This window comes from Nonomuraea longicatena (assembly GCF_039525605.1).
Lineage (GTDB): Bacteria > Actinomycetota > Actinomycetes > Streptosporangiales > Streptosporangiaceae > Nonomuraea > Nonomuraea longicatena.
On the sequence record NZ_BAAAHQ010000037.1, the window covers coordinates 30589 to 86839 of the forward strand.

Genomic DNA, 56251 nt, shown 5'->3' on the forward strand with positions numbered 1-56251 from the left:
ATCTTCGCCGACGAGCCGACCGGCAACCTCGACTCGGGCTCCGGTGCCGAGGTGCTGCGGATCCTCGCCGACCTGCACGCCTCCGGCACCACCATCGCGATCATCACCCACGACATGGAGGTGGCCGCCTGGTGCCCGCGCCAGATCAAGGTGCGCGACGGGGTGGTGTCGTGAAGCCCGCCCCGCTCAGCCTCATCGACGTGTTCCGCGTCGGCGCCGCAGGACTGCGCACCCGGCCCACCCGGGTGGTGCTGTCGGCGCTCGGCATCGCGATCGGCATCGCCACCATGGTCGCGGTGGTCGGCATCTCGTCCTCATCCCGTGAGCAGCTGATGCGCCAGCTCGACAGCCTCGGCACCAACCTGCTCACGGTCTCGGCCGGACGCACCCTGTTCGGGGAGGAGGCCAAGCTGCCCCTGGAGTCGGTCAGCATGGTCGAGCGGATGCCGCAGGTGCGCAAGGCGGGGGCGACCGGGCTGGTCGAGGCGACCGTACGGCGTACCGGGAACATTCCGGAGGCCGTCACCGGCGGGTTGTCCGTCCAGGCCGCCACCCCCTCGCTGCTCGCCACACTGGAGGGCAGCGTGTCCTCCGGTACCTGGCTGAACGCCGCCACGGCCGAGCAGCCCGCCGTCGTCCTCGGCGCCAAGGCCGCGGAGCGGCTCGGCATCGACAGGACCGGCGTGCGGGTGTGGATCGGCGGGCGCTGGTTCAGCGTCATCGGCATCCTCGGGCCGATGCCGCTGGCGCCCGAGGTCGAGCGCTCCGCGCTGGTCGGCTTCCCGTCCGCCGAACGTCACCTGGACTTCGACGGGCACCCGACCACGATCTACGAGCGGTCCGACGACGCCACCGTCGTCGCCGTCCGGGCGGCCCTGCCCCGTACGGTCAACCCGGAGAACCCCAGCGAGGTCGAGGTCAGCAGGCCGTCGGACGCGCTGGAGGCCAAGGCGGCGGCGGCCGACGCGTTCACGAACCTGCTGCTGAGCCTCGGCGCGGTCGCGCTGCTCGTCGGCGGGGTGGGTGTCGCGAACACGATGGTGATCTCGGTGCTCGAACGGCGCAAGGAGGTCGGGCTGCGGCGTTCGCTCGGCGCCACCAGGGGGCAGATCAGGGTGCAGTTCCTGGCCGAGTCGCTGCTGCTGTCGGGGCTCGGGGGGACGACCGGCGCGGTGCTCGGGGCCGTGGCCACGATCGTGTACGCGACCACCCAGGAGTGGACCGCCGTGGTGCCGCTCTGGTCGCTCGGCGGTGCCGTGGGGGCGACCCTGCTGATCGGCACGATCGCCGGAATCTACCCGGCGATGCGCGCCGCCCGCCTGTCGCCGACCGTCGCCCTCACCGGGTGAGCGTCTTGAGGGCCGTACAGCTTCCGTTCTGTACGGCCTCAGGCCGTGCGGCCGATCGCCTCGGTGATCGACTTGAGGCCGTGGCGGCGGACCCGGCGCGACAACTGCCGGTGGATGCGCGACGCCCAGAACGGGCCGTTGTAGATCCACCCGGTGTACCCCTGCACCAGGGTCGCACCCGCCAGCAGCCGCTCCCACACGTCGTCGACGTCCTCGACCCCGCCCACGGACACCAGCGTGATCCGGTCGCCCACCCGAGCGCGCAGCCGTCGTAGCACTGCCAGCGAGCGCGACTTGAGCGGCCGCCCGGACAAGCCGCCGGTCTCGCCCCGGTGGTCGATCGTGGTGTTGGTGGCGATGATGCCGTCGAGCCCCAGCTCAAGCGCGAGATCGGCGACCGCGTCGATGTCGTCGTCGGCGAGGTCCGGCGCGATCTTCACCAGCAGGGGAGTACGCCGAGGGGTGCCGTCCGCGACCTCCTTGACGGCCGCGAGCAACGGCCGCAGCAGATCGACGGCCTGAAGGTTGCGCAACCCGGGCGTGTTGGGCGAGCTGACGTTGACCACCAGGTAGTCGGCCAGCGGCGCGAGCTGCGCCGCGCTCGCCACGTAGTCGGCGGCGGCCTGCGCCTCCGGCACCACCTTCGTCTTGCCGATGTTGACCCCGACCACCACGGGCACCCCCCGCGTACGGCGCAGCCGCCGCGCCGCAGCGGCGGCCCCGTGGTTGTTGAACCCCATCCGGTTGACCAGCGCCCGCTCCCCGCTCAGCCGAAACAGGCGCGGCCGGGGGTTGCCCGGCTGGGCGTGCGCGGTGATGGTGCCGACCTCGACGTGCCCGAACCCGAGCGCCGCGACGGCCTCGGCACAGGCGGCGTCCTTGTCGAACCCGGCCGCGAGCCCGAACGGCCCCGGGAAGTGGACGCCGAACGCGCTGATCCGCAGCGCCGGATCGGTGGGCGCGAGCCACCGGAACAGCAGCCGCCGTACGAACGGCAGCACGGAGAGCACGGCCAGCGCGCGGACGGTCGCGTGGTGCACGGTCTCGGCGTCGAAGCGCCGCAGGACCTGCGTGAAGAGGAGACGGTACATCAGGGATCAGGCTACCAATCCGGCCTCGTAGGCGATGATCGCGGCCTGCACCCGGTTGCGGACGCCGAGCCGCGTGAGGATCGTGCTCACGTACGCCTTGACCGTACCCTCGACGATGAACAGCCGCCCGGCGATCTCGGCGTTCGACATCCCCGCGCCGACCAGCGCCAGCACCTCCCGCTCGCGCTCGGTGAGGACGGCGACGCGCTCCTTGGCGGCGCTGCCGCGCGACAGCCGCCCGCGCGACAGCGTGGTGATGACCCGGTGGGCGACCTTCGGCGACAGATAGGCGGCCCCGCCCGCGACGGCGTGCACCCCGGCGATCAGCTCGCGCGGGTCGCCGGACTTCAGCAGGAAGCCGCTGGCGCCCACGTCGAGCGCTGAGGCGATGTACTCGTCCTCGCCGAACGTGGTGAGCATCACCACGGCCACCCCCGGCGCCGCCCGCCTGATCTCGGCGGCGGCGGCCAGCCCGTCGAGCTTCGGCATGCGGATGTCGAGCAGCGCGACGTCCGGGTGGTGGCTGATGGCCAGATCGACGGCCTCGCGTCCGTCGGACGCCTCGGCGACCACGTCGAAGCCGGGGTCGGAGCCGAGGATGGCCTTGACCCCCGCCCTGATCATGATCTCGTCGTCGGCGAGGAGAATGCGAATCACCCCTCCATAGTGGCCTTCCAGTGGAGGAGCTGGCACAGCCCCACCAGGGCGGGCGGTATCGTCCGACGCATGAGCACTCACTATGACGTCGTCGTTCTCGGTGCGGGTCCTGGGGGATACACCGCCGCCGTCCGCGCTGCCCAGCTTGGCCTCAAGGTCGCCGTGGTCGAGGAGAAGTACTGGGGCGGCGTCTGCCTGAACGTGGGCTGCATCCCCTCCAAGGCGCTGCTGCGCAACGCCGAACTGGCCCACATCTTCACCAAGGAGGCCAAGACCTTCGGCATCAGCGGTGAGGTCACCTTCGACTACGGCGCCGCCTTCCAGCGCAGCCGCAAGGTGGCCGACGGCCGCGTCAAGGGCGTGCACTACCTGATGAAGAAGAACGCGATCACGGAGTACGACGGCCGTGGCACGTTCCTCGACGCCAACACCCTCCAGGTGAACGGCGAGACCATCACCTTCTCGCACTGCATCATCGCCACGGGCACCACGACCCGGCTGATCCCCGGCACTCAGTTGTCGGAGCGCGTGGTCACCTACGAGGAGCAGATCCTCACCGAGGAACTGCCCAGCAGCATCATCATCGCGGGCGCGGGCGCCATCGGCGTCGAGTTCGCGTACGTGCTGCACAACTACGGCGTCAAGGTGACGATCGTCGAGTTCCTCGACCGCATGGTGCCGCTGGAGGACGAGGAGGTCTCGGCGGAACTGGCCAAGCGCTACAAGCGGCTCGGCATCGAGGTGCACACCGCGACGAAGGTCGAGAGCATCCAGGACACCGGCCAGAGCGTCCGGGTGACGGTCTCCAAGGACGGCGCCCAGCACGTGCTGGAGGCCGACAAGGTGCTCCAGGCGATCGGCTTCCAGCCGCGCGTCGAGGGCTACGGCCTGGACCGGACCGGGGTGGCGCTGACCGAGCGCGGCGCCATCGCCGTCGACGGCAGGGGCCGCACGAACGTGCCGCACATCTTCGCTATCGGCGACGTGACGGCCAAGCTGATGCTGGCCCACGCGGCCGAGGCGATGGGCACCGTCGCCGCCGAGACGATCGGCGGGGCGGAGACGATGGAGATCGACTTCGTCATGGTCCCGAGGGCGACGTACTGCCAGCCGCAGATCGCCAGCTTCGGCTACACCGAGACGCAGGCCCGCGACCTGGGCTACGACGTGAAGGTGCAGAAGTTCCCCTTCACCGCCAACGGCAAGGCGCACGGCCTCGGCGACGCCAACGGCTTCGTCAAGATCATCGCCGACGACACGCACGGCGAGATCCTGGGCGCCCACCTGATCGGCCCCGAGGTCACCGAACTCCTGCCCGAGCTGACGCTGGCCCAGCAGTGGGACCTCACGGTCCACGAGGTGGGCCGCAACATCCACGCCCACCCGACCCTCGGCGAAGCCGTGAAGGAAGCCGTCCACGGCCTCGCCGGCCACATGATCAACATGTGAGACTTCCCGCGCGTCCGAGCCCCTGGGGTCACCGCGACCTCGGGGGCTTCGTGTGCTCTTGGCGCGGAGGGTGTCGCACTCTCGGTGCGGGGGAGACGCGTACGCGGACCGGTGGTGTGGGTTTCGCCGGTGATGGAGAACACACGCTGCCCTCCCCGCGTTGCGATGCCGTCCCCTCCGGAAGGGGGGGTATGCCATGACGCTAGGAAGGGCGCGCGACGGATTCAAGGACTTTGCTGCGCTTTGCTCATGACGAGGGCTCGTTCGTCAGTCGTGCCACTTCCAGTGCGATCAGGTCGCTCGCGTCACGACCATGGACGGCGGAGCGTGCGAAGGAGTCGAACGCCTTCGCGTACAACGCGATCTCGTGAGGCTGGACCACCTTGAGCTCTGCGGAAAGCGTCTCCACGAGGACCATGCGCTCGTCGAACATCCAGAAACCGTGGAACGGCGTCACCTCGTACGGGGCACGGGCCGGGATGACGCCCAGCCGTAGCCGGGGCAGCGTCATCAGCGTCAGCAGCCGCTCCAACTGGCCGATCATGGTGGAACGGTCGTCGCTGTGCGTCTGGAGAGCCGCGTGGGCGAGCACCATGTGAAATCTGCGGTCGCCTCGGTAGAGGACCTTCTGTCTTTCGAGGCGGGCGGCGACGCCGCTTTCGAGGTCGTCGGGAATCCCGTAATAGGAGATGATCTTGCGGAGGATCATCCGGGCGTACTCCTCGGTCTGGAGCAGCCCGGGGATGACGGTCGGCTGGAAGACGCGCAGGAGGTAGGTTTCGTCCTCCCAAGCGACCTGGTTCTGCTGGCGGCGCCGGGTTCCGGATCTGAGCTGCCGTCGCCATTCCACATACTGCGTTTCCATGGTGCGGACCGCCGCGACGAGGTCGGGAACGTGCTGCTCGGCATGGGTGTGGAGACACCAGAGGCGGATGTCGGCCTCGCTCGGCGCCTGTTTGCCGTACTCGATCTTCGACACCTTGCTGGACTGCCAGCCCGCGAGGGCGGACAGGGCCACGCCGGTCAGGCCCGCGTCTCGCCGCAGGTCTCGTAGTCGCGCGCCCAACGCCTCGCGGGCCTGGTTCGGACTGCTCGCCAAAGCTGCTGCTCACGCTCCGTCGTGCAGTCTGGCGAACTCGTCACGGTCCACCGCGCCCCTCCACGCGATGTCCCGCCAGGCGCGATGCCGGGCCACCACGTCAGGGTCGGTGACCAGTTCCGCGCCCAGCAGGGAGTCGTCGTGGTCGAAGTGGAGGAAGGCGACCCGTGCCGAGTCGAACAGCCAGGAGTCGTGCTCCGGTAGTCCCAGTTCGACGGCCTGGTCGCGGCTCAGGTAGCGGATGTCCTCGCCCGCCGCCAGGTTCCCCTGGACGCTCCACAGCGCGTATCGCGAGTAATCCTTGAGCGGCACCGTGACGATGCGTACGCGCTGGAACACCTTTCCCTGCCCGGTCTTGTCCCGGACGGACTCCAGCCAGGGCCGTGTGTGCAGGTACCGTGTGTCGGGTTGTCCCCGCCGGAAGCTCTCGACAGCGGAGTGTTCGTCCGGCGAGTTGTATCGGTCGCGCGCTTCCTGTCGGTACGCGGATCCGGCGAAAGAGTCGAACAGGTCGAGGAACTCCCGACCCGAGATCAGCCTCGTCACCGGTTCTCCGTGAAGTACCTGAGCAGTTCTTTGGGAATCTCCACCACCGTCTCGTCGGGAGCCAGGTTCACCAGTCCGGCGAGCGCCTCCGGGTCTGAGACGATCTTGCCTTGCACGATGAACGTCCGACGGTCCGTGTCGTAGGCGGCGGGGCAGCCGCCACCGTCTGAAGTCGTGCCCAGGAACCTCACTTTCATGATTCTCCTCGGTTTGCTGGGTTTTCTCGACACCTGTGATGGTGAGAGGTGGCGAGGAAGTCGTCAAGCCCCAGGAGGCGGTCAGTACGTCAGGGCGATGCCCACGCTCACCAGGGAGACGAAGCAGGCGGCGGTGCGGAGGGTGTTGAAGGCGGTCCACCTCGGGGAGTAGCGGGCGAAGGGCAGGGTGCCCTGGTCCAGGGCGTTGTTCATGGGTACGTTGGCCACCACGGTCACCAGGAACGAGCCGACGAAGTTGACCCCGGCGGCGACGAAGTACCACGTGGCGGCGGGGCCGTCGGTGAGCAGGCCGGTGATCAGTGCGGCCACCGGCGCCCCCATGAAGGGCAGGAACAGCCACGGGTTGAGGATCTTCCGGTTGATGCTGCGCATCACGGCCTCGGCCTGCGCGGGCTCGACCGCGTTCAGGCCGGGCATCACGGACATGGAGAAGGCGTAGAAGAGCCCGGCGATGGCGCCGTGCAGTACCAGGGTGAGGAGCGCGAGAACCGTCATAGGCTCATCGTGGCCCACCTCCGGTGAGACGGTCCATGGCTCATACGCTGATCCGCATACGAGGGCGTCTATCTCAGCCGGGCTTCCATGCCGGTGATGAGCAGGTCGAGGCCGAACTCGAAGCGGGCGTCGCCGTCTCCGGCGGTCATCTCCTCGACGTACCCGGTCAGGTGGGGGAAGCGGTCGGCGGGCAGGGTGCGGTAGTAGTCCGCGATGCGGGTGGCGAACTCCTCCATGTACGCCCCGGGGTCGGTGACCCCGGCGGCCCGCATCCTGGCGAAGTGCTGCGAGCCCTCGAAGGCGTCGGCCGTGATGTACAGGGCCAGCCGGTCGACGGCGAACGACGCTTCCCTCGGGCTCATGCCCGCGCCGACCAGCAGCCCCATCATCCACTCGCCGACCCGTAGCGCGTTCGGCCCGGTGGGGACGTTGGCGACGGCGATCCTGGCCACGTCGCCGTACTGCGCCAGGATGCGCAGGGCCTCCATCGCGTAGCCGCGCAGTTGCCGCTGCCACTGGGCGGGGTCGGGTTCGGGCAGGTGGATCTCGCCGAGCACGCGGTCGAAGATGAGCTCCAGCAGCTCTTCCTTGTTGGACACGTGGGCGTAGAGGGACGCGGGGCCGGTGTCGAGGGCTTGGGCGACCCGTCGCATGCTCAGGGCCTCCGAGCCGTCCGTGACGAGGATCCGCAGCCCGGTTTCGACGATGACGTCCTGGCTGAGCTGGGTCTTGGCCCGCTTGCGCGCCGTGCGCCAGGGCGGGGTGGGCACCGTCATCGAGACTCCCTCCGGTCGGTCCGCGAACATCGTATTTGACACGAACAGTGTTCGACATTAGAACAGTGTTTGCGACGAACGCTGTTCGTTCTAAGAACGATGTTCCCTCAAGGAGCCCCCCATGACCACCACCGTCCCCGAAGAGACCGCGCATCCGTACCGCCGGCGCTGGGCCGCGCTCTTCGTCGTGCTCGCCGCCGAGGCCATGGATCTCCTCGCTGCTGACGCTGACGTTCGGGCTGTCGTTCCTGCTGCCGCGCTTCGCCAGGCACACGTCACACTGACCCCATGGGCGGGCATACGCTGGGTCACATGAGCACCACGTACACCGTCACGGGCATGACCTGCGGCCACTGCGTCGCCTCCGTCAAGGAGGAGGTCGGAGAGGTCCCGGGCGTCACGGACGTCGAGGTCGACCTCCCCACCGGCCGCGTCGAGATCGCCGGCGCCGCCGACGACGCGCTGATCCGCAAGGCGATCGAAGAAGCCGGCTACTCCGTAGCCTGACTCTCTGTTACGGCGAAGCCGCCCCACGCCTCCCGCCGTCGCCGGTGACCGGCCTCCAAGGCGCTCCTCCTCTGACCACACCCGCCACGTGACGACTCCGCTGTCACGCCCCGGAACGGGCCAAGGGCGGAGTCGTCACGGCGAGGTGGCCTCGCGGGGCGGAGCGTGCCCCTGGAGCGCCCTGAGAGGGCGGCGGCGGGTGGTGTGAGGGGGCTGGGCCGTAAAGGGCCGTAAAGGGAAGGCCCCGAACACCACCGGCGGCTTGGCGGTGACGGAAAGCGCCGAACACCACCGGCTGCCTGGCCGTGATGGAAGGCCCCGAACTACCTCAGGACTTGAGGTAGTTCTGCACCCCGTCCGCCAGAGCCTCGGCGAGGCGCTGGCGGAAGGCCGGGTTCTGGAACTTCGCCGCCTCGCCCGGGTTCTTCATGTTGCCCGCCTCGACCAGCACCTTCGGCACCGTGGACAGGTTCAGGCCGCCCAGGTCGTCGCGGAAGTCGAGGCCCTTGCGGCCGATGTAGGTCGAATAGGGCAGCCCGGTCTCCTTGGCGATGGAGTCGCGCAGATCGACGCCGAGCCGCCGGGAGGCGCCGACGACCGGATCGACCGGCCCGCCGATCTTCTCCGGCATGATGATGTGGAAGCCCTTGTTGCCCGGCGCCGACCCGTCGGCGTGGACCGACACGGCCGCGTCCGCCTTGGCCTTGTTGCCGATGGCCGCCCGCTCGGTGATGCACGGGCCGACGCCGTCGTTGCTCGACCTGGTCAGCTTGACCGTGGCCCCCCGCTCCTTGAGGAGCTTGGCGAACCGGTTGGAGACGTCCCACGTGAAGGCCGCCTCGGTGTAACCGTTGGTGGTCTCGGTGCCCGTGGTGTCGCACGCCTTCCACTTGGTCAGCACGTTGACCTTGCGGTTGATGGCCTTCGGGTCACGGTAGTTGCCGCCGTTGTGGCCGGGGTCGATGACGACGACCTTGCCGGTCAACGGCGCCGAGGATGTCGCGGGAGCGGCGGCCTGGCCCGCTGCCTGATGGGCGGCGGCCTGACCGGCCCCGCTGGACGCGGCCCCTGCCGGTGTTCCTCCACTGGCGCCGCACGCGGCCGAGGCCAGGCCGGCGAGGGCGAGGGCGGTTACAGGTAGTGCACGCATGCACCCCAATTTACGTCACCAGACGTGCTCGCCCACGTCCTGGCGCTGAAGCAGGGCCGCCAGTTCCCTGGCGTCCTCCGCGTCGAGGCCCAGTACCACGCGGGGACGACCCCACGGGTGGTCGAGCGAATGGGCGACGTAACTCGCCACTGATTCGGCGCCGAGATCGGAACCCCCGCCCCGACCTGCTCGCCATTGTGCCCAGGCGCGCTCAAGCTCGGACGCCGCGCGCTGGGCACAGGACACCAGTTCTGGATCGCGCATGACTGCTCCCCCCGGATCAAACGCCATGACGTTGACGAGTAAACAGGGGAGACACGCCGTGGTCGCCGGGTTGACCAGGCTTTGGACAGCTCTTAGGCGGGGCCCGTGCTCCGCCGTACGATCAGTTCGGGGGTGACCTGCCGCAGCCGTGCTAGCTTGCCCGGATCGCCTATCCGGTCGCTGAGCAGTGCGGCCGCCGACCGGCCCATGGTTCGGCGAGGCTGGTCGACCGAGGTCAGCGAGATGTGGCGCGACGCCGACAGGTGCGTGTTGTCGTAGCCGACCACGGACAGGTCCTCGGGGACCCGCAGCCCCAGTTCGTGCGCCGCGGTGAGGACACCCAGCGCGACCACGTCGTTGGCCGCGAAAACGGCCGTCGGGCGTGGTTCGCGGGTCAGCAGCGCCACGGCCGCCTCCCTGCCGCCGTCCTCGGTGCTGACCGCGTGCTCGACCATGATGTACGGCGCGAGCGCGTGCCTGCGCATCGCCACGAGGTAGCCCTCGCAGCGTGAGGACTTGGTGCCCTCGATGTGGGCGATGCGCTTGTGGCCCAGGTCGACCAGATGGTCGATGGCCAGCCGCGCGCCCAGTTGGTCGTCGTCGACCACGATGTCGACGCCGTCGATCTCGATGTCGCGCTCGCCGACGACGACCGTCGGCGTGTACGACGTCGCCTCGATGAGCGTCTCGCTGGTCGGGGCGATTCCTAACAGCACGAGTCCGTCGACGCGCAGTTCGAGGAAGGCTTCGACGGCCTCGTCCTCGAACGCCGGATCCCACTGGCTGTTGCCGATGAGCATGCGCAGCCCGTCGCCGTGCAGGCTCTCCTGGAGGCCGTCGAGGAACTCGGCGTAGAACGGGTTGTGCAGGTCGGCGACGAGCGCTCCGACGAGATGGGTCCTGCCTTCGACGAGACTTCGCGCGACGGCGTTGGGTCGGTAACCGAGCTCACGCGCAGCCTGGAGCACGGCCTGCCGCCGGTGCTCGCTGACGTGAGGCGAGCCGCGGAGCACCAGGGACACCAGCGATTTGGAGACGCCCGCGCGCTCGGCGACGTTCCTGATCGTGGGCCTGGGCCGCGGCAAGGTGTCTACCTCGGCGATGGTCGTGTTGACGGGTGGTCCTGACATGTGTCTCCCCCGCGATGCGGATACGGGCACCTGTCTTCCCAAACGATCGAGTGCGCCGCAGGGTACGGCCTCGCCGCAAGTGAAGCTTCAGGTTGACGCCCCGGATGGGTCAACGCTATTGGGCGCGGGGTCGGATAGTGTGCGGTTTGTGACACCCGGGAAGTCGGCCGAGGCAGCGCGCCCTGCTCGGCGCAGACTGAGCGTCGACAGACGCCGCGAGGAGCTCATGGCCGCGGCCCTGGAGTTGTTCAGCAAGCGCGACGCCGAAGACGTCTCGATCGACGACGTGGCCTCGGCGGCGGGAGCCTCGCGCGCACTCGTCTATCACTACTTCGGCGGCAAGCAGGAGTTGTACGTCGCGGCGCTGCGCAGCGCGGCGGACCAGTTGGAGTCACGGCTGCGCCCCCAGCGGGACGGCAGGCCGCTTGAGGAGCTGGCCGCCGGTCTCGGAAGGTACTTCGACTTCGTGGAGGAACACGCGGCGGGCTTCGCCGCACTGCTGCGCGGCGGGCCGGCCAACCGGGCGGGCGAGGTCGGCGAGATCGTCGACGGCGTCCGCCGGCGGCTGTTCCGGCTCATCCTGAAGCAGATGCACGTGGCCGATGCCGGCCCCGTGCTGCGCACCACGTTGCGGTCGTGGATCGCCTCGGTCGAGACCGCGGGACTCGACTGGCTCGAACTCCGCGACATCGAGCGTCCCGAGCTCGAACGCCTGCTGGTCGATCAGATGGTCGCCCTGCTCGGTGTCGCGGCGGGCTACGACGCCGAGGTGCGCTCTCTCGTCGACGACCTCGCCAAGGAGCGGACCGCCTGACCCGGCTGGGAAGGATGGCGCCGGGCGGGCGGCGCCAACTCCCGTCGGTGTCTCCCTGGGTGAGGGCGACAGGATGACGTCACGCGGGTGGACCCGGCGGCGAACCTGGCCCACCGTGTAACCCCCCTTAGGTCCGTGACTGTCCCGGTTTCACTCCGAGCGCTGCTGCGGGATACCCGCCAGCAGTGCCCGGACCTCGGTCTCCCGGTAGCGCCGGTGACCGCCGAGGGTGCGAATCGACGTCAGTTTCCCCGCCTTGGCCCACCGGGTGACGGTCTTGGGGTCGACCCTGAACATGGTCGCGACCTCAGCGGGCGTGAGCAGCGGCTCGGCCTCGGGTGTACGAGCTGACATTTGTGCGGCCTCTCCTCCGTGTGGACCGGCATCTGCGATCCTGCGACTGCGTTTGCGCGTGTCACGGATGTCCCCCTATGGCCCAGAGCGTGCGGCTTTTCTGAGCCATATGCGGCATCACCCGAAGTGACCATACAGCCACGCAGAGCGATTGGCGAGACCTTCTTTGGTCCAACCTGCCCGCCTGCATGGCGATGTCACGCTCGGTGATTCTAGCGACACGTTTCGTGGTATCGCAGTGAAAACGGCAAACTACTCAGTTCGCAGAAGCCAGCAGGCGTGACACGTGACCTACGCATGCCGTGCTCTTGCAGGTCACGCCCCTTGTATGGCGTTCAGTTGGCAGATTCCAGATGTTGCATTGACTTCCAGCGAAGGATCACCCGCTGATACATCGCGAACGCAAGTTCTTCTTGACCCGTGTCCAGCCCCGTCAGTGCGGCGGCCAGCTCCGCGACCGACTGGTCGGCCTGGAGCGCGTCGTCGTCCATCAGATGGACCAGTCCGCCGTAGTCGAGTTCGACCAGGCTGTGGGGGTGGAACTCCTCCAGCCAGCGCGCGACGTCCTCGACGTCGAGCCCGGCGGCGACGTCGCCGAGATGCTTGCGCAGCACCTGCAGCGCCCGCGCCGAGCGCCTGCGCGCCTGCGCCATGGAGGTGACGTAGATGAGGTTACGCCCCGTGGCCGTCGTCAGATCCTGGGATGGGGACGCCGAGCCGAGCACCAGCCAGCGCTCGTTGGCGTCGAAGGGGACGAACCAGGCCGGTGGCACGTGCCACGTCGTCGTCCTGATGTGGGTACGCAGCACGGAGGCGCCGCCGCCGCGCTTGTACCTGTCGAAGTCGTCGGCCGTCTGGTCGGCCACGGCGCTCGGGACGAAACGGTCCATCAGCTTCACGGGAGTGCTCCCGCGCAGCCGTGAGAACGCCAGCCACGAGCGCAGCCGCGTCTGCCAGGGGCAGACGTACAGGCGGTCCTCGACGCGGCGCAGGTACGCGTTCGGGCTCTCCTGCGCGGGTGCGGGGTGCGGTGGCACGGCGAGCAGCCGGCGCACGGACTCGCCGTGCTCGGCGCGCAGCGCGTTGGCCCGGCGGGGGCGATCGCGCGAGTCGGCGTACTCGGACCAGGCCTTGCGGTCGGACTCACTGAACGCGGTCAGCGGCTCATAGACGCGGAGGTACGCGGCGTAGGGCAGCACGGAAGGCATCGTGTCATGAAGACCACCGGCATGCACCGTTCCGGCCACTACGCTGAGAGGTGATCTCCGCTGCGAAGAGGCAGCGGACCGGACAGGGAGTCACTACCGTGACCGACGTCTTCGGCTCGTCCCACAAGGACGTTCACGAACAGGTCGTCTTCTGCGCCGACCAGCAGAGCGGCCTTCGCGCGATCATCGCGATCCACAACACCCGGCTCGGCCCCGCCCTCGGGGGTACCAGGTTCTATCCGTACGGAAGCGAGCAGGAAGCCCTCGCCGACGTGCTCAACCTGGCCAAGGGCATGGCCTACAAGAACGCGCTGGCGGGGCTCGACCTCGGCGGCGGCAAGGCCGTCATCATCGGCGACCCCGCGACGGACAAGTCGGAGGCGCTGCTGCGCGCCTACGGCCGCTTCGTCCAGTCGCTGGCCGGCCGCTACATCACCGCCTGCGACGTGGGCACCTACAGCGAGGACATGGACGTCATCGCCCGCGAGAGCTCGTACGTCACCGGACGCACGACCGAGCACGGCGGTGCGGGCGACTCCTCGATCCTCACGGCCTACGGCGTCTTCCAGGGCATGCGCGCGGCCGCGGAGCGGGTCTTCGGCACCCCGTCGCTGCATGGCAGGCGCATCGGCGTCGAGGGCGTCGGCAAGGTGGGCAGCCGCCTGGTCGACCACCTGGTCGAGGACGGCGCCGAGGTGGTGGTCTGCGACGTCAGCGCCGAGGCGGTCGAACGCGTGCGCGTCCGCCACCCGCAGGTCGAGACGGTGGCCGGCGCCGCCGAGCTGACCGGTGCGGACCTCGACGTCTTCGCCCCGTGCGCACTCGGCGGCGCGCTGACCGACTCCGTCGTCGACCGGCTGCGGGCGAAGGTCGTCTGCGGCGGCGCCAACAACCAGCTCGCCCATTCCGGCGTCGAGAAGCAACTGGCCGAGCGCGGCATCCTGTACGCGCCCGACTACGTGGTCAACTCGGGCGGAGTCATCCAGGTAGCCGATGAGATCGAGGGGTTCGACATGGATCGGGCGCGCGCCAGGGCGGCCCGTATCTACGACACCACCTTGAAGATCTTCTCGATCGCTTCCGAGGAAGGCGTACCTCCGGCGGTCGCAGCGGATAGGCTGGCAGAGCGCAGAATGTCGGAAGTCGGGCGGATTCGGGGCATTTGGCTGGGAGGCTGACGCCCCATGTCCATACGGCGTACCGAGCTGGGCACAAAACAGGTACGGTAATAGGCGAACAAGAGACTGACGCCCGACAACGGCGGCGTCAGTATGTGGTGCGTTAGCGACGAGGGGTCGGGGACGACCCCACACGAGGGGGTCGAGCCAATGGGGCGCGGCCGAGCAAAGGCCAAGCAGGTCAAGGTTGCTCGCCAGCTGAAGTACAACAGCGGTGGCACAGATCTTGATCGTCTTCGCGACGAACTCGGGGTCAAAGACTCCGACCACGACGATGCCGACGACCGCACCGATGAGTTGGCGGATCGCTATGCCGACTACGCGGACGACTACGGCAACGACGATGACGATCGCCCGTCCGGCCGCCGTTAGCCGTTCTCCCGGCTGAGTTTCTTCTCACAGGGCACCCGGTGTGACAAATCACACCGGGTGCCCGTGTGCGTGCCGTCAGCCCCGGTCGAGGATGTTCTCGATCAGGGTGTGCACCCCACCGGGCCCGAGCGGCCCGAGCGCCCCGGACAGCGCTTCGGCGAGCCGGTCGAACGGGTCCTCCATCGGCACCTCGGCGAGCTGCTCCGACAGTTCCCCGACGGTCCAGAAGCCGTCCTTGCTCAGCGTCGCGCCCCGTGACCATCCGTGGTTGACCGCGACAGAGCCGCCGCGCACCGACAGCACCTGCCCGGTGAGCGGGCAGCCGTCCATGGCCAGGTAGGCGGCCACCGGCGCGCAGGCGGCGGGGTGCAGCGGGTCGAACACGCCCGGTTCCGGCGCCGCCGTCATGCCGGGTACCGCCTCGGTCAGCCGGGTGCGGGCCATCGAGGGCGACAGGCAGTTGACACGCACGCCGTACCTGCCGAGTTCGAGCGCGGCGACGGTGGTCAGCGCGCCGACGGCGGCGCTGCCCGCCGCGTAGGCCGTCTGCGTCGGCAGCGGGTTGAGCAGACCGGAGCCCGACGAGGTGTTGACCACGGCCCGGTCGACGCGTTCGCCCGCCTCCCAGCGCTCCCGCCAGTGCCTGGCGGCCCAGCGGGTGACGGCGACCGTACCCTTCAGCTTGACCGCGACCACGGCGTCGAACTCGTCCTCGTCGAGGTCCACGAGTGCGCGGTGGCGGTCGACGGCGGCGTTGTTGACGACGATGTGCAGGTCGCCGAAGGCGTCGAGCGCGGTCTGGACGATGCGGCCCGCGCCCTCCCAGTCGGCGACGCTGTCGGTGCTGGCCACGGCGATGCCGCCGCGCGCCCTGATCTCCTCGGCCACGGCGGCGGCCACCCCGGTGTCGCCGCCGGAGCCGTCGGGGGCCACGCCCGGGTCGTTGACGACGACCTTGGCGCCCTCCGCCGCGAACAGCAGCGCCTCCTCCCGCCCGATGCCCCGGCCGGACCCGGTGATGACGGCGACGCGACCTTGCAGACGTCCCATGAGCGTCCCTTCACTTCATTCGATGAATTAATACATCAGATGAAGCCATAGTATGGGATGCATGACAGGACTGCGGGAGCGCAAGAAGCAGCGCACACGTCAGACGCTGATCGCGGCGGCGGTGCGGTTGTTCGAGGAGAGAGGCTTCGACGCGGTCACGGTGGCCGAGATCGCCGAGGCGGCCGAGGTGTCGACGCGGACGTTCTTCCTGCACTTCCAGACGAAGGAGGACGTCCTGTTCTCGGGCGCCGACCTGCGCGTCGACCTGGGGCTGCGGGTCATCGCCGAACGGGCGCCCGGCGAGCACCACCGCGAGGTACTGGCCCGCGCCATGGCCGAGATGATCACTCAGAGCTGGGAGGACGACCTGACCAGCGGCCTGGCCGCGCTCAGGATCCGCCTCGCCGCAGGCTCACCCGCGCTGGGCGCGCGGCTGTATCGGCAGTACGGCCTCGCGCAGGAAGACTTCGCGCGAGCGCTGCGTGAGGCGTACGAACTGGACGAAGTGGTGGCGGCGGCACTCGTGGGGGCCCTGGTGGGCGCGGTGGGCGCGGTCGCGGTGGCGAGCCTGCGCAGAGGCGACACGCCCGACGAGTGCCGTGCCGCCATGGTCCGCGCGACCGGCATGGTGCTGACGCCCGAGTCGTGAAGGCCGGGCGGGCCGGCCGGAGGGATCAGTGACCGTAGAACGCCTGGCCCGTGCCCGCCACGACCTCGCCCATCACCCACGCCGGCAGGCCGCGTGCGGCCAGCAGGCGGACGGCCGCGTCCGCCGCCTCCTGCGGCACGATCGCGGCCATGCCCACACCCAGGTTGAACGTCCTGTCCATGGCCTCCTGCTCGATGCCGCCGTGCCCGGCGAGCACCTCGAAGACCGCAGGAGGCGTCCACGAGCCGCGCGAGAGCACCGCGTCGAGCGTCGGCGGCAGCGAGCGGGCCAGGTTGCCCGCGACACCGCCCCCGGTGACGTGCGCGTAGGCGTGCACCTCGACCGAACGGGCCAGCTCAAGGCAGTCGAGCGAGTAGATGCGCGTGGGTTCGAGCAGTTCCTCGCCCAGCGGGCGCGACAACTCGGGCAACTCGGCGTCGAGCGACAGACTCGCGTTCTTCAGCACGTGCCGTACCAGCGAATAGCCGTTGGAGTGCACCCCCGAGGAGGCCAGCCCCAGCACCACATCGCCCTCGCGCACCCGGTCGGGTCCCAGCATCGCCGACGCCTCGACCACGCCGGTGCCCGCGCCCGCCAGGTCGTACTCGTCGGCGCCCATCGCGCCCGGGTGCTCGGCGGTCTCGCCGCCGACCAGCGCCGCGCCCGCCAGGCGGCAGCCCTCTGCCACGCCGCCGACGATCTCGGCGACGCGCTCGGGCACCACCTTGCCGCAGGCGATGTAGTCGGTCATGAACAGCGGCTCGGCCCCGCACACGACCAGGTCGTCGAGGACCATGCCGACCAGGTCGATGCCGATCGTGTCGTGCTTGCCGTACTGCTGCGCGATCATGACCTTGGTGCCGACGCCGTCGGTGGACGTGGCCAGCAGCGGCCGCTGATAGCGCAGCAGGAACGAGGCGTCGAACAGCCCCGCGAAGCCGCTGGCGTCGTCCACGACCTCCGGCCGCCGCGAGCGCGCGACCTTCGCCTTCATCAGCTCGACGGCGCGTTCACCTGCGGCGATGTCGACGCCTGCGGCCTCATAGGTAGTCACTTCTGAGAACTCTCCAACACGAACTTGCCCACGTTGTCCTGGTCGATCGGAATGGGGTAGGAGCCGTCGAAGCACGCCCGGCACAGGCGCTCGGCGGGGATCGTGGTCGCGGCCGTCAGCCCCTCCAGGGAGATGTAGCCGAGGGAGTCGGCGCCGAGCGAGGCCCTGATCTCCTCCACCGACAGCGAGCCCGCGATCAGCTCGGCGCGGGTGGCGAAGTCGATGCCGTAGAAGCACGGCCAGGCGACCGGGGGAGAGGAGATGCGCACGTGCACCTCGCGGGCCCCCGCCTCGCGCAGCATGCGCACGATCGCGCGCTGGGTGTTGCCGCGCACGATCGAGTCGTCCACGACCACCAGCCGCTTGCCCTCGACGACCTCGCGCAACGGGTTCAGCTTGAGGCGGATGCCGAGTTGGCGGATGGTCTGCGACGGCTGGATGAAGGTGCGGCCGACGTAGGAGTTCTTCACCAGGCCCTGGCCGTACGGGATGCCGCTCTCCTGCGCGTAGCCCACGGCGGCGGGAGTGCCGGACTCCGGCGTCGGGATGACCAGGTCGGCCTCGACGGGGTGCTCGCGGGCGAGCACCCGGCCGACCTCGACCCGCGTCACCTGGACGCCCCGGCCCGCGATGGTGGTGTCGGGCCGGGCGAGGTACACGTACTCGAACAGGCAGCCCTTCGGCTCGGCCACCGCGAACCGGCGCGAGCGCACACCGCGCTCGTCGATGGTGAGCAGTTCGCCGGGCTCGACCTCGCGCACGAAGGTCGCGCCGACGATGTCGAGCGCCGCCGTCTCGGAGGCGACCACCCAGCCGCGCTCCAGGCGGCCCAGCACCAGCGGGCGGATGCCCTGCGGGTCGCGGGCGGCGTAAAGGGTCTTCTCGTCCATGAAGACCAGCGAGTACGCCCCGAGCACCTGCGGCAGCAACTCCGCGGCCGCGTCCTCGATGGGCTGGCTGCGGTCCTGGGCCAGCAGGCTGGCCAGCACCTCGGTGTCCGTGGTGGCGCGGGTCGTGCCCGGCTGCAGGCGCTGCGCCAGGACCGGGGTGTTGATGAGGTTGCCGTTGTGCGCGAGCGCGAGCCCGCCCACGTCGGTCGAGCTCAGCGTGGGCTGCGCGTTCTCCCAGACGCTCGAACCGGTGGTGGAGTAGCGGCAGTGCCCGACGGCCAGATGGCCGCGCAGGGTGCCGAGAACCGACTCGTCGAAGACCTGAGCGACCAGACCCATGTCCTTGTAGACGAGGATCCGGCTGCCTTCGCTGACGGCGATGCCCGCGGACTCCTGTCCGCGGTGCTGCAACGCGTACAGCCCGTAGTAGGTGAGTTTGGACACTTCCTCGCCTGGCGCCCATACGCCGAAGACGCCGCAGGCGTCCTTGGGAGCACGGTCGTGGGGGTCCAGGTCATGGCCGAGTCGGCCGTCGCCCTTCAGCACGTACTTCAGTCTAGGTCGGTCGCTTCCTTGCTCGCACACCCGGGTACGAGAACACGGACTGTGACAATCCCGGTCGTCCGGGATTTGGGCGCACCGTAAGCCAAGCATCGACGGACTCTTACCGTGTCGGACGGCGGCCGCGTCGGGATGCGCGTAAAGGTGGGTTATCCGGCAAGACCACCCGTCGGGAGACGCAGACGTGACCACACCCCGGGACCCGAACGAGCCGCGCCCACGTGGGGACGACGGCACCTCCCCATCTGAGCCCTTTTCCGGGGACGAACGGCCCGACCAGCCGGGCCCGGCCGACGATCTGGGCGAGCCGCCCGCCAAGGAGGAGGCACCCGCCTCGTGGTGGGCGGACGAGCACCGGGGCGAGGAACCCATCGAGCCCGCCCCGCCGATCGTGCCGCCCACGCAGCCGCCGACACCGCCGCCCGCGCCGCAGAGCCCTCCTGAGCCGCCGCAGACGGGTGACACACAGGCGTTCCCGAAGCCCGGCTCGACGCCGTCGTACCCCGGGTGGGAGAGCTCGGAGCCGACGACAAGCTGGGACTCACCCGGTACGGGCGCCGCGCAGCCGGGACCGTCGCGCTACGACCCGCCGACCCCGCCCACCCCACCGGCCCCGCCTTCGGGCGAGCAGCCGGGGCCGTACGCGGGCACGCCCAAGGAGTACGGCTACGGGCAGCAGTCCGCAGGCGCCCCGTACGGCGGTCCGGAGGAGCCGAAGGGCCCAGGGGAGCCGGACCAGCCCGGCGTGCCGGGAGCCGCGCCCTACGGCGGCGCCGAGAGCCCCGTTCCCGGGGTCTCCCCGTCCAGCCCGTACGGCGGCGCCCCCGGCGGCCCGGCCGGTCCGTACGGCGCCCCGGGCGGCCCGTCCGGCGCGTACACGCCGCCGCCCGGCGGCCCCGCGCACCATCAGCAGGACTGGGGCGGCAAGAAGCCGGGCAACGGCCTGGCCATCGCGTCGCTGGTGCTGGGTGTGGCGAGCCTGTTCCTGCTGCTGGTCTGCTTCATCGGAGTGCTGACGGCGGTGGTCGCGATCGTGCTGGGCGCGGTGGCCCTGTCCAAGGGCGCCAGCAAGGGCATGTCGTGGACCGGCATCGGCTTCGGCATCCTGACCCTGCTGCTGGCCGTCGCGGCCTTCTTCGCGGTCCGCAGCTACTTCTCCGACTGCGCGAACCTGCCGCCGAGGGAGAGCGAGATCTGCGTCCAGAACAAGATCCCGTGGGGCAAGCGCTGACCGTCCCCGCGGCGTGACGCGAGCCTCCCGCAGGGCGGGGGGCTCGCACGTGTCTTCGCCCTCAGCCGTACGGCCGCGCGCTTGTCTTCGGTGCCGGCCCCGCCATGGCCGCGCGATCGCCGCCTTGGCCGCATCCACCGCCCCGCCGTCAGCCGCGGCACGGCCCTCGCACGTGTCCTCGCCGTCAGCCGCCCGCAGCTCGGGTATCTAAAGCGGTAAATGTCACAAGCTTGGACGTCTAAAGCGGTAGATGTCCGGATAGGTCGGCGCGGGAGCCGCTGGCCGTCACCAGGTGCTCGGCCATCGCCCGCTCCCACGCGAGGCGCCCGAGCGCGAGGTCGATCCAGGTGCGCGGGCTCATCTCGACGACGTTCGGCGGGGTGCCGCGTGTGTGCCTCGGCCCCTCGATCGCCTGCACCGCCGCGTGCGGCGGCACCCTGACCTCGACCGTACGGCCCGGCGCCGCCGTCGCGAGCCGGTCGAGCAGATGCCGTACGGCCAGCCGCTCGGCCGCCCGCACCGGTCGCTCACCCCGATCGTAGGCGGCGAGCACCGCGTGGACGAGCGCGTCGGCCAGCCCGGCGGCCGGGCCGTCGTAGGCGGGCCGGTCGAGGACGACCAGTTGCTCGTCGAGGGCGGACCTCAGCTTGTCCGGGTCGATTCTCCGCTGCGCCACGCCACCATTCTCCCGGGGAATTATGGGCCTGTCCCTATGGTGTCCGAAATCGTACGGTTGGGGAGGAGTCGAGCATTCATCGAGGAGGTGGGTTTCGTTCACCGGTGGTTCCGAAAGCCACCGTAACGTCCCGGCCCGAAGGATCATGCACCATCTTGGAGGAAGTCTGTGCTGCTGCCCCTGCTCCCCGACGCGCACAAGGGCGGCCGATCCGCTCTGACGTGCAGGTTCCGATGCGGTGACGCGTGTGCGCACGACGTCGCCAACCGTAGCGGCAACCCGTACTTCGGCGACATCGCAGCCGAGGCCCTGTCCCGTCGAGGCGTGCTGCGCGCCGGGACGCTCGGCGCGCTCGTGATCGGCGCGGTCGGCGCGGGCGCGCTCCCCGCCGTCGCCGACCCCGACCCCGGGCCCGCGACGACGCACGCGCGTGGCGGCGGCCTGCGGTTCACGCCCGTGCCTCCGCAGACCGGCGACGTCTTCACCGTGCCCGGCGGCTACGACTCCGCCGTCGTCGTGCGCTGGGGCGACCCGGTGCTGCCCGGCGCGCCGGCCTTCGACTTCGACAACCAGAGCGGCGACGCGCAGGCCAAGCAGTTCGGCTACAACTGCGACTACGTGACGCTCTTCCCGATGGGCCGCGACCGGGCACTGCTGTGGGTCAACCACGAGTACACCAACGAGGCGCTCATGTTCCGCGGCTACTCCGCGCCGGCGGCCACCGAGGAGCAGATCAAGATCGGCATGGCCGCCCACGGCGGCTCCGTGGTCGAGATCGAGCGGGCGCGCGGCACCGGCCGCTGGAAGCTCGTCACCACCGGCCGCCGTCGCTACAACCGGCGCATCACCGCGCAGACGCCGATGCGCTTCACGGGCCCGGCGGCGGGCCACGACCTGCTGAAGACCGCCGCCGACCCCGAGGGCCGAAACCCGCTCGGCATGCTCAACAACTGCGCGGGCGGCACCACGCCGTGGGGGACCGTACTCACCGCGGAGGAGAACTTCGACCAGTACTTCGTCAACGGCGACCGCGCCGACCCGAACGTCGCCCGCTACGCGATCCCGACGAACGTGCCCTCGAACAACCGCCGCTTCGACCGGGTGGACGAGCGCTTCGACCTCGCCAAGCACCCGAACGAGGCCAACCGGTTCGGGTGGATCGTGGAGATCGACCCGTTCGACCCCGACGGTGCGCCGATCAAGCGCACCGCGCTCGGCCGCTTCAAGCACGAGGCCGCCACCACCTCGGTCAGGCGCGACGGCCGCCTGGAGGCGTACATGGGCGATGACTCGCGGTTCGAGTACGTCTACAAGTTCGTCTCCAAGGAGCGCTACCGCCACGGCGACGACCGGCACAACCGTACGCTCCTGGACGAGGGCACGCTGTACGTCGCGAGGTTCACCGGCGACAGCCCCAAGGAGGAGATCGACGGCTCGGGCCGGCTGCCGGAGGACGGCGGGTTCGACGGCTCCGGCGAGTGGATCCCGCTGGTGTCCGGCAACACCTCGCACGTGCCCGGCATGACCGCCGAGCAGGTGCTGGTCTTCACCCGCGTGGCCGCCGACAAGGTGGGCGCGACCAAGATGGACCGCCCGGAGGACGTGGAGCGCAACCCGGTCACCGGCGGCGTCTTCGTGGCGCTGACCAACAACTCCAACCGGACGCCCGCGCAGGCCGACGAGGCCAACCCGCGCGCGGCCAACAAGAGCGGCCACATTCTGGAGATCGTCGAGGGCAGGGGCACCGCGTTCGCCTGGTCGATCCCGCTGGTCTGCGGCGACCCGAACGACCCGGCGACCTACTTCGCGGGCTTCGACAAGACGAAGGTCTCGCCCATCTCCTGCCCGGACAACGTGGCCTTCGACCGCGACGGCAACCTGTGGATCGGCACGGACGGCAACTCGCTCGGCCACAACGACGGCCTGTTCGTGATGCCGCTGCGCGGGCGTGAGCGCGGGTACGTGCGCCAGTTCCTCAGCGTCCCGGTCGGCGCCGAGACCTGCGGCCCGCTGGTCACCGAGGACCAGCGCAGCGTCTTCGTGGCCGTGCAGCACCCCGGCGAGGTGGACGGCGCGACCCCCGACAACCCGGCCAGCCGCTGGCCCGACGGCGACCAGCCGCGCCCGTCGGTCGTGGTGGTATGGCACGGGCAGGGCAAGAAGATCGGCTCCTGACCCGACCCGAAGCGCCGCCGTCCGCGATGCCGGGCGGCGGCGCTTCGCTGTTCGGCGGGACGCTCATTCCCGCGATCCCGCCAGGGCGGCGATGCCGCCGAGGATGAGTTCGACGCCGAAGTCGTCGTAGACGTCGGGCGCGATCTGGCCGGCCATGGGTCCGGCCATCGCCACCAGGTTGGGGTAGCGGCCGGGCGGGAGCGACTCCAGGCTGAGCCGCTTGAGCCGGGTCTGCTCCGCGACCTCCGGCCGGTCCGCGCGATGGGCGGGTACGTCGGCGAAGGCGATGGCGGTCTGCAGCAGGTAGACGGAGATCAGGCAGCTCTCCTCGACCGTGAAGCCGCCCGCGCGGGCCAGGCCGAGGACGTGGTCCCAGACGCGCAGGAAGCTGGGCACGGCGGCGTGGTCCACCTGTTCGAGGAGGTGGCGGGCGCACGGGTGGCGGCGCAGCGCGGCGAGCAGTTCGACGAGCACCGCGCGCAGGCCGGCGAGCCAGTCGCCGTCGTGCTCGCCCTCCGGTGCGAAGCCCGCGACCAGGTGGTCGGCCATGCCGACGAGCAACTGGTCCTTGTTCTTGAAATGCCAGTACAGCGCCATGGGAGTCACGCCCAGCTCGGTGGCCAGGCGGCGGATCGTCACGGCTTCGAGGCCCTCGGTGTCACCGATGGCCAGACCCCGTTCGACGATCGCCTCCGCGCTCAGTTTCCCTTTCACACTTGACAACTATACGCCGTACAAGTTCAACTGTACGCCGTACAAGTACTCTGTATAGGAGACAGTGATGCGGAGCTGGTGGGCGCTGGGCGCGGTGACGCTCGGGACCTTCATGACCTACCTCGACAACAACATCCAGAACGTGGCCCTCCCCACCATCCAGCGGGAACTCGGGCTCACCCTGGCGGGGCTGGAGTGGATCACGACCGCGTACATCCTGGTCTTCGCCGGGCTGATGCTCGCGGGCGGCAGGCTCGCCGACCTGGTCGGCGCCCGCCGGGTGTTCATGGCGGGCATGGTCGTATTCACGCTCGCGTCGCTGGTCGCCGGGCTCGCCACGACCGGGGGGGTGCTCATCGGGGCCCGTGCCGTACAGGGGGTGGGGGCGGCGCTGCTCACGCCGACCGCGCTGGCGCTGCTCATCCAGACCTTCCCGGACCCGCGCGAGCGGGCCCGCGCCGTGGGCATCTGGAGCTCGGCGGGGGCGCTGTCGATGGCGCTCGGACCCGTCGCGGGCGGTTTCATCAGCCAGTACGCCCACTGGGGCTGGATCTACCTGATCAACGTGCCGGTCGGCCTGGCCACGCTCTGGCTCGCCTGGTGGGCGCTGCCCGCCACCGCCCGCACGGTACGGCGCCGCCTCGACCTGCCCGGCCTGATCACCTCGACGCTCGCGCTGTTCGCCCTGACCCTGGCGCTGATCGAGGGGCCGATCCAGGGCTGGGACGCGCCGCTGATCATCGCCGCCTTCGCCGCAGCCAAGGTCTGCTTCGCCCTCTTCCTCCACGTCGAGAGGCGCTCACCCGAGCCGATGCTGGACCTGTCGCTGTTCCGCGACCGCGTCTTCGGCGGCGGCGTGCTGGCCATGGGGATCTGGTCGTTCAGCGTCTTCGGCGTCTACTTCTTCAGCGCGCTCTGGCTGCAGAACTCCCTCGGCTTCACGCCCACCGAGGCCGGCGCCGCGTTCGTGCCCATGGCCGTGGTCATCGCGGTCACCGCGCTGCTGGCCCAGCGCCTGGCCGACGCGATCGGCCTGGCCGCCACCGTCGCGCTCGCCCTCGCCCTGATGGGCGGCGGCATCTACCTGATGGCCGGTGTCGGCGCCGACGGCGGCTACGCCGACGTGCTGCCCTGGTTCCTGCTGTACGGCCTGGGCAACGGCCTGATCATGCCGATCACGGCGGCGGTGCTGGCCCGGCTGCCGAAGGAGCGCGGAGGTGTGGGCGCGGGGGTGATGAACGTCTCGCGGGAGGTCTTCGGCCTGCTCGGCATCACCCTGCTCGGCGCGATCCTCGGCTCCGCCCAGGCCGGCAGCGCCCTGCCGGAGGCCGCGGCCTTCCTCGACGCCTACCGGCTCACCCTGGTGGTCGCGGCGGTGATTCTGGTGGCCGGCATCCCGATCGCCCTGTTGACGCTGCGCGCCCGCAAGGCTCAGACCGCCGCCGTCTCCGAGTTCGCCGGGTCCGCGAACTGAGTGCGGTACAACTCCTCGTAGCGGCCACCCGCTGCGAGGAGTTCGGTGTGCGTGCCCCGCTCGATCACCTCGCCGCCCTCGACCACCAGGATGAGGTCGGCCGCCCTGATCGTCGACAGCCGGTGCGCGATCACGACCGCGGTGCGCCCGTCGAGCGCCTCGGCCAGCGCCGCCTGCACCGCGGCCTCGTTCGTCGAGTCGAGCGCGGCCGTGGCCTCGTCCAGGATCACCACCCGCTGCTGGGCCAGCAGCAGGCGGGCGATGGTCAGCCGCTGCCGCTCGCCGCCCGACAGCCGGTAGCCGCGCTCGCCGATCACGGTGTCGAGCCGGTCGGGCAGCGACTCGATCAGGTCGGCCAGCCGCGCCCTGCGCAGGGCGTCCCACACCTCCTCCTCGCTCGCCTCCGGCCGGGCGAACAGCAGGTTGGCGCGGATCGAGTCGTGGAAGAGGTGACCGTCCTGGGTGACCATGCCGAGCGTCCGGCGGATCGACTCGCCGCTCAGGTCGCGTACGTCGAGGCCGCCGAGGCGCACCGAGCCCGAGTCGACGTCGTACAGCCGGGGCAGCAACTGGGCGATCGTGGACTTGCCCGCGCCGGACGAGCCCACCAGCGCCACCGTCTGACCGGGGTGCGCGGTGAACGAGACGCCGTGCAGCACCTCCTCGCCGCCCCTGGTGTCGAGGGCCGCGACCTCCTCCAGCGAGGCCAGCGAGACCTTGTCCGCCGACGGGTAGGAGAAGCGCACGTCGTCGAACTGGACGGCGACCGGCCCCTCGGGCACCGCCCGCGCGTCCGGCTTGTCGGTGATGAGCGGCTTGAGGTCGAGCACCTCGAAGACCCGGTCGAAGCTCACCAGCGCGCTCATCACGTCCACGCGGGCGCTGGCAAGGGCGGTCAGCGGGGCGTACAGCCGGGTCAGCAGCAGGGCCAGTGCGACGACGGAACCGGGGTCGAGCGCGCCGTTCAGCGCGTAGAAGCCGCCGAGGCCGTAGACGAGGGCCAGCGCCAGCGCGGAGACCAGTGTGAGCGCGGTGACGAAGACGTGCTGGGTCATGGCGATGCGCACGCCGATGTCGCGCACCCGGGTGGCCCGCGTCGCGAACTCGGACGACTCGTGCCCCGGCCGTCCGAACAGTTTGACCAGCGTCGCCCCAGGAGCCGAGAACCGCTCGGTCATCTGGGTGCTCATCGCCGAGTTGTGGTCGGCGGCCTCGCGACGCAGGTCGGCGAAGCGCTGGCCCATCCGGCGCGCGGGCAGCACGAAGACCGGCAGCAGCACCAACGCGAGCAGCGTGATCTGCCACGAGATGCCGATCATCACGATCAGCGTGAGCACCAGCGTCACCAGGTTGCCCACGACGCTCGACAGCGTGTCGGTGAAGGCCCGCTGGGCTCCGATCACGTCGTTGTTCAGGCGGCTGACCAGCGCGCCCGTGCGCGTCCTGGTGAAGAAGGCGACGGGCATGCGCTGCACGTGGTTGAAGACGGCGGTGCGCAGGTCGAGGATGAGCCCTTCGCCGAGCCCGGACGACAGCCACCGCTCCACGAGCCCGAAGCCCGCCTCGGCGACGGCGATGACGGCGATCAGCACGGCCAGGCCGACCACCGTCCCGAAGGGCTGGCCTTTGACGATGGCGTCCACGACCTGACCGGCGAGCACCGGCGACAGTACGGCGAGGCCCGCCCCCACCACGCTCAGCACCAGGAACATGGCGATCTTCCCTCGGTGCGGGGCGGCGAAGCCGGCGATGCGCCGCAGCGTCTGTTTGGACAGACGTCTGCGTTCCCGTTGGTTGTTGTTCATCGAGTACAGCTGCTGCCAGGCGGTCATCTCCATGCTCATGACCGAGAAGATAGATCCTCAAGTTCGCTTGAGGTCAACCTGTTTTCCCCGGGCGAACGCGGCGAGCACCGCCCCGCCCAGCGCCACCCCGGCCAGTACGGCGTAGCAGAGCCGGAAGCCGGTCATGAGCTGCTCGACCGCCACCGGCGACAGTCGCGAGAGCGTGGCCGCGTACACCTGGGCGCGTAACTCCGGCCCGACCGCGCCGGTGACGAGGCTGAGCGAGAGCCCGACGCTCAGCACCATGCCGGTGTTCATGATCATCACCCGGAAGCCGTTCACGACCCCGAGCGAGCCGCTCGGCAGGGCCGACATGACCTGCGTCGTGTTGCCCGTGAGGAACGTGCCGCTGCCCACCCCGGCCAGGAACAGCCCGGCCCCGATGGGCAAGTACTGCATGTCCGCCTCGGCCGTCAGCGCGAGCAGGCCCAGCCCGAGCGCACTGAGAACCGACCCGCACACCGACAGCGTGTACGGCGACAGCCGCCGCCCCAGCACCCCCGCGATCGGCGAGGCCAGCGCCATCCCGAGGGGCACGGGCAGCACCCCGAGCCCGGCCGTGAACGCGTCCACGCCCCTGGCCGCCTGGAAGTACAGCGCGGCCACCAGCACCAGCGCCGAGCGGGCCAGCGCGTTGCCCAACGACGCCAGGTTGGCGCAGGCCAGCACCCGTCCGCCGAACACCCGCAGGTTCAGCACCGGATGCGGCGCCCGCCGCTCGACCACCACGATCAGCGGCACCAGCAGCACGAAGACGCCGAAGCCGACGGCGACCACCGGGTCGAGCGGCCCGCGCGAGCCCGCCTCGGACAGCGCGAACAGCAGCGCGGACAGGGCGGCGAAGACCAGCGCGTTGCCCGCCGCGTCCACCGGCTGCCGGGTCCCGCGCGGCATCCGGCGCAGCGTGAGCGTCCCCCAGACGAGTGCGAGGACCCCGGCGGGGACGTTCACCCAGAAGATCCACTGCCAGCCGGCGGTGTCGGCGATGAGCCCGCCGATCGTGGGGCCCACGAGCTGGGCCACCGACAGTGTGCCGATGTAGACGCCCATGCCCTGGCTGAGCCGTTCGGGCGGGAAGGCGTCGGTGATGATGACGGTCCCGTTGGCCAGGATCATCGAGGCGCCGACGGCCTGCAGCGCGCGCATCGCGACCAGGAACCACACGTCCGGAGCCAGCCCGGCCAGCAGCGAGGCCAGCGTGAACAGGGCGAACCCCGCCAGATAGACCTCGCGCCTGCCGAGCAGGTCGGCGACGCGGCCGAACAGGACCAGGGTGGCGGTGCTGACCAGGAGGTAGGACAGCAGGATCCAGCCGGACTCCGTCGGGCTCGCCTGGAAGTGGCGGACCACCGTGGGCAGGGCGACGTTGAGCGTGCTGCTCGCGATGCCGATGAGGACGAGCCCGAGGCTGGTGACCGAGACGACGCGCCAGGCGTAGCGAAGGCGATCGCCGGGGTCGGGGGAGCCGTCAGGGGAGCCGGAGTCGGAATCGGGGGGACCGGTTTCGGGGGAATCAGCGTCGGGGGAGGCCGCGACCATGACCACCACTATGACGTACGACGTACGTCCGGTTTGTCACCGGGCTCGTCTGCGTAACCCGTCGAGGTCGTGGATGAGCACCCGCCGCCGCCCGGTCTCGATCAGCCCCCGGTCGCGCAGCGTCCGCAGTGCCTTGCTGACCGCCTCGCGCGAGGCGCCCGTCCAGCCGGCCAGTTCGTCCTGCGACAGCGGCAGCGCCACCCGCAGGCCGCCGCCGCTGGTCTGCTCGCCGTACCGCTCGGCCAGCTCGATCAGCCGCGTCGCCACGCGGCCCGTGGCGTCGTAGGCGCCGTACTCCACCCGCTTGCGGTCGGAGTCCCGCAGCTTTGCCGTGACCAGCCGCATGAGCAGCACCGCCACCCGGCCGTGCGTGCCCAGGAACGTCGCGAAGTCCTGCACCACCAGCCCCTCGACGGGCTCCAGCGCGGTGACCGTGGCCGAGCGCGGCGAGCCGTCGATCGCCGACATCTCGCCCACCAGCCCGCCCGGCCCGCGTACAGCCAGCACCACCTCGGTGCCGGCGCGGGTGTGCGAGGAGACCTTCACCCGGCCCTCCGTCAGCAGCAGCACCCAGTCGGCCGACTCGCCCTCCGCCATCACCGTGTCACCGCGCTCCCACCGCCGTGGCCGTCCGCCGGCCCGCAGGGCGGCCACCTCGTCGGGGGTCAGCAGGGTGAGGAACTCGCCGGGCTCCGCGTTCATAGCGCGATTATCTACTCCAACCCCACCAGAACGTGAGCTTCCACCCGTTCGTCCTTGCCTTTCAGGTTCAGCTTCCCGAGAGGTCTGGTCCGCGCCCGGCCGTCCAGCCGGGTCAGCGTGCTCGCGCCGATCACCACCGTGCCCGGCTCGGCCAGCGTCTGCAGCCGCGCCGCCACGTTCACCGAGTCGCCCATGGCGTTGAACCCGCGTAACTGCGGGCTGCCGATGTTGCCCACCAGCGCGGGACCGGTGTTGACCCCGATCCGGAAAGCCGGCCAGTCCGATTCGCCGCCCGCCGCCGCTGCCGCCGCCTCCTGCATCCGCAGGGCCGCACGGCAGGCCGCCGCCGCGTGGTCCTTCTGTGTGGCGGGCGCGTTGAACAGCGCCAGCAGCGCGTCGCCGACGAACTGCACGATCGTGCCGCCGTTGTCGAGCACACACGGCACGGCCGCCGTGTGATACCGGTTGAGCATCTCCACGATCTCGCCGGGGGAGACCCGCTCCGAGAACGTCGTGAACCCCTTCAGGTCCGCGAACAACGCCGTCAGCTCCCGCACCTCGCCGCCGAGCGCCGCCTGCCCCGGGTCGGCCAGCAGCGCGTTGGCCACGTCCGGCGACATGTACTGCCGGAAGAGCGTGTTGAGCTCCTGGTAGAGACGGGCGTTCTCAAGCGCGATCGACACCTGCCCGGCGAGGGTGGCCGCCAGCGCCTCGTCGCGTTCCGAGCCGCCCAGCGGCACCTCCAGCGCCCCCGCCAGACGGCCCTTGACCGTCAGCGGGTAGGCGATCCGCTCGCCGCGCCGCTCGGGGCGGGCGTCGGGGAAACCGTACTCGCGCGAGCCGACGCACACTCGCCCGTCGGCCACCAGGCCGATCCGCACGTCCCCGTACGCCCGGCGGACCCGGTCGAGCGCCGAGGCGAGGAAGTCCTGCTCCGGCAGGCCCACCCGGGTCTGCGCGCCCACGTCCACCAGCGCGGCCAGCCGCTCGGACAGTTCTCGCTCACCGGCCAGCGCCTGGCCCGCGCGGTCGAAGACCGCCGTCTGGCGTTCGGTGAGCTGGAACCGGCCCGCCAGCCGGGAGGCCGCGAGCGGCTCGCCGCGCCGTACGTGGTCGACCAGCTCTTCCAGGGCGCGGTCGTAGTCGGCCTGGATCCGGGCGACCGTGGCGGGCAGCGCCACCGCGTCGAACAGGCCCGCGCTCGACCCCTCGCGCCGGAACTGCAGGTAGGCGCTGTAGGCGACGAAGGCGAAGGCCAGCGTGAGCAGCAGGTGCCACAGCCACCACGACAGGTGCCAGTTGAGCTGCGACATGCCCGCGACCACGGCCTCCGCCAGCAGGGCGTAGGCGGTGACCAGGCTGATCAGCATCGCCGACGGGCGGCGGCGGTGCAGGCGGAACAGGAGCAGGGCGGCGGCGCCGTACAGGGCGACGGCCGGAAGGGAGGCCCACAGCGGCCACGGCGTGGCCGAGTGCGCCGGTGCGCTGAGCGGGGTGAGCCCGGGGACGAGCGAGGCCGCCCCCCACAGCGCCAGCAGGCCCAGCAGCAGGCCCCTGACGAGGTGCTGCGCGGCGAGTACGGCGGCGCAGGCCCGCTCGCCCAGCGGCAGTGCGGAGGCGAAGGCGAGCACCGAGGCGACGCCCAGCCCGGCCTGCTGGCCGACGTCGAAGCCGAGCGATCCGCGGGGCAGGATCACCCCCGGCGTGGCCAGTCCGTGCAGGAGGAAGAAGCCCGCGCAGGTCAGGAAGACCGTCGAGACCAGGAACAGGCGCGCGTCGCGGCGGCGCCGGGCCGCCTCGCCGACGATCAGTCCGAGCCCGACGTTGACCCCGGCGACGGCGAGGATCGCCCAGAAGTGGATGGGGTTGTGCTGCCAGAAGGCGTTGAGTCCGGGCTGGGCGAGCAGCAACCACAGGCCCAGCATGGGGATGGCCAGGTGGAGCGCCCACACGAGTGCGCGGACGGGCTGTGTGGCCGGCGGGAGGAAGGGACGGTCGGTCGGCACGGCATGCCCTCCGTGGTGGACGTAGCCCGATTATCCCTGTCGGGGCCGTGTCGTTTTACCCATGGAGTCAGTCAGGATCAGTTCGGATAGTTCGTCACATTCTGTAAGTTACAAACACGTTATGTAGTCATGTAACCCTTTGGAACGGTTCAGGCGTGAACCTCATGCTCACCATGAGCACCAGTTTTCACCGGAAGGACCATCGTGGCTCTCAAGAATCGCGCGCTCCCGCTCGCAGCGGCGGGCGCGCTGGCCGCCGCTCTGCTGACCGTCGGGGGTACGGCGACCGCCTCCTCCGCCGCCTCCACCACCGTGGGCGAGGTGCACGCCTGCGTGCACAAGAAGTCGCGTTACGCGCGCATCGTCAAGCCCACCACCCCGTGCCGTAAGACCGAGGAGCGGGTCGTGATCGGCGGCGGCGACACCCGGCAGGCCACTTCCGGCGTTCAGGGGCCGCAGGGCGACCGGGGCGCCCCCGGCCCGAAGGGCGACCAGGGCCCGGCGGGTCCCGCAGGCCCCGCAGGCCCCGCAGGCCAGAAGGGCGCGACCGGCCCCGCAGGAAAGCAGGGCGAGCAGGGCCCCCGTGGCGAACAGGGTCCCCGTGGTGAGCAGGGTACTCGCGGTGAGCAGGGTCCCGCCGGACTCAGGGGCGAGGACGGCAAGCCGGGCGCCAAGGGCGAGCAGGGCGAGCGCGGCCCGGTCGGCCCCGAGGGTCCGCAGGGCGCTGCGGGCAAGCCGGGAGAGAACGGCAAGCCCGGTGCCAAGGGCGACCAGGGCCCGAAGGGTGAGACCGGCCCGGCCGGAAAGCAGGGCCCGCAGGGTGAGCGTGGCCCGCAGGGCCCCAAGGGCGACCCGGGCACCGGCGCCAACTTCTCGACCTACGTCGTGGAGGACGACTTCAGCGGCTCGTCGGGCTCGGTCTCCTGCAAGAGCGGCGACATGGTGACCGGCGGCGGATTCTCCGGCGTCTCCGGCAGGTACCAGGTCGCCAGCAGCATGCCCTCGGGCACGAGGGGCTGGTCGGTCAGCCTCACCAAGGGCTACGACGACGATGACGACAAGCGAGCCGTCAACAGCGGCACAGACAGCGGCACCGGCAAGGACACGGGCACGGGCACGGACGCGGGCAACACCGGCAAGGGCACCGGTGGCACCACCAACAGCGGCGGGACCAACCCCACCGAGCCCAAGACGTACGGCGGCGGCCACGGCGGCGGAGGCGGCACCGTCTACGCCGTCTGCCTCAAGAAGGGCTGACGCCCACGAAAGCGGCCCTTCGCCGCTGAGGCGGCGAACGGGCCGAGGAACGTGGCAGGCGGGCGATCCCTCGCCGCCGAGGCGGCGGAAGGGGCCGGAGTGCACCGGCCCCTTGACGTCGGCGCGCAGGTCAGGACATCAGCGCGGGCAGCGTCGCCTCGTGCGTCCGCCTGAGCTCGTCCACCGGGACGTCGAACAGCCCTTCGACCACCAGCGCCCCGCCACCGGTGGCCCCCAGGCCGTAGCACGGCAGCTCGTGCTCGGCGCACAGCGCCGCGAACTCGTCGAACGCCTCAGGCCGGACCGTCACCAGCGCCCGCGCCGCCGACTCGCTGAACAGGTCGGTGAAGGCGTCACCGCCGAGCGAGACCGTGGCGCCGACCCCGGCCGCGAGGCACGACTCGGCCAGTGCGACGGCGAGCCCGCCGTCCGACAGGTCGTGCGAGCCCGCGAGCAGCCCCCGCCGCGCCGCCTCGACCAGTACGGTCGCCAGCGCGGCCTCCGCCGCCAGATCGGCCGCCGGCGGCAGCCCGCCCAGGTGCTCGTGGACGACGTGCGCCCACTCGGACCCGCCGAACTCCGCCCGCGTCTCGCCCAGCAGCACGACCTTCAGCCCCTCGGCGGTGAACCCGGAGCGCACCCGCTTGGCCACGTCCTCGATCACCCCGAGCACGCCGACGACCGGCGTCGGGTGGATGGCGGAGGCCCCCGTCTGGTTGTAGAAGGAGACGTTGCCGCCCGTCACCGGTACCCCGAGGGTGCGGCAGGCGTCGGCCAGGCCGCGTACGGCCTCGGCGAACTGCCACATGACCTCGGGGTCCTCCGGCGAGCCGAAGTTGAGGCAGTTGGTGACGGCCAGCGGCTCGGCCCCGGTGACCGCGACGTTGCGGTACGCCTCGGCCAGCGCGAGCTGCGCACCGGTGTACGGGTCGAGCCGGGCGTAGCGGCCGTTGCCGTCGGTGGCGAGCGCGATGCCCCGGGTCGTCGGCTCGGCGCCCGCGATGGCCTCGGAGATGCGCAGCATGCCGGCGTCGGCAGGCTGGGCCAGCACCGTGTTGGAACGGACGTACCGGTCGTACTGGGAGGTCACCCAGTCCTTGGCGGCCAGGTTCGGCGAGCCGAGCAGCTGCAGCAGCGTGGCCCGCAGGTCGGTGGGCCGCTCCAGCCGGTCGGTGGTGTCGGCGTTGAGCGCCGCCTGGTCGGCGGGCTCGTGGAAGGGCCGCTCGTAGACCGGGCCGTCGTCGGCGGCGGTGCCCGGCGGGATGTCGACGATGATCTCGCCGTCCCACGTCATGACCAGCCTGCCGGTGTCGGTCACCTCACCGATCACGACGGCGGGCACATCCCACTTGTCGCAGATCGCCATGAACGCCGGGATGTCGGCGGGCGTGACCACCGCCATCATCCGCTCCTGCGACTCGCTCATCAGGATCTCCTCCGGCCGGAGCGAGGGATCGCGGAGCGGGACCAGGTTGAGGTCGACGTGCATGCCGCCGGTGCCCTTGGCGGCCAGTTCGGTCGTGGCGCAGGAGACGCCGGCCGCGCCGAGGTCCTGGATGCCGACGACCACGTCGGCCGCGTAGAGCTCAAGGCAGCACTCGATGAGCAGCTTCTCCATGAACGGGTCGCCCACCTGTACGGCGGGCCGCTTGGCCTGCGACTCGTCCTCGAACGTGGCGGAGGCCAGCACCGACGCGCCGCCGATGCCGTCGGGGCCGGTCGAGGCGCCGAACAGCACGACCTTGTTGCCGGGGCCGGGCGCGGTGGCCAGCTTGATCTGGTCCTTGCGCAGCAGGCCCACGCACAGGGCGTTGACCAGCGGGTTGCCGATGTAGCAAGGGTCGAAGACGACCTCGCCGCCGATGTTGGGCAGGCCGAGGCAGTTGCCGTAGGAGGAGATGCCCTCGACGACGCCGGGCAGCACCCGCTTGGTGTCGGCCTGGTGGGCGCCGCCGAAACGCAGGGAGTCCATGACGGCGATCGGGCGCGCGCCCATCGACATGATGTCGCGCACGATGCCGCCGACGCCGGTGGCCGCGCCCTGGTGCGGCTCGACGTACGACGGGTGGTTGTGCGACTCGATCTTGAAGGTGGCCGCCCAGCCATCGCCGATGTCCACGACCCCGGCGTTCTCGCCCATGCCGACGAGCAGCGCCTCGGACTTGGGCGCCTTGGTGCCGAACTGGCGCAGGTGCACCTTGGACGACTTGTAGGAGCAGTGCTCGGACCACATGACGCTGTAGATGGCCAGTTCGGAGCCGGTGGGACGGCGGCCCAGGATGTCCTTGACCCGGTCGTACTCGTCCTGCTTCATACCGAGTTCGGCGAACGGCATCGCCTCGTCCGGCGTCTCCGCCGCACGCTTCACGGAGTCGGTGTTCACGCGTTCACCAGCTTCTTGAGGATGGAGGTGAAGAAGCCGCGGCCGTCGGTCGACGGGGCGCCGACGAGGTCCTCGACCGCGTGCTCCGGGTGCGGCATGAGGCCGACGACGTTGCCCGCCTCGTTGGAGATGCCCGCGATGTCGTTGAGGGAGCCGTTGGGGTTGCCTCCGGCGTACCGGAAGACGACCCGGCCGTTCGACTCCAGGTCGGCGAGGGTGTCGGCGGAGGCGACGAAGCGGCCCTCACCGTGCTTGATCGGCAGCAGGATCTCCTGGCCGGGCGCGAAGTCGGAGGTCCAGGCGGTCGCGGTGGACTCGACCCGGATCGGCTGGTCGCGGCAGATGTAGTGGAGCGAGGCGTTGCGCGTCAGTGCGCCGGGCAGCAGGTGCGCCTCGCAGAGGATCTGGAAACCGTTGCAGGTGCCGAGCACCGGCAGGCCCGCGCGCGCGGCCGGGATCAGTTCCGCCATCAGCGGCGCGAACCGGGAGATCGCCCCGCACCGAAGGTAGTCGCCGTAGGAGAAACCGCCCGGCAGGAACACCGCGTCGACCCCGTCGAGGTCGTGGTCGGCGTGCCACAGCGGCACCGCCTCGGCGCCCGCGAGACGGACGGCCCTGGCGGCGTCCTGATCGTCGAGTGTGCCGGGAAACGTGACTACGCCCACACGGGCAGCGCTCATGACTTGTCGTCCCCTCCGAGGATGCGCGCCACTAAGGCGGTGGCGTCCGCAGCGCTGCCTAGGGTATCCGGTGCCCGTGCGGCGCTCTCACGAGGACTCGTGCGGGGTGACCCCGCGCGATCAGACGGCGGCCAGTTCGCGGGCGTGCGCGCGCCCGGCCTCGGCCTCCTCGTCCCACGCCAGCCGCTTACGCAGGTGGACGGTGGTGCCCCGGCCCGGCGTCACGCCGAAGGAGATCTCGTCGACCACCGAGCGCATGATGAGCAGCCCCCGGCCGTTCTCGGTCTCGGGGGGCGGGAAGTGCAGCGGCATCGACGGCAGGCCGTCGCCGTTGTCGACGATGCGGACGTCGCACCGGCCGTAGCCGATCGCGGCGCTCACCTCGTAGCGGTTGGCGGGCCCCCCGTGCCGAACCGCGTTGGAACAGGCCTCGGACACCGCGAGCAGCATGTCGGAGATGCAGGACTCACTCACGTTGAGTGAGCGCATCGCATCGCCTAGCACTCGCCTGACCATCGGTATGCCGATCGCATCCCGTGGCAGTGCCAGCGAGAACTCAATATCCACCGGACCCCTCCCGGCGCCAGAATGTCACCTGAAGGAGGTTTCCCCGTGAAATCAGGGCTAACCGCAAAATCACGTTGTTGTTATTTAGTGTTGGTAAGCCCGTGGCATTGTGGCATGGGCGGACCCGGCTTTAAGCCGTCAGGGGGAAATCCGGTGCCAATAGTGCACTTCTACCCCTCGACCCGCACCACGTAGTCCTCGATCACCGTGTTGGCCAGCAGCGTCTCGGCCATCTTTCGGACGTCCGCAAGTGCCTCTTCAGTGGCCGGGCCGTCGATCTCCAGCTCGAAGCGCTTGCCCTGGCGCACGGCGGAGACGCCGGAGAAACCCAGCCTCGGCAGCGCGCGGGCGATGGCCTGACCCTGGGGGTCGAGGATCTCCGGCTTGAGCATGACGTCGACGATGACGCGCGTCACCTGTGGCCTCCTGGGGTTGCGGTCCGGTGCTGAGGGCCAAGCCTAGTGCCAGGCACGCGAGCGGGATCGCGGGGATGACGTAGCGCACGTCCCAGCCCGTCAGCAGGGGCGGCAGCACGATCAGCGCGAGCGCGACGGCCACCGGCAGCAACGCCTCCCACCGCCTTCTGACCGCGGCCAGCGTGGCCGCCGCCGCCAGCACCGCCATCACCATCGGGTACGGCAGATAGCCCCACCGCTGGTAGCCGCGCAGCCAGCCGGTGTACGGCGCGACCAGCCGGGTGGCCGCCGGACCCCGTTCGTAGCGTTCGGCGATCTCGTCCTGCACCGGCCGCTCGGCGAGCGGGAAGTGGTACGGGTTGCGCCTGCCGCCCACTCTGGGGGGCTCCGTCCGCTCCCAGCGCAACACCTGCCCCAGGTCCTTCGCGACCGCCGCGAGGTAGTCGCCCGGCTGGGCGAGGATCGCGGCCCTGGCGAAGGCGCCCGCCCGCGCGTTGCGCTCCTTCGACGGGAACTGCTTGAGCTTCGGCCCCCACACCCAGAACGCCGGTGCGGGCCGCTGCCCGACCGGCAGGCCGGGGCAGAGCCGGGTGTCCCGCGGCCGGATCACCGCGCAGTCGGCGAAGCTCATCGTGCGCGCCCACAGGAACATGCCGTCGGCCCCGGTCAGCGTGTACGCGCCGGTGGTGAGGCCGCTCCAGGCGAGGTAGCCGCCGATCGGCAGCAGCGCGGTCAGCCCGAGGGCCACCAGCCGCCGCCGTGCCCGATGGCCGGAGGCGACCTGGATCAGCGCGTACGCCAGGCCGATCACCAGGACGGGCAGCCCGATCGTGCGGGTGAGCGTGGCCGCCGCGAGCAGGGCGCCGGCCAGGCCGTACCGGCCGGCGAGGAGGGCGAGCACGGCGCCGGTCACCAGCGCGAGGAACTGCGCGTCCGCCATGATCATGTGCTCGGCCAGGATCAGGAACTCGTCGAGCAGGATCGGTGAGACGAGAAGCGCCGCCCCCCACCCCGGCAGCCCGCGCCGGTGGAGTAACGCATAGACCGAAACCCCGACCGCGAGCCCGATGAGGTGCTGGACGGCCGTGACGAGCGCGAGGCTGTGCAGCGGACGCAGCAGGGCCAGGAAGAGCGAGTAACCCGCAGGCCGGAACGTTCCGGGCGCTGGATCGCGAAGGTAGCTGAAGGAGTCCGCCCAGAACCACAGCGCGGGCGGGTATCCGGCCATGGCCGTGAGCCGGAGCGCCACGGCGGGCACCAGCAGCGCAAGCAGCACCCAGTGCGCCCGGAGAAGGGCGAACGCGCGCGATGACGATTCCAAGAGGCCCCCGAGCCGGTGATTTACTCGCTTCTCGCCACTTCTTGGGGGAATGGTTCACGGGCGTTTCGAAGGGAAGGGGAGCAGTGGGGCTTGCGCGGGGGGCTGTGGCCTCTGTCACGATGTCCCCATATGCGGACGAACCACCACCACATGGTCCGGACGCCAACAAGGCTGGACAGAGGTGGCAACCCCATCCAAACCGGCCCCGACCGCACAGGAGTGGCACGTGACCGTCGACGCCTCTCGTGGTGCTGACGCACCTCCGGAGCTCGTCCAGTTGCTCACCCCCGAGGGGGAGCGGGTCGAGCACCCCGACTACGACATCGACCTGACCCCGGAAGAGATCAGGTCCCTCTACCGCGACCTGGTGCTGGTCCGCCGCATCGACCTGGAGGCCGTCGCCCTCCAGCGGCAGGGCGAACTCGGCATCTGGGCCTCGCTGCTCGGCCAGGAGGCCGCCCAGATCGGATCAGGACGCGCGCTCACCGACGCCGACATGGCCTTCCCGACCTATCGTGAGCACGGCGTCGCCTGGTGCCGCGACGTCGACCCGGTGAAGCTGCTCGGCCTGTTCCGAGGCGTCAACCACGGCGGGTGGGACCCGAAGGAACACAACTTCCACCTGTACACGATCGTGATCGGCAGCCAGACCCTGCACGCCGTCGGCTACGCCATGGGCATCCAGCGCGACGACGCCAGCGCCGCCACCATCGCCTACTTCGGCGACGGCGCCACCTCCCAGGGCGACGTCAACGAGTCCTTCATCTGGGCCAGCGTCTTCAACGCGCCCATCGTCTTCTTCTGCCAGAACAACCAGTGGGCCATCTCCGAGCCACTGGAGAAGCAGACCCGCATCCCCCTGTACCGCCGGGCCTCCGGCTTCGGCTTCCCCGGCATCCGCGTCGACGGCAACGACGTGCTCGCCTGCCTCGCCGTCACCCGCAAGGCGCTGGCCGACGCCCGCAGCGGGCAGGGCCCGACGCTCATCGAGGCGTTCACCTACCGGATGGGCGCCCACACCACCACCGACGACCCCACCCGCTACCGCGTCGCCTCCGAACTGGAGGCGTGGAAGCTCAAGGACCCGATCGAGCGGGTCAGGTCATACCTTTTCAAGAGCGCATGGGCGGGACAGGACTTCTTCGACGACGTGGACGCCGAGGCCGACCGGCTCGGCGCCGACCTGCGCCGCCGCTGCCTGGCGATGCCGGACCCCCTCCCGCTCGACATCTTCGACCACGTATACCGTGAGCCGCACGCGCTGATCGACGAGGAGCGCGCCCAGTTCGCCGCCTATCTGGAAGGGTTCGACGCATGACGGTGCTCAGCCTGTCCAAGGCGCTCAACGAGGGGATGCGCAGGGCCATGGAGGACGACTCCAAGGTCCTCATCATGGGGGAGGACGTCGGCAAGCTCGGCGGTGTCTTCCGCGTCACCGACGGCCTGCAGAAGGACTTCGGCGAGGACCGGGTGATCGACACCCCGCTCGCCGAGTCCGGCATCATCGGCACCGCCATCGGCCTGGCCCTGCGCGGTTACCGGCCGGTCTGCGAGATCCAGTTCGACGGCTTCGTCTTCCCCGCCGCCGACCAGATCATCACCCAGCTCGCCAAGATGCCGATGCGTTCCCTCGGCGCGATCAAGCTGCCGGTGGTCGTACGGATCCCCTGCGGCGGCGGCATCGGCGCGGTCGAGCACCACAGCGAATCGCCCGAGTCGTACTTCACCCACACCGCCGGCCTGCGTGTGGTGGCCTGCTCCAACCCGCGCGACGCGTACTCGATGATCCAGCAGGCCATCCGCTGCGACGACCCGGTGATCTTCTTCGAGCCCAAGCGCCGCTACTGGGAGAAGGCCGACGTCGACACCTCGGCCACCGACTGGTGGACCCCGCTCCACCAGGCCGAGGTCGTCCGCCCCGGCACCGGCCTCACCCTGCTCGCCTACGGGCCGATGGTGAAGACCTGCCTGGAGGCGGCCGAGGCGGCGGCGGAGGAGGGCCGGTCGCTGGAGGTCGTCGATCTGCGCTCGCTCAACCCGCTGGACACGCCCCGGGTCATGGAGTCCGTACGGAAGACGGGCCGGGCCGTGGTCGTGCACGAGGCCCCCGTCTACAGCGGTTTCGGCGCCGAACTCGCCGCGCGGATCACCGAGCAGTGCTTCTACAACCTGGAGTCGCCGGTGCTGCGCGTCGGCGGGTTCTCGACCCCGTACCCGCCCTCGAAGCTCGAAGACCACTACCTGCCCGACCTCGACCGGGTGCTCGACGCCGTCGACCGCGCCTTCGCCTACTGAGAAGGGGGACTTCATGCGACGTGAGTTCAAGCTCCCCGACGTCGGCGAAGGGCTGACGGAGGCGGAGATCGTCCGCTGGCACGTCAAGTCGGGCGATGCGGTCAAGGTCAACCAGATCGTCGTCGAGATCGAGACGGCCAAGTCGATCGTCGAGCTGCCGATCCCTTGGGACGGGGTGGTCGCCGGGCTGATGGCGGAGGAGGGGCAGACGGTCGACGTCGGCCTGCCCATCATCGCCGTGGACACTGCGGAGGCCGGGGAACCGGGCGAGGCCGCCGCGCCGGGGGGTGACCGTACTGGGGCGCCGGCCGAGGACCTGGTGCCGCGTCCTCCGGAGGAGGGCGCCGTCGAGCCCGGTGTGGTGGGCAGCCCCGCCCCCAAGGAGGAGCGACAGGCGGTCCTGGTCGGCTACGGCGTCAAGACGAGCAGCGCCAAACGCCGCCCCCGCAAGACGGCCCCGGTGAACACGGCCCCGGTGGGCGCCGCCGCGCCCGAGTCCCCGACGATCCCCGCGCCGCCGGTGGCCAACCCGGCGCGGACGGAGGTCCTGAGCTCGGTGACGGCCCCGCAGAGCGGACCGCCCGCTGTCGCCGTCCTGGCCAAGCCGCCCGTGCGCAAGCTCGCCAAGGACCTCGGCGTCGATCTGGCCGCGCTCAGGGGCACCGGCCCGCAGGGTTCGATCACCCGCGAGGACGTCCACGCGGCCGCCGAGACCCCTGCGGCACCCGCCGCGACCCCCTCCACCCTCGCGAGCGAGACGGAGGAGCGGATCCCCGTCAAGGGCGTGCGGAAGATGACCGCGCAGGCCATGGTCGCCAGCGCGTTCACCGCCCCGCACGTGACGGAGTTCCTCCAGGTGGACGCCACCGAGACCATGGCCGCCGTACGGCGCCTGCGGGCGGTGCCGGAGTTCGCGGAGGTCAAGGTGTCACCGCTGCTCCTGGTGGCCAAGGCGGTGCTGGTCGGCCTGGCCCGCTACCCGATGATCAACTCCACGTGGGACGAGCCGGCACAGGAGATCGTGGTCAAGCGCCACGTGAACCTGGGCATCGCCGCCGCCACCCCCCGCGGCCTGCTGGTGCCCAACGTCAAGGGCGCGCACACGCTCTCGCTGCCCGCTCTCGCGGCCGGGCTCGGCGAACTGGTCGAGACGGCCCGCGCGGGCCGTACCCAGCCCGCCGAGATGTCGGGCGGCACGTTCACGATCACCAACGTGGGCGTGTTCGGCGTGGACGCGGGCACCCCGATCATCAACCCGGGCGAGTCGGCGATCCTGGCCTTCGGCCAGATCCGCGACCTGCCGTGGGTGGTGGACGGCGAGCTGGCCGTACGGAAGGTCACCACGCTGTCGCTGTCGTTCGACCACCGGGTGATCGACGGCGAACTGGGTTCGCTGTTCCTGCGCGACGTCGGCGCGATGCTGGAGGACCCGCTCCGCATGCTGGCCTGGAGCTGACCGGCCTCCCGGTGCGGGCCGACCGGCCCGCGCCGGGACAACCCGCCGAAAGCCGTCCGCCCGCACCGGGGCGACCGCCGAGGCCGTGTCCTCCGGTGGCCCGGCGGTGGCCCGCCCCCTAGGCTGAGCCGCATGATCCGTCACATCGTGCTGCTCACCTGGACGGCAGAGGCCACCGACGAGCAGAAGGCCGCCGTGGCCGAAGGGCTGTCCGCGCTTCCGGGGCAGATTCCGCAGCTCGGCGAGTACATCGTCGGCCACGACCTGGCGCTGGCCGAGGGCACCGCGGACTTCGCGATCGTCGCCGAGTTCGCGTCGGTCGCCGACTTCGAGACCTACCGCGACCACCCGGCCCACCAGCAGGTCATCGCCGAGCGCATCAAGCCGATCCTGGCCGGACGCCTGGGGGCGCAGATCGAGCTCTAGGCCAGGCAGGACAGCGGACGGCCGCCGTTGAAGGCGATCATGTCGCCGATGGCGGCGGCCAGGTCGATCGGCGCCCCCGGAGGAGCCCCGCCCAGTTCGGCGTAGGCCCGATGCAGGTTGCCCACCAGCCGCTCGGCGTCCAGCAGCCCCGCCCACGGCCCGAGGTCGGTCTCCCTGGCGGTCTCCAGCGGGCTCAGCCCGGCCGCCCGGCCGCGCCCGGCGGTCTCGCGCACGAAGCGCAGGTAGTCGCGCACGGTGGCGATCACCTCGGGCCCGCACGGCTCGCCGTGACCGGGCACGATCGTCTCCGCGCCGAGCCCCTCCAACTCGCCGAGCACCTCGATCGCGCCCGCGATCGACCCCGACAGCATGAACGGCGTCCCGCCGTTGAAGACCAGGTCGCCGGAGAACAGCACCCGGTGCTCCGGGATCCACACGATCGAGTCGTTGGTGGTGTGGGCGGGCCCGCCCACGTGCCGGACCTCGCACCGCAGCTCGTCGGACCAGAGCGTGACGCCGCCGGTGTAGGTGAGGAACGGCGCCGCCACCTCCATCCGCCCCCACTCGACCTCGGCCGACCAGGCGCCGAGGTAGCCGGGCACCCCTTCGGCGAGGATCGCCTGCCGGGTCAGCTCGTGCGCCACGATCGTGGCCTCGGGGAACAGATGGTTGCCGAAGGTGTGGTCGCCGTGGTGGTGGGTGTTGACCAGCGTGGTGACCGGCCGGCCGCTGACTCGCCCGATCGCCTCCCGCAGTGCCAGGGTGCGCCGCTCGGTCGAGCAGGCGTCGACGGCGATCACGCCGCGCCGTCCGGCGAGGAAGCCGGTGTTGTTGATCCACCAGCTTCCGTCGGGCTGAACGTAGGCGTAGACGCCGTCGGCGACCTCGTGCACGCGCGGCGGTGGCAACCGGCTCATGCCGAGGACCCTAACCGAGAAGGGACCCTGACCGAGAAGGACCGCCCGCCGAAGGAGCGGACGGTCCTCAAAAGGTCTCTGGAACCCCTCTAGAACGCGGCTTCCGGCAGTTCCATGAGCTCCAGGCCGGTGGCGTCGAGCACCCGGCGCTCGGTCGCGATCCTGGGCAGCACGGTGGTGGCGAAGAAGCTCGCCGCCGCGACCTTGCCCTGGTAGAAGGCGTCCTCGCCGTCGGCCAGGCGCTCCAGGGCGACCTCGGCCTGGCGCAGCAGCAGCCAGCCGATGACCAGGTCGCCGAGCGACAGCAGCAGCCGGGTGGTGTTGAGCCCGACCTTGTAGACCTCCTGCGGCGACTCCAGCGAGCCGAGCGCCCAGCCGGCCATCCGGTCGCCCATGGCCTTGACCTCGGCGGCGGCCTCGGCGAGCAGCTTGCGCTCCTCCTTGAGGCGGCCGTTGCCCGCCTCGGAGGCGGCGAAGGCGTTGATCTCGCCCAGCAGCGAGCCGACGGCGGCGCCCTGGTTGCGGAGGATCTTGCGGAAGAACAGGTCGAGGCCCTGGATCGCGGTCGTGCCCTCGTACAGGGAGTCGATCCTGGCGTCCCGGATGTACTGCTCGATCGGGTAGTCCTGCAGATAGCCGGAGCCGCCCAAGGTCTGCAGCGAACGCGACAGCAGCTCGTACGAACGCTCTGAGCCGACGCCCTTGACGAGCGGGAGCAGCAGGTCGTTCATGGCGTGCGCGTCGCGGTCGTCCGGGTTGAGTTGGATCGTGTCCTGGAAGGTGGCCGTGTAGAGCACCAGGGCGCGCATGCCCTCGGCGTACGACTTCTGGAGCATGAGCTCGCGGCGCACGTCGGGGTGGTGGCTGATGGTGACGCGCGGGGCGCTCTTGTCGGTCATCTGGGTCAGGTCGGCGCCCTGGACGCGGGACTTCGCGTACTCCAGCGCGTTCAGGTAGCCGGTGGACAGCGTGGCGATGGCCTTGGTGCCGACCATCATGCGGGCGTGCTCGATGATCATGAACATCTGCTTGATGCCCTCGTGCACCTCGCCGACCAGGGTGCCGATCGCCGGGTGCTTGTCGCCGAAGGTGAGCTCGCAGGTCGTGGAGACCTTCAGGCCCATCTTCTTCTCGACGTTGGTGACGTAGGCGCCGTTGCGCTCGCCGAGTTCGCCGGTGGCGAGGTCCACGTGGTACTTCGGCACGAGGAACATCGACAGGCCCTTGGTGCCGGAGGGGTGGCCCTCGGGGCGGGCGAGCACCAGGTGGAAGATGTTCTCCGCCATGTCGTGCTCGGCGCTGGTGATGAAGCGCTTGACGCCCTCGATGTGCCAGGTGCCGTCGGGCTGCCGGATCGCGCGGGCGCGGCCGGCGCCGACGTCGGAGCCCGCGTCGGGCTCGGTGAGCACCATGGTGGCGCCCCAGTTGCGCTCGATGGCCAGTTCGGCGAAGCGCTTCTGCTCGGGCGTGCCGGTCTGCCACAGGGTGTAGGCGAAATTGGGGCCCGCGGCGTACATGTAGAGGGCGGGGTTGGCGCCCAGCACCATCTCGGCCGTCGCCCACGCGAGGCTGCGCGGGATTCCGGGCCCGCCCAGGTCGGCGGGCAGGTCCAGGTGCGCCCAACCGCCCTCGACCAGCGCGTTGAAAGACTTCTTGAAGCCCTCGGGTACGGTGACCTCGCCGGTCGCCGGGTCGAACACCGGGGGAGTCCGGTCGCCCTCCTCGAAGGAGTCGGCGAGAACCGTGGTGGACAGGCGGTCGACCTCTTCGAGGATGGTGCGGGCAACATCCTCGTCAACTTCCGCGTAGGGCCCGGTGCCGAGGATGTCACGGCGGCCGAACACCTCGAAGAGGTTGAATTCAAGATCACGCACGTTGCTCTTGTAGTGCCCCATGGCTGCTGATCTCCTTGAACCCGCGGCTAAAATCTACTGATGAGTAACCTTACTAGGAATGCTACCCGCGGGTAACCACTGATATGCGTGGCATGCTCGTCTCCATGGACGCCGAAGAACTCTCCGCCCTGTGGCGGACGCGCCTGGGTTCGTGGGCCATCCCCGACTCGATCCTCGCGCGTGCCCCGGTCGATCCGTGGGGCCACGACCCCGCCAGGTTCACCACCCGTGACGAAAGCGCGTTCGCCGAAGCCGACCGAAGCCCGACCATGAGCAGGATCGTGGAGGCGCTGCCCGAGGGCGGCAGCGTCCTCGACGTCGGCGCGGGCACCGGAGCCGCCTCCCTGCCCCTGCACGGCCGGCTCGGCACCGTCGTCGCGGTCGACACCTCGCCCGCCATGCTGTCCCACCTGTGCGCCACCGCCGACGAACTCGGCGTCAAGGTCGTCGGCGTCGAGGGCCGCTGGCCGGACGTGGCCGCCCAGACCCAGGACGCCGACGTCGCGGTCGCCGCGCACGTCGCCTACAACGTGCCGGACCTCGACGTCTTCCTGTGCGCCCTCGACGCGCACGCCAGGCAGCGCGTGGTCCTCGAACTCACCCACCGCCACCCGATGAGCTGGCTCACCCCGCTGTGGGAGCACTACCACGACCTGAGCAGGCCCGCGCGGCCCATCGCGGAGGACGTGGTCGCCCTCGCGGCCGCGCTCGGCTTCGGGGTGCGGGTGGAGGAGCGGGAGGCCCCGATGGAGCGCTTCAGCACCCTCGGCGAACTGGCCGAGAGCGCCTGCCGCCGCCTCTGCCTCGACCCGGCCATGGCCCCGGAGGTCGCCGACACCGCGATGGAACTCGGCATGTGGCCGGTGCCGCGCGACCGGTGGGTGACGATCTGGTGGGAATCATCCGGGCAGTCATGACGTTGTGACGGTTGAGCCGAGAGCTCCCGGACGAGACGCGCCGTACCCGGAACGCCAAGACGACGCACGACCTTGTCGTCTCGTCTGTCAGGGAGTTTCCCGTGGCCTGGATCATCCTCGTTCTCGCCGGTGTCCTCGAAGTCGTGATGGCGCTGTCGCTCAAGCTGAGCAACGGCCTGTCGCACGTGTGGTGGACCGTATCCTTCCTCGCCTTCGCCGTCGCCAGCTTCGGGCTGCTCTCCTACGCGCTGAAGTCGCTGGAGGTCGGCACCGCCTACGCGGTGTGGACCGGCATCGGCGCCGTCGGCACCGCCGTCCTCGGCATGATCTGGATGGGGGACGACGTGTCCTTCGCCCGGATCGCCAGCATCGCGCTCATCGTCATGGGTGTGATCGGCCTCAACCTCGCGGGCGCCGCCCACTGACCCTGAACGCAGAATCAGGGTTGCGCCCCGATGCGGGCAGGGGGCGCCGCGAGGCAGTCTGAGGCCATGAACGAGATCAGCCGCCGCGACGAGATGTCGCTCTCCGGCGCCGCCCTGCGCGGCGCGCCCTGGAAGGCCGCCGCGGTCGGCGGTGCCGCTGTCACCGCCGTCGGGTGGGTGGTGTCCGGCTTCGACGACCTCACCTGGGCCCTCAGCCTCGGCATCAGCCTGTTCGCGCTGGTCGCCGCGATCGGCTCGGTCGCCAAACCGGACGTCGGCGACCGGGCCACCCGCCAGGCCCGGCAGTGGGCGCTGCGCCACCCGTGGCGCTTCTCGCTGCTGCCCGCCGGGATCGTGGCCCTGCTCAGCTACCCGGTGCAGCTCGTGATCGACGGCGAGGGCATGTTCGGCGCCGCCTTCGACGCGATCTGGCACGGTGCCCTCGTCTACCTGATCACGGGCGTACTGACCTTCGTCATGCAGGGGCGCGGCCGCGAGAAGAGCTGACACTCAGGCAGGCGCCCCCCTCTCGGCGCTGCTGCGGCAGACGCAGAACTCGTTGCCCTCGGGGTCGAGCATCGTCACCCAGCCGGTGCCGTCGGGCCTGCGGTGGTCCTCGAAGACCCGGGCGCCCAGCGCGAGCATCCGCTCGACCTCCTGGTCACGGGTGCCGCCGTCGGCGGAGCTGACGTCCAGGTGGACCCGGTTCTTCCCGGACTTGGCCTCGGGCACCCGGATGAACAGCAGGAACGGGTCCTGCTTCGTACGCAGCATGACCTCGTCGTCGCCCGGCTGGTCGCCGGCCCCCAGGGGCAGCCCGGTCGCCTCGCTCCACCAGCTGGCCAGGGCGTACGGGTCGGCGGAGTCGATGGTCACCGCGTGGATCTCAAGCATGCCCACCACCCAAGCCGAATCCCGGCGAAAGCGTCAAGCTGGTTACCATGCCCCCCATGGAGCACCCTGCCATCGAGGCCCTGACCACCGCCGATGCCGAGCGCCTGCGCGAGGCTCGCCTGCGCGCCCTGGCCGACTCGCCGGACTCCTTCGGCTCCTCCTACGAGCGTGAGGCGGCCTTCTCCGCGGACAAGTGGGCCGAGCGCCTGTCGAACCCCGACGGCCGGTGGTTCGCCGCCACCGCAGGGGGCAGGATCGTGGGTCTCGTCTGCGGCCTGGAGGAACACCCCGGCCACGTGCACCTGCTGTCCATGTGGGTCGATCCCGCCGCACGCGGCACGGGCGTCGGCACCCGGCTGGTCGAGGAGGTCGTCGCGTGGGCCCGCGCCCGCGAGGCCGTCGAGATCGGCCTGTGGGCGGTCGACCGCAACCACGCCGCCCGCGCCCTCTACGCCCGCTTCGGCTTCGTCCCGAGCGGCCGGGTGATGGCGCTGCCGTCCAACCCGGCGCTGATGGAGTCGCACTACCTGCTGTCGCTGGTCTTCCGTACGGCCCGCGCCGACGACCTCGCCGCCGTCGTGGACCTGATCGCCGACGACCGGATCGCCGCCCGGCGCACCGGCACCTACGGCGATACCCACCGCACCGCCTTCGAGGCGATCTCCGCCGATCCGAACAACGAGCTGATCGTGGCCGAGCTCAAGGGCGAGATCGTCGGCACCATGCAGCTCACCTACATCCCCGGCATCTCCCGCGACGGCGCCACCCGCCTGCTCGTCGAGGCCGTACGGGTCGCCGCACACCTGCGCGGCCAGGGCTGGGGCCGCCGGATGATGGAGTGGGCCCACGCCAGGGGCCGGGCCAGGGGTTGCGCGATGGTGCAGCTCACCTCCGACAAGCAGCGCGAGGACGCCCACCGCTTCTACCGGGGGCTGGGCTACGCCCAGTCGCACGAGGGCTTCAAGCTTCCACTGGGCTGAGCTCCACGATGTTGTCGTGGTAGAGCGCGCCTCTGCCCATGTCGGCGTCGCGCTCGGCCACCACGGCGTTCACGTTGCCACCGCCGGGGCTCAGCTTGGGCCAGCGGCCCTTCGGCGAGGCCACCACGCCGGGCGCGACCCGGTCGCTGATCTCGACGTCGGCCAGGAACTCGCCGCTCGCGTTGTGCACGCGTACCCGCCGGCCGTCCGTCAGGCCGCGCGCCGCCGCGTCGGCCGCGCTGACCAGCACCACCGGGTTCTTGGCCCGCCGCAGCAGCTCGGGGTTGTTGCCGAAGGTGCTGTTGAGGAAGGTGTGCGCGGCGGGGGTGATGAGCGTCAGCCCGTCCTTGCCCGCCGTGTACGGCGGCACGTACGCCTCGCCGGAGCGCGGGAACCGCATCCGCCCCGACGGCGTGGGGAAGCCCTCGGCGAACGGCGCGAACGGCTTCGGGTAGTTCATCCGCACCCAGCCCTCCTTGCGCAACCGGTCGAGCGTGACGCCCTCCAGCGACGGGTGCCCGCTCGACAGCAGTTCCTCGGCCAGCTCCAGGTCGGAGGCGAACAACGACGGCTCGGTCATCCCCATGTGCGCCGCCAGGCGGCGGAAGGTCTCGGTCGTGGACAGGCACTCCCCGGCGGGGGCGGTCGCCGGCTCGTTCCACAGCAGGTACAGGTGGCCGTATCCGGCGTGCAGGTCCATGTGCTCGGTCTGCATGGTCGCGGGCAGCACGATGTCGGCGTAGTCGGCCGTGTCGGTCGGGAACTGCTCCATGACGACCGTGAACAGGTCCTCCCGCTGGAGCTGCTGCCGGATGCGGCTCGTGTCCGACGTGGACGACAGCGGGTTGGCGCCGTACACGAACAGGCACTTCACCGACGGCAGCTCACTGGCCATCCGGGTCATCGTGCGCAGGCGCGCCGGGGCGGGGAGCAGGTCGTCGCGGGTGTCGATGTTCAGCTTGACGTGGTCGCTCGTCGAGTAGGCCAGGCCGCCGCCCGGGTGGCGCCAGTCGCCGGTGACACCGGGGATCGCGGCCAGGGTGCGCAGCGCGGCGCCGCCGCCCGCGTGCCGCTGCAGCCCCATCGTGGCGCGGATCGCGGTCGGGCGGGTGCGCGCCAGGCGGGTCCCCAGCCTGTGGACGGCGTCGGCGGGGATACCGGTGATCTCCGCCACCCGTTCGACCGGATAGCTCATGATCTCGGCGCGGAAGTCCTCCCAGCCGCTCGTGTGGGCGGCCAGGTACTCCTCGTCCTGCGCGCCCTCGGCCAGGACCACGTTGAGCAGGCCGAGCGCCAGCACCGCGTCGGTGCCCGGCCGGATCGCCAGATGCTCGTCCGCCTGGTCGGCCGTACGGGTCCTGATCGGGTCGATCGCGACGACGTGCGCGCCCGCCGCCTTGGCGTCCTGGATGAACTTCCACAGGTGGTGTCCGCTGGTCAGCGTGTTGGTGCCCCAGAGCAGGACGAGCTTGGCCAGGGCGAAGTTCTCCGGATCCATGCCGCCCGCGGTGCCGTTCGCGCGGTGCAGGCCGGTGCTGCCCGCCGCCGAGCAGATGTTGAGCCAGTGCTTGGAGGCGCCGAGCACGTTCCAGAAGCGGCGGCCCGCGACGCCTTCGCAGCCTTGCAGGTAGCCGAGCGAGCCGGTCCCGTTGTAGGGCCAGACGGCCTCGCCGCCGTGCTCGTCCACGGTCCGCCGCAGCCGCGTGGAGATCTCGTCGAGGGCCTCGTCCCAGGTGATGCGCTCGAACCGGCCCGACCCCTTGGGGCCCGTACGGCGCAGTGGGTACAGCAGCCGGTCGTCCGCGCGGGTGTGCTCCAGGTAGCGGTTGACCTTCACGCACAGGGCGCCCCGAGTGTACGGCTGGTCGGGGTTGCCGCGCATCTTGGTGGCCCGGCCGTCCTCGACGGTCACGATCCACGAGCACGTGTCGGGGCAGTCCAGCGGACATGCCCCCAAAACCACCTTATTTCCCGACATACTGGCCAGCTTACGAGAGAGCGCCCCGAGCGTGCCCGGGGCGCTCTCCGGCATCGGCCCTCAGCCGGCGGCCCCGCGGCCGCAGGCTCGCAGGCTCGCCGTGTCAGCTCGCGGCCGAGGCCGGGTCGTGCCCGTGCTCCATGGACCGCTTCGCGGCCGGTACGGCGTGCGGCGCCCCCGGCCGGTGGATGGCGTCCAGCGCCGCCTCCGAGTAGACGTACTTCCCGGCCAGCATCGCGATGGCGTCGGAGTTCACGTCCAGCGCCGTGTCGCTGATGTTGCGGATGTCGTCGCAGTCACCGTGGTAGCACGGGTCGTACGGGATGCCCGCCGTGCCGCCGAAGAGCGCGGCCTCCTCTGCCGTCTTCCGCTTCTCCGCGCCCGTGAACAGACCGCCGCCCGCGATCCCGGCGTCGATGAACGCCTTGTAGTCCGAGCGCCCGTCGAACTCGCTCGGCTTGTGGGGCAGCCCGCGCCCGGCGTAGAAGTCCTGGAAGTCCTTCTCAAGCTGCGCCGAACCCTGCGGCCCCGGTACGCCGAAGGCGTCCCCGTCCCCGTCGTACACCTGGTAGACGAAGTTCGGCGAGGCCACCATGTCGTAGTTCAGGTACAGCCCGATCTTGTCCTTCTCGGCCTGCGGCAGCGTCTCGACGTAGTGCTTGGAGCCCAGCAGTCCGAACTCCTCGGCGCCCCAGAACCCGAACCGCACCTGGTTGGCGGGCTTGTGCTTCGCCATCCGGAGCGCGACCTCCAGCAGCGCGGCCGTCCCGGAGCCGTTGTCGTTGATGCCCGGCCCCTCCTGGACGCTGTCCAGATGCGCGCCCATCATGACCACGTTGTCCGCGCGCCCGCGCCGCGACTCGGCGATCACGTTGTACGTCGTGCGCTGCTCGACGATCGGGTCCCAGTTGAGCTTGACCGTGGCGCCGGCCGTCGCGGCGAGGTCGGAGCCCGCCGCGAAGCTCGCGAAGAACGCCGGGATGGTGATCGACGGGTCGCTCAGCGTCGGGTTCAGGTCGACCTCGGTGCGCCCGTCCTGGCCCTCGTTGAAGACGATGGCGGCGGAGGCGCCCGCCTCCTGCGCGTTCTTGACCTTGACCGCGAAGTTGCAGGTGCCGCGCTGGAGCAGCGCGACCCCGCCGGCGGTGAAGCCGGCGAAGTCGCCGGCTTCGCAGCCCGACGTGGACGACGGCGTGGGCGCCGGGGGCAGCACCAGGTCGACGGCCTGGATCCGCCCTTCGGCGCCGCCGGACGGCGAGCCGCTCATGGCCACGTAGTCGTTGAAGAAGCCGTTCTTCCACGTCTTCGGGCTCGGCGAGACCCGCTGCATCACGGGCGGCGTCTTGTAGCCGTCGAAGGTGAACTCGAACGGCTGGACCGTCACCTTGTACCCGGCGCCGCGCAGCAGCGCGGCCACGTAGTCGCGGGAGCGGTCGTAACCGGGTGTGCTGGAGACGCGGGTGCCGCCGCTGGCCCTGGCGATGGCGTCGAGGACCCGCAGGTGCCGCTTGACCTTGTGTCCCTTGACGTCCTGGACGAGTTTGCGGGCCGGGTCCCCGCCACGGTCGGCGTGTGCGGGGGCGGCGGCGAGTATGGGGGCGAGTAACGGTGTGACGAGTACGACGGCGGTCGCGACGACGATGCGACGACGCATGGATCTCCTCAAGCAGAGTGACGAGTCCCCCGATGGCGTGAAAAATATGCCTTGGAGGGTCTTGTGGGGAAGATGTGGATTTGCCCGGATTTATGAGCTGAGTTCGTCAACCGCGTACACGAAGGCCGCCGTCGAGATCTTCAACGCCTTCTCGCTGATGTTGCGCACGTCGTCGCACGCCTGGTGGTAGCACCGGTCCATCGGCTCGCCCGCCGTACCGCCGAAGCGCCTGGCCTCCTCCTCCGACTTGTCGGAGTTCGCCCCCGTGAACAACCCGCCCGAGGCGATCCCGGCCAGCACGAACGGCCCGTAGTCCGAACGGCCGCCGAAGTCGATCCCCGCGTAGGGCAGCTTCTTGCGCGTGAAGTAGTCCTCGAAGGCCTTCTCCACCTTCGCCGACCCCTTCGGCCCCGGGCCGTACCCGACCTTGTCGGAGTCGTCGCCGTCGTAGATGCCGTACATCGGGTTCGGCGAGGCGATCATGTCCAGGTTCAGGTACGCCTTGATGTTCTTCTTCTCCTCCTCGCCCAGGCCCCTGACGTAGTGAAAGGACCCGAGCAGCCCCAGCTCCTCCGCCCCCCACCAGGCGAACCGCAGCGGGAGGCCCGGCCGCGCCTTCGCCGCCCGCAGGGCGAGCTCCAACAGCGCGGCGCTGCCCGAGGCGTTGTCGTTGATGCCCGGACCCGCCTGCACGCTGTCCAGGTGCGCGCCCGCCATCACGACCCGGCCCGTCCCCCGCGTCTGCGCGATCACGTTGTGCGTGATGCGCTCCTCGCTCTCGACCCGGGTCGCCACCCGCACCCGCTTCAGCTTGGCCACCTGCTCGCCGACCGCCGGGCCCACCGCGACGACCGGGATCGGCTGCGGCGACTGCAGCGTCCCCTCGAAGGTGCCCTTGTCGTCGACGACGACCAGCGCCTTCGCCCCCGCGTCCACCGCGTGCCCCGCCTTCACCACGAAGGTGCACGTGCCCCGCTTGACCACGGCCACCCGGCCCGCCGTGAACTCCGCGAAGTCCGTCGCCTCGCACCCGTCCCCGGCCTCCTGCGGCGCGGCCGAGACGTCCCCGTTGCCCGAGTACTCCAGCGTGGAGACCCCCGCGAACCGCTTCTTGCCTTCCAGCACCGCGGGCGACAACAGCCGGTAGAAAGGAAAGGAGAACGGCTGCAGCTGTACGGTGTAGCCCGCCGCACGCAGCTGATTGGCGACATAGGCTGCGGATGCGGCGTAGCCGGGCAGTCCAGCAGCTCGATTTCCCCCGTTCGCATCTGCTATGGCTTGGAATGCCTGGAGGTGGGCTAGTACGTTGTCCACCTTGACGCTCAGGTCCCGGCTCACAGCGGGTGCGCTCGGCGCGGCAAGGGCCAGGAGCAACATCGCATGAGTGATCATGGCAAGAGCCTGCCAATCCTCTCCCCCGATGGGGGGAGGACGCGTCGGCGCTGGTGGAGTCCTTACCCGGTACGTTGACTCAGGTGACGTTTGAGGACGCTAGTGGCCAAAGATCGTACGGTCCGGGCCGGAAGGTGCAGAATCGCTGTCGGTGGCGGATATCAGTGAACGGAACGACACGGCGGACCTGGAAGACCAGGACCCCGCCGTCGATGCGGCACGCCGCGAACCCGACGTCTACGTCGTCGAACCGCTGCTTCCGCAACGTCTGCGGCGCCCCTCCGACCTGCTGCGCTTCATGGCCACGCTGCTGGTCATCGGCGCCGTCATCCTGCTGTCCCTCGTAGCCAAGCAGACCCTCAACGGCCTGGCCGGCGACGTCCAGGAGGGCGCCAGCCTCGTCCCCAACCTGCTGAGCCGGGTCGCCTCCTTCCTCGGCGGCGGCGCCATCCTCGTCGTCCCCGTGGCCTTCGCGGTCGAACGCGTCTTCCACCGCGACGGCCTGCGCGTGGCGGAGGGCCTGATCGCCGCCATCATCGGCCTGGTCGGCGCCTTCCTCATCGGCGAATGGGTGACCTCCACCGAGGGCGTCGCCGACCTGCGCCAGCTCCTCACCGGCAACCGGCCGGGCGTCGAGCCGCTCAACTCGCTGCTCACCTCGACCATCGCCTACTGCACCGCCGTACGGATCTCACGCAGACCCACCTGGCGCGCGCTCATGTGGACCGTGGTCGCCCTCTACGTGCTCTCGCTGTTCACCGGCAAGCAGATCACGCTTCCCAGCGCCATGCTCACCGTCCTCACCGGCATGGCCATCGGCTACGCCACCCTCTACGGCATCGGCAGCCCCAACACCCGCCCGCCGGGCAACGCCGTCATCGCCGCCCTGCGCCGGCTCAACTTCACCCCGATCACCGCCCGCCGCGTCGAGGACGACCACCAGGGCAGCCGCCGCTACGCCGTCGGGCTCAAGGACGGCAGCAGCCTCGACGTCACCGTCCTCGACCGCGACCGCCAGGTGGCCGGGCTGCCGTACCGGCTGTGGCGCCGCATCAGGCTCAACTCGGAGACCCGGCGCAGAGCCATCCGCTCCCTGCGCGCCGAGCTCGAACGCGAGGCCCTCATGGCCTACGCCGCCCAGGCGGCCGGCGCCTCGACCCCGCGCCTGCTCGGCACCAGCGAGGTCGGCACCGAGGCCGCACTGCTCGCCTACGAGCACCTGCAGACCCGCCCGCTCGACGCGCTCGCCGACTCCGAGATCACCGACGACCTGCTCGCCCAGATCTGGGAGCAGGTCGAACTGCTGCGCATGCAGCGCCTGGCCCACCGGAGGCTGATGGGCGACAGCATCCACGTCGACCGCGACGGCCGGGTCGTCCTCACCGACGCCCGCAGCGGCGAGATCGCCGCCGGAGACCTGCTGCTCCGCCTCGACATCGTGCAACTGCTCACCTACCTCGGCCTGCGCGTCGGCGCGCAGCGCTCGGTCGTCGCCGCCTCCCGCGTGGTCGGCCCCGACCAGCTCGCCAGCGCGATGCCGCTGCTCCAGCGCATCGCCCTCACCCGCGAGACCCGCTCGGCCCTGGCCAAGAACAAGGGGCTGCTCGGCGAGATCCGCGAGCAGATCCAGGCGCTGAAGCCCGAGGTCACCGTCGAGGAGATCAGGCTCGAACGCTTCCGGCCGCGCACCCTCGTCACGATCATCGCCAGCACCCTGGCCGCGTACTTCCTGCTGTCGCAGCTCAGCCAGGTCAACATCGTCACCGTCGTCACCACCGCCAACTGGGCGTGGTCGCTCCTGGCGCTCGCCGCCTCGGCCGTCAGCTTCGTCGCGGCCGCGCTCATGCTGCGCGGCTTCGTGCCGGAGCCGCTGCCGCTGTGGCGGACCATCCTGGTGCAGTTCGCCTCGTCGTTCGTCAAGCTGGTGACCCCGCCCGCGATCGGCGGCGTCGCCATCAACACCCGCTACCTGCAAAAACGCGGCATCCCGCCCGCACTGGCGGTGGCCTCGGTGGGCGCCTCACAGTTGATCATGCTGATCGCGCACATCGCGTTGCTGCTGCTGTTCGCCTACATCACCGGCTCCAGCACCCCCACCTCGTTCACGCCCCAGCGCGGACTCGTCCTCGCACTGCTGGGCGTGGCCGTCGCGATGGTGGTGATGCTCGGAGTGCCGAGAATCCGGCGGATGCTCACCAAACGGCTGCGCTCGCTCTTCTCGAACGTGCTGCCCCGCCTGCTCGACGTGCTGCAGTCGCCGCTCAAGATGCTGGAGGCGCTGTCGGGCACGGTGATGATCACGATCGCCTTCGTCATCTGCCTCGACGCCTGCGTCTCCGCATTCGGCGGCAAGATCGACTTTACCACCGTGGCCGTCGTCTTCCTGACCGCCAACGCCATCGGCTCGGCCGCGCCCACGCCGGGCGGCCTGGGCGCGGTCGAGGTGGCGCTGTCCGCGGGCCTCACCGTCGCCGGCGTGCCCGCGGAACTCGCCACCTCATCCGTCCTGCTCTACCGGCTGCTCACCTTCTGGCTGCCGGTGCTGCCCGGCTGGGCCGCCTTCACCTACCTGCAGAAACACGCGGCCCTGTGATCCGGTCGATCTCGGCGAGCTCCGCCTCGGTGAACTCCGGGCCGCTCACGCAGGCCACGTTGTCCTCAAGCTGCTTCACGCTGCTCGCCCCGATGAGCACACTGGTCACCCTCGGATCGCGCAGCGCCCACGACAGCGCCATCTGCGCCAGCGACTGACCCCGCCGCCCGGCCACCGCGTCGAGGTCGGCGGCCAGCTTCCGGCTGTCCTCCGCGCGCTCGGCCGACAGGAACCGGCTCGTCGCCGCCCGCGAATCAGCCGGTACGTCCCTGAGGTACCGGTCGGTCAGCAGCCCCTGAGCCAGCGGCGAGTAGACGATGCACCCCATGCCGGCCTCCTCCAGCACCTCCAGCAGCCCGTCCTCGATCCACCTGTTGATCATCGAGTACGACGGCTGGTGGATCAGCAGCGGCGTGCCCAGCTCCCGCATGATCCGGGCCGCCACCACCGTCTGCTCGGCCGTGTAGTTGGAGATCGCCGCATACAGCGCCTTGCCCGAGCGCACCGCGTGGTCCAGTGCCCCCATCGTCTCCTCGAACGGGGTCTCCCGGTCCGGGCGGTGGCTGTAGAAGACGTCGACGTA

The 56251-nt window shown here is 70.6% G+C and carries 53 protein-coding genes and 1 riboswitch (1 of these 54 cut by a window edge); of the genes, 21 read left to right on the top strand and 32 right to left on the bottom strand.

Annotation, left to right across the window (positions count from 1 at the left end; translation table 11 throughout):
• Positions 1-170: 170 nt before the first annotated feature.
• Positions 171-1349 (top strand): ABC transporter permease, encoded by a 1179-nt coding sequence (locus ABD120_RS29470; protein WP_343953414.1) that lies wholly within the window; start codon positions 171-173, stop codon positions 1347-1349.
• A gap of 38 nt (positions 1350-1387) precedes the next feature.
• Here ABD120_RS29470 and ABD120_RS29475 read toward each other — a convergent pair whose 3' ends face one another.
• Positions 1388-2440: a quinone-dependent dihydroorotate dehydrogenase gene (locus ABD120_RS29475; protein ID WP_343953416.1), complete on the bottom strand. Its 1053-nt coding sequence runs from the start codon at positions 2438-2440 to the stop codon at positions 1388-1390.
• 6 nt (positions 2441-2446) lie between these two features.
• Positions 2447-3097, bottom strand: a complete 651-nt coding sequence (locus ABD120_RS29480) for a response regulator (protein ID WP_343953417.1) — start codon at positions 3095-3097, stop codon at positions 2447-2449.
• Positions 3098-3166: 69 nt separating this feature from the next.
• Here ABD120_RS29480 and lpdA point away from each other — a divergent pair, with 69 nt between their 5' ends.
• On the top strand, positions 3167-4546 hold the full coding sequence (gene lpdA, locus ABD120_RS29485) for a dihydrolipoyl dehydrogenase (protein WP_343953419.1): 1380 nt from the start codon (positions 3167-3169) through the stop codon (positions 4544-4546).
• A 247-nt stretch (positions 4547-4793) separates the two neighbouring features.
• Here lpdA and ABD120_RS29490 read toward each other — a convergent pair whose 3' ends face one another.
• The 5 genes from ABD120_RS29490 to ABD120_RS29510 all read right to left on the bottom strand — a co-directional run bounded on the left by ABD120_RS29490 (position 4794) and on the right by ABD120_RS29510 (position 7680).
• Positions 4794-5645: a helix-turn-helix domain-containing protein gene (locus ABD120_RS29490; protein ID WP_343953420.1), complete on the bottom strand. Its 852-nt coding sequence runs from the start codon at positions 5643-5645 to the stop codon at positions 4794-4796.
• 9 nt (positions 5646-5654) lie between these two features.
• Positions 5655-6191, bottom strand: coding sequence for a DUF6879 family protein (locus ABD120_RS29495; RefSeq protein ID WP_343953421.1), 537 nt, complete (start codon positions 6189-6191; stop codon positions 5655-5657).
• The gene (locus tag ABD120_RS29500; RefSeq protein WP_343953422.1) at positions 6188-6388 is read right to left on the bottom strand and encodes a hypothetical protein; all 201 of its coding nucleotides are present in this window, start codon (positions 6386-6388) and stop codon (positions 6188-6190) included. The genes ABD120_RS29495 and ABD120_RS29500 overlap by 4 nt, the downstream gene beginning before the upstream one ends.
• A gap of 81 nt (positions 6389-6469) precedes the next feature.
• Positions 6470-6904, bottom strand: a complete 435-nt coding sequence (locus tag ABD120_RS29505; protein WP_343953423.1) for an anthrone oxygenase family protein — start codon at positions 6902-6904, stop codon at positions 6470-6472.
• 68 nt (positions 6905-6972) lie between these two features.
• The gene (locus ABD120_RS29510; RefSeq protein ID WP_343953424.1) at positions 6973-7680 is read right to left on the bottom strand and encodes a TetR/AcrR family transcriptional regulator; all 708 of its coding nucleotides are present in this window, start codon (positions 7678-7680) and stop codon (positions 6973-6975) included.
• Between the two features lie 121 nt (positions 7681-7801).
• Here ABD120_RS29510 and ABD120_RS29515 point away from each other — a divergent pair, with 121 nt between their 5' ends.
• Both ABD120_RS29515 and ABD120_RS29520 read left to right on the top strand, forming a co-directional pair.
• A complete protein-coding gene (locus ABD120_RS29515) occupies positions 7802-7996 on the top strand; it encodes a hypothetical protein (protein ID WP_343953425.1) in 195 nt (64 codons plus the stop codon).
• Positions 7993-8187: a heavy-metal-associated domain-containing protein gene (locus ABD120_RS29520; RefSeq protein ID WP_343953426.1), complete on the top strand. Its 195-nt coding sequence runs from the start codon at positions 7993-7995 to the stop codon at positions 8185-8187. Before ABD120_RS29515 ends, ABD120_RS29520 begins: the two co-directional genes overlap by 4 nt.
• Before the next feature lie 328 nt (positions 8188-8515).
• Here ABD120_RS29520 and ABD120_RS29525 read toward each other — a convergent pair whose 3' ends face one another.
• The 3 genes from ABD120_RS29525 to ABD120_RS29535 form a co-directional block, all read right to left on the bottom strand.
• Positions 8516-9337 (bottom strand): N-acetylmuramoyl-L-alanine amidase, encoded by an 822-nt coding sequence (locus tag ABD120_RS29525; protein WP_343953427.1) that lies wholly within the window; start codon positions 9335-9337, stop codon positions 8516-8518.
• Between the two features lie 15 nt (positions 9338-9352).
• Positions 9353-9601, bottom strand: a complete 249-nt coding sequence (locus ABD120_RS29530; RefSeq protein WP_343953428.1) for a hypothetical protein — start codon at positions 9599-9601, stop codon at positions 9353-9355.
• A 92-nt stretch (positions 9602-9693) separates the two neighbouring features.
• Positions 9694-10731 carry a LacI family DNA-binding transcriptional regulator gene (locus ABD120_RS29535; RefSeq protein ID WP_343953429.1) on the bottom strand — a complete coding sequence of 346 codons (1038 nt, stop codon included), beginning with the start codon at positions 10729-10731 and terminating at the stop codon, positions 9694-9696.
• Between the two features lie 148 nt (positions 10732-10879).
• Between ABD120_RS29535 and ABD120_RS29540 the strand changes: the two genes are divergently transcribed.
• A complete protein-coding gene (locus ABD120_RS29540) occupies positions 10880-11545 on the top strand; it encodes a TetR/AcrR family transcriptional regulator (protein WP_343953430.1) in 666 nt (221 codons plus the stop codon).
• A 150-nt stretch (positions 11546-11695) separates the two neighbouring features.
• Here the strand turns inward: ABD120_RS29540 and bldC are convergent, their stop codons facing one another.
• Positions 11696-11899 (bottom strand): developmental transcriptional regulator BldC, encoded by a 204-nt coding sequence (gene bldC / locus ABD120_RS29545; protein ID WP_013133571.1) that lies wholly within the window; start codon positions 11897-11899, stop codon positions 11696-11698.
• A 335-nt stretch (positions 11900-12234) separates the two neighbouring features.
• Positions 12235-13098 carry a DUF8083 family protein gene (locus ABD120_RS29550; protein WP_343953432.1) on the bottom strand — a complete coding sequence of 288 codons (864 nt, stop codon included), beginning with the start codon at positions 13096-13098 and terminating at the stop codon, positions 12235-12237.
• 107 nt (positions 13099-13205) lie between these two features.
• Here ABD120_RS29550 and ABD120_RS29555 point away from each other — a divergent pair, with 107 nt between their 5' ends.
• Together ABD120_RS29555 and ABD120_RS29560 are read left to right on the top strand one after the other, a co-directional pair.
• Positions 13206-14285 (top strand): Glu/Leu/Phe/Val family dehydrogenase, encoded by a 1080-nt coding sequence (locus ABD120_RS29555; RefSeq protein WP_343953433.1) that lies wholly within the window; start codon positions 13206-13208, stop codon positions 14283-14285.
• Positions 14286-14435: 150 nt separating this feature from the next.
• Positions 14436-14657 carry a DUF3073 domain-containing protein gene (locus tag ABD120_RS29560; protein ID WP_343953435.1) on the top strand — a complete coding sequence of 74 codons (222 nt, stop codon included), beginning with the start codon at positions 14436-14438 and terminating at the stop codon, positions 14655-14657.
• Between the two features lie 75 nt (positions 14658-14732).
• Here ABD120_RS29560 and ABD120_RS29565 read toward each other — a convergent pair whose 3' ends face one another.
• Positions 14733-15707: an SDR family NAD(P)-dependent oxidoreductase gene (locus ABD120_RS29565; RefSeq protein ID WP_343953436.1), complete on the bottom strand. Its 975-nt coding sequence runs from the start codon at positions 15705-15707 to the stop codon at positions 14733-14735.
• A 61-nt stretch (positions 15708-15768) separates the two neighbouring features.
• Here ABD120_RS29565 and ABD120_RS29570 point away from each other — a divergent pair, with 61 nt between their 5' ends.
• Positions 15769-16356, top strand: a complete 588-nt coding sequence (locus tag ABD120_RS29570) for a TetR/AcrR family transcriptional regulator (protein ID WP_343953437.1) — start codon at positions 15769-15771, stop codon at positions 16354-16356.
• 25 nt (positions 16357-16381) lie between these two features.
• On the opposite strand, the gene purM is transcribed toward ABD120_RS29570, so the two are convergent.
• Entirely contained in the window at positions 16382-17410 is a 1029-nt protein-coding gene (purM, locus tag ABD120_RS29575; RefSeq protein WP_343953438.1) for a phosphoribosylformylglycinamidine cyclo-ligase, read from the bottom strand.
• On the bottom strand, positions 17407-18846 hold the full coding sequence (purF, locus tag ABD120_RS29580; RefSeq protein ID WP_343953439.1) for an amidophosphoribosyltransferase: 1440 nt from the start codon (positions 18844-18846) through the stop codon (positions 17407-17409). The genes purM and purF overlap by 4 nt, the downstream gene beginning before the upstream one ends.
• Positions 18847-19045: 199 nt before the next feature.
• Between purF and ABD120_RS29585 the strand changes: the two genes are divergently transcribed.
• Positions 19046-20092 carry a hypothetical protein gene (locus ABD120_RS29585; protein ID WP_343953440.1) on the top strand — a complete coding sequence of 349 codons (1047 nt, stop codon included), beginning with the start codon at positions 19046-19048 and terminating at the stop codon, positions 20090-20092.
• 238 nt (positions 20093-20330) lie between these two features.
• Here ABD120_RS29585 and ABD120_RS29590 read toward each other — a convergent pair whose 3' ends face one another.
• On the bottom strand, positions 20331-20768 hold the full coding sequence (locus ABD120_RS29590) for a sterol carrier family protein (protein WP_343953441.1): 438 nt from the start codon (positions 20766-20768) through the stop codon (positions 20331-20333).
• A 168-nt stretch (positions 20769-20936) separates the two neighbouring features.
• Between ABD120_RS29590 and ABD120_RS29595 the strand changes: the two genes are divergently transcribed.
• A complete protein-coding gene (locus tag ABD120_RS29595; protein WP_343953442.1) occupies positions 20937-22943 on the top strand; it encodes a PhoX family protein in 2007 nt (668 codons plus the stop codon).
• A 63-nt stretch (positions 22944-23006) separates the two neighbouring features.
• Here ABD120_RS29595 and ABD120_RS29600 read toward each other — a convergent pair whose 3' ends face one another.
• Complete coding sequence (locus ABD120_RS29600; protein ID WP_343953443.1) at positions 23007-23657, bottom strand: TetR/AcrR family transcriptional regulator; 651 nt, start codon at positions 23655-23657, stop codon at positions 23007-23009.
• Positions 23658-23724: 67 nt separating this feature from the next.
• Between ABD120_RS29600 and ABD120_RS29605 the strand changes: the two genes are divergently transcribed.
• Positions 23725-25131 (top strand): MFS transporter, encoded by a 1407-nt coding sequence (locus ABD120_RS29605; protein WP_343953444.1) that lies wholly within the window; start codon positions 23725-23727, stop codon positions 25129-25131.
• Here ABD120_RS29605 and ABD120_RS29610 read toward each other — a convergent pair.
• The 4 genes from ABD120_RS29610 to ABD120_RS29625 are packed head-to-tail and all read right to left on the bottom strand — an operon-like array spanning position 25089 to position 31222.
• Complete coding sequence (locus ABD120_RS29610) at positions 25089-26975, bottom strand: ABC transporter ATP-binding protein (RefSeq protein WP_343953445.1); 1887 nt, start codon at positions 26973-26975, stop codon at positions 25089-25091. The genes ABD120_RS29605 and ABD120_RS29610 overlap by 43 nt on opposite strands.
• An 18-nt stretch (positions 26976-26993) precedes the next feature.
• The gene (locus ABD120_RS29615) at positions 26994-28514 is read right to left on the bottom strand and encodes an MFS transporter (RefSeq protein WP_343953446.1); all 1521 of its coding nucleotides are present in this window, start codon (positions 28512-28514) and stop codon (positions 26994-26996) included.
• Positions 28515-28550: 36 nt separating this feature from the next.
• Positions 28551-29216, bottom strand: coding sequence for a Crp/Fnr family transcriptional regulator (locus tag ABD120_RS29620; RefSeq protein ID WP_343953447.1), 666 nt, complete (start codon positions 29214-29216; stop codon positions 28551-28553).
• An 11-nt stretch (positions 29217-29227) separates the two neighbouring features.
• Positions 29228-31222 (bottom strand): adenylate/guanylate cyclase domain-containing protein, encoded by a 1995-nt coding sequence (locus tag ABD120_RS29625; RefSeq protein ID WP_343953448.1) that lies wholly within the window; start codon positions 31220-31222, stop codon positions 29228-29230.
• 204 nt (positions 31223-31426) lie between these two features.
• On the opposite strand from ABD120_RS29625, the gene ABD120_RS29630 reads away from it, so the two are divergent.
• On the top strand, positions 31427-32479 hold the full coding sequence (locus tag ABD120_RS29630) for a collagen-like domain-containing protein (protein WP_343953449.1): 1053 nt from the start codon (positions 31427-31429) through the stop codon (positions 32477-32479).
• Positions 32480-32609: 130 nt separating this feature from the next.
• Here the strand turns inward: ABD120_RS29630 and purL are convergent, their stop codons facing one another.
• The 4 genes from purL to purS form a co-directional block, all read right to left on the bottom strand.
• Positions 32610-34814 (bottom strand): phosphoribosylformylglycinamidine synthase subunit PurL, encoded by a 2205-nt coding sequence (gene purL / locus ABD120_RS29635; RefSeq protein ID WP_343953472.1) that lies wholly within the window; start codon positions 34812-34814, stop codon positions 32610-32612.
• Positions 34815-34858: 44 nt separating this feature from the next.
• The gene (gene purQ / locus ABD120_RS29640; protein WP_343953450.1) at positions 34859-35542 is read right to left on the bottom strand and encodes a phosphoribosylformylglycinamidine synthase subunit PurQ; all 684 of its coding nucleotides are present in this window, start codon (positions 35540-35542) and stop codon (positions 34859-34861) included.
• 120 nt (positions 35543-35662) lie between these two features.
• The gene (locus ABD120_RS29645; RefSeq protein WP_343953473.1) at positions 35663-36058 is read right to left on the bottom strand and encodes an ATP-binding protein; all 396 of its coding nucleotides are present in this window, start codon (positions 36056-36058) and stop codon (positions 35663-35665) included.
• A 221-nt stretch (positions 36059-36279) separates the two neighbouring features.
• Complete coding sequence (purS, locus tag ABD120_RS29650; RefSeq protein WP_343953451.1) at positions 36280-36525, bottom strand: phosphoribosylformylglycinamidine synthase subunit PurS; 246 nt, start codon at positions 36523-36525, stop codon at positions 36280-36282.
• Between the two features lie 1547 nt (positions 36526-38072).
• On the opposite strand from purS, the gene pdhA reads away from it, so the two are divergent.
• The 4 genes from pdhA to ABD120_RS29670 all read left to right on the top strand — a co-directional run bounded on the left by pdhA (position 38073) and on the right by ABD120_RS29670 (position 42023).
• Positions 38073-39164 carry a pyruvate dehydrogenase (acetyl-transferring) E1 component subunit alpha gene (pdhA, locus tag ABD120_RS29655; RefSeq protein ID WP_343953452.1) on the top strand — a complete coding sequence of 364 codons (1092 nt, stop codon included), beginning with the start codon at positions 38073-38075 and terminating at the stop codon, positions 39162-39164.
• Positions 39161-40141 carry an alpha-ketoacid dehydrogenase subunit beta gene (locus tag ABD120_RS29660; RefSeq protein ID WP_343953453.1) on the top strand — a complete coding sequence of 327 codons (981 nt, stop codon included), beginning with the start codon at positions 39161-39163 and terminating at the stop codon, positions 40139-40141. The genes pdhA and ABD120_RS29660 overlap by 4 nt, the downstream gene beginning before the upstream one ends.
• Before the next feature lie 13 nt (positions 40142-40154).
• Positions 40155-41597, top strand: coding sequence for a dihydrolipoamide acetyltransferase family protein (locus tag ABD120_RS29665; protein WP_343953454.1), 1443 nt, complete (start codon positions 40155-40157; stop codon positions 41595-41597).
• A gap of 132 nt (positions 41598-41729) precedes the next feature.
• Entirely contained in the window at positions 41730-42023 is a 294-nt protein-coding gene (locus ABD120_RS29670) for a Dabb family protein (RefSeq protein WP_343953455.1), read from the top strand.
• On the opposite strand, the gene ABD120_RS29675 is transcribed toward ABD120_RS29670, so the two are convergent.
• Together ABD120_RS29675 and ABD120_RS29680 are read right to left on the bottom strand one after the other, a co-directional pair.
• Positions 42020-42940, bottom strand: coding sequence for an MBL fold metallo-hydrolase (locus tag ABD120_RS29675; RefSeq protein WP_343953456.1), 921 nt, complete (start codon positions 42938-42940; stop codon positions 42020-42022). The genes ABD120_RS29670 and ABD120_RS29675 overlap by 4 nt on opposite strands.
• 89 nt (positions 42941-43029) lie before the next feature.
• Positions 43030-44835 carry an acyl-CoA dehydrogenase gene (locus ABD120_RS29680; protein WP_343953458.1) on the bottom strand — a complete coding sequence of 602 codons (1806 nt, stop codon included), beginning with the start codon at positions 44833-44835 and terminating at the stop codon, positions 43030-43032.
• A gap of 104 nt (positions 44836-44939) precedes the next feature.
• Between ABD120_RS29680 and ABD120_RS29685 the strand changes: the two genes are divergently transcribed.
• The 3 genes from ABD120_RS29685 (at position 44940) to ABD120_RS29695 (ending at position 46684) form a co-directional block, all read left to right on the top strand.
• Positions 44940-45752 (top strand): class I SAM-dependent methyltransferase, encoded by an 813-nt coding sequence (locus tag ABD120_RS29685; RefSeq protein ID WP_343953459.1) that lies wholly within the window; start codon positions 44940-44942, stop codon positions 45750-45752.
• A 10-nt stretch (positions 45753-45762) separates the two neighbouring features.
• A riboswitch (guanidine-III (ykkC-III) riboswitch) is annotated at positions 45763-45821 on the top strand.
• A gap of 32 nt (positions 45822-45853) precedes the next feature.
• Positions 45854-46177: a DMT family transporter gene (locus ABD120_RS29690; RefSeq protein ID WP_343953461.1), complete on the top strand. Its 324-nt coding sequence runs from the start codon at positions 45854-45856 to the stop codon at positions 46175-46177.
• A gap of 66 nt (positions 46178-46243) precedes the next feature.
• Positions 46244-46684 carry a hypothetical protein gene (locus tag ABD120_RS29695; protein WP_343953462.1) on the top strand — a complete coding sequence of 147 codons (441 nt, stop codon included), beginning with the start codon at positions 46244-46246 and terminating at the stop codon, positions 46682-46684.
• Between the two features lie 3 nt (positions 46685-46687).
• On the opposite strand, the gene ABD120_RS29700 is transcribed toward ABD120_RS29695, so the two are convergent.
• Complete coding sequence (locus ABD120_RS29700; RefSeq protein WP_343953463.1) at positions 46688-47071, bottom strand: VOC family protein; 384 nt, start codon at positions 47069-47071, stop codon at positions 46688-46690.
• A gap of 56 nt (positions 47072-47127) precedes the next feature.
• On the opposite strand from ABD120_RS29700, the gene ABD120_RS29705 reads away from it, so the two are divergent.
• Positions 47128-48051 (top strand): GNAT family N-acetyltransferase, encoded by a 924-nt coding sequence (locus ABD120_RS29705; protein ID WP_343953464.1) that lies wholly within the window; start codon positions 47128-47130, stop codon positions 48049-48051.
• On the opposite strand, the gene ABD120_RS29710 is transcribed toward ABD120_RS29705, so the two are convergent.
• From ABD120_RS29710 to ABD120_RS29720, 3 genes are all read right to left on the bottom strand, one after another.
• Positions 48032-50029, bottom strand: coding sequence for a molybdopterin-containing oxidoreductase family protein (locus tag ABD120_RS29710; RefSeq protein ID WP_343953465.1), 1998 nt, complete (start codon positions 50027-50029; stop codon positions 48032-48034). The genes ABD120_RS29705 and ABD120_RS29710 overlap by 20 nt on opposite strands.
• A 103-nt stretch (positions 50030-50132) precedes the next feature.
• Positions 50133-51683: a M28 family peptidase gene (locus tag ABD120_RS29715; protein ID WP_343953466.1), complete on the bottom strand. Its 1551-nt coding sequence runs from the start codon at positions 51681-51683 to the stop codon at positions 50133-50135.
• 90 nt (positions 51684-51773) lie between these two features.
• Positions 51774-53075 carry a M28 family peptidase gene (locus ABD120_RS29720; protein ID WP_343953467.1) on the bottom strand — a complete coding sequence of 434 codons (1302 nt, stop codon included), beginning with the start codon at positions 53073-53075 and terminating at the stop codon, positions 51774-51776.
• Positions 53076-53226: 151 nt separating this feature from the next.
• On the opposite strand from ABD120_RS29720, the gene ABD120_RS29725 reads away from it, so the two are divergent.
• The gene (locus tag ABD120_RS29725; RefSeq protein WP_343953468.1) at positions 53227-55668 is read left to right on the top strand and encodes a flippase-like domain-containing protein; all 2442 of its coding nucleotides are present in this window, start codon (positions 53227-53229) and stop codon (positions 55666-55668) included.
• Here the strand turns inward: ABD120_RS29725 and ABD120_RS29730 are convergent.
• On the bottom strand, positions 55637-56251 hold the 3' portion of the coding sequence (locus ABD120_RS29730) for an aldo/keto reductase (protein ID WP_343953470.1). Its footprint extends 393 nt past the window's final position; the window shows 615 of its 1008 coding nt (coding positions 394-1008); its start codon lies beyond the right edge, outside the window; the stop codon is at positions 55637-55639. The two genes, ABD120_RS29725 and ABD120_RS29730, sit on opposite strands and share 32 nt — an antisense overlap.

Excerpts from the sequence above, each read along its gene's own strand:
- ABD120_RS29700 (WP_343953463.1), bottom strand. The coding sequence starts at position 47,071 with ATGCTTGAGATCCACGCGGTGACCATCGACTCCGCCGACCCGTACGCC.
- ABD120_RS29620 (WP_343953447.1), bottom strand. The coding sequence starts at position 29,216 with ATGAACGCGGAGCCCGGCGAGTTCCTCACCCTGCTGACCCCCGACGAG.
- ABD120_RS29615 (WP_343953446.1), bottom strand. The coding sequence starts at position 28,514 with ATGGTCGCGGCCTCCCCCGACGCTGATTCCCCCGAAACCGGTCCCCCC.
- ABD120_RS29610 (WP_343953445.1), bottom strand. The coding sequence starts at position 26,975 with ATGAGCATGGAGATGACCGCCTGGCAGCAGCTGTACTCGATGAACAAC.
- ABD120_RS29710 (WP_343953465.1), bottom strand. The coding sequence starts at position 50,029 with ATGTCGGGAAATAAGGTGGTTTTGGGGGCATGTCCGCTGGACTGCCCC.
- purL (WP_343953472.1), bottom strand. The coding sequence starts at position 34,814 with ATGCCGTTCGCCGAACTCGGTATGAAGCAGGACGAGTACGACCGGGTC.
- ABD120_RS29560 (WP_343953435.1), top strand. The coding sequence starts at position 14,436 with ATGGGGCGCGGCCGAGCAAAGGCCAAGCAGGTCAAGGTTGCTCGCCAG.
- lpdA (WP_343953419.1), top strand. The coding sequence starts at position 3,167 with ATGAGCACTCACTATGACGTCGTCGTTCTCGGTGCGGGTCCTGGGGGA.
- bldC (WP_013133571.1), bottom strand. The coding sequence starts at position 11,899 with ATGTCAGCTCGTACACCCGAGGCCGAGCCGCTGCTCACGCCCGCTGAG.
- ABD120_RS29665 (WP_343953454.1), top strand. The coding sequence starts at position 40,155 with ATGCGACGTGAGTTCAAGCTCCCCGACGTCGGCGAAGGGCTGACGGAG.
- ABD120_RS29675 (WP_343953456.1), bottom strand. The coding sequence starts at position 42,940 with ATGAGCCGGTTGCCACCGCCGCGCGTGCACGAGGTCGCCGACGGCGTC.
- ABD120_RS29505 (WP_343953423.1), bottom strand. The coding sequence starts at position 6,904 with ATGACGGTTCTCGCGCTCCTCACCCTGGTACTGCACGGCGCCATCGCC.
- ABD120_RS29720 (WP_343953467.1), bottom strand. The coding sequence starts at position 53,075 with ATGATCACTCATGCGATGTTGCTCCTGGCCCTTGCCGCGCCGAGCGCA.
- ABD120_RS29685 (WP_343953459.1), top strand. The coding sequence starts at position 44,940 with ATGGACGCCGAAGAACTCTCCGCCCTGTGGCGGACGCGCCTGGGTTCG.
- ABD120_RS29715 (WP_343953466.1), bottom strand. The coding sequence starts at position 51,683 with ATGCGTCGTCGCATCGTCGTCGCGACCGCCGTCGTACTCGTCACACCG.
- ABD120_RS29500 (WP_343953422.1), bottom strand. The coding sequence starts at position 6,388 with ATGAAAGTGAGGTTCCTGGGCACGACTTCAGACGGTGGCGGCTGCCCC.
- ABD120_RS29705 (WP_343953464.1), top strand. The coding sequence starts at position 47,128 with ATGGAGCACCCTGCCATCGAGGCCCTGACCACCGCCGATGCCGAGCGC.
- ABD120_RS29475 (WP_343953416.1), bottom strand. The coding sequence starts at position 2,440 with ATGTACCGTCTCCTCTTCACGCAGGTCCTGCGGCGCTTCGACGCCGAG.
- ABD120_RS29525 (WP_343953427.1), bottom strand. The coding sequence starts at position 9,337 with ATGCGTGCACTACCTGTAACCGCCCTCGCCCTCGCCGGCCTGGCCTCG.
- ABD120_RS29520 (WP_343953426.1), top strand. The coding sequence starts at position 7,993 with ATGAGCACCACGTACACCGTCACGGGCATGACCTGCGGCCACTGCGTC.
- ABD120_RS29565 (WP_343953436.1), bottom strand. The coding sequence starts at position 15,707 with ATGGGACGTCTGCAAGGTCGCGTCGCCGTCATCACCGGGTCCGGCCGG.
- ABD120_RS29670 (WP_343953455.1), top strand. The coding sequence starts at position 41,730 with ATGATCCGTCACATCGTGCTGCTCACCTGGACGGCAGAGGCCACCGAC.
- ABD120_RS29570 (WP_343953437.1), top strand. The coding sequence starts at position 15,769 with ATGACAGGACTGCGGGAGCGCAAGAAGCAGCGCACACGTCAGACGCTG.
- ABD120_RS29530 (WP_343953428.1), bottom strand. The coding sequence starts at position 9,601 with ATGCGCGATCCAGAACTGGTGTCCTGTGCCCAGCGCGCGGCGTCCGAG.
- ABD120_RS29515 (WP_343953425.1), top strand. The coding sequence starts at position 7,802 with ATGACCACCACCGTCCCCGAAGAGACCGCGCATCCGTACCGCCGGCGC.
- ABD120_RS29510 (WP_343953424.1), bottom strand. The coding sequence starts at position 7,680 with ATGACGGTGCCCACCCCGCCCTGGCGCACGGCGCGCAAGCGGGCCAAG.
- purQ (WP_343953450.1), bottom strand. The coding sequence starts at position 35,542 with ATGAGCGCTGCCCGTGTGGGCGTAGTCACGTTTCCCGGCACACTCGAC.
- ABD120_RS29535 (WP_343953429.1), bottom strand. The coding sequence starts at position 10,731 with ATGTCAGGACCACCCGTCAACACGACCATCGCCGAGGTAGACACCTTG.
- ABD120_RS29605 (WP_343953444.1), top strand. The coding sequence starts at position 23,725 with ATGCGGAGCTGGTGGGCGCTGGGCGCGGTGACGCTCGGGACCTTCATG.
- ABD120_RS29645 (WP_343953473.1), bottom strand. The coding sequence starts at position 36,058 with ATGGTCAGGCGAGTGCTAGGCGATGCGATGCGCTCACTCAACGTGAGT.
- ABD120_RS29660 (WP_343953453.1), top strand. The coding sequence starts at position 39,161 with ATGACGGTGCTCAGCCTGTCCAAGGCGCTCAACGAGGGGATGCGCAGG.
- ABD120_RS29680 (WP_343953458.1), bottom strand. The coding sequence starts at position 44,835 with ATGGGGCACTACAAGAGCAACGTGCGTGATCTTGAATTCAACCTCTTC.
- ABD120_RS29695 (WP_343953462.1), top strand. The coding sequence starts at position 46,244 with ATGAACGAGATCAGCCGCCGCGACGAGATGTCGCTCTCCGGCGCCGCC.